Genomic DNA, 53,910 nt, shown 5'->3' with positions numbered 1-53,910 from the left:
ACCGTCCCCGACGCCCTGGTGCGCGGCTCCGCCGAGGCGCCGGTGGGGGCGTCGGTCTGCCGTTCCGGGTCGACCACGCACTGGCACTGCGGCACCATCCTGGCGAAGAACGAGACCGTGAACTACAGCCAGGGCAGCGTGTACGGCCTGACGAAGACGAACGTGTGCGCGGAACCGGGCGACTCCGGCGGCTCGTTCATCAGCGGCGACCAGGCCCAGGGCGTCACCTCCGGAGGCTGGGGCAACTGCTCCTCCGGAGGCGAGACCTGGTTCCAGCCCGTCAACCCGATCCTGGCCCGTTACGGCCTGACCCTGCACACCGCCTGAGGCAGGTGCTCTTTCAGTGTCCCGTCGCGCCCTCGCGGGCGCGACGGGGCATCAGGAAGGCGGCCGCCAGGGCCGCGACGAACGCGGCCGCGGCCATGAGCGCCGTCCACTGGGTCGCGGGCACCGTGCCCCCGTCGGCCGCGTACGAGAAGAACGCCGTGCCGAGCACCGCGACACCGACCGAACCGCCCAGCTGCTGAACGGCGTTGAGGACACCCGAGGCCGAGCCGGTCTCGCGCTCCTCGACGTTGGCGAGGGCGATGTCGAAGAACGGCGCCATGACCAGGCCCATCGCGAAGCCGTTCAGCAGGAGGGCGGGCAGCAGCTGCCAGGTGGTGGCCCCCTGGCCCGCCAGGTGCACGGTGAGCGCCAGCGCGGCGACGGCCACCGCCGACAGCGCGAAGCCGGCCTGGATGGTGCGCCGGCCGTACTTCGGGCCGAGGACGGCACCGGAGAGGACCGCGCCGACGACCGTGCCGGCGGACCAGGGGATCATCGACGCCCCGGCGTGCAGGGCGCTGTAGCCGAGCCCGACCTGCAGGTGCAGGGTGAGCACGAGCATCAGCCCGCTGATCGCCGCGAAGAAGGCCACGCCCACCACGAGCGCGGCGGAGAAGCCGCGGTGGCGGAAGAGCCCCGGCTCGACGAGCGGGGAACCGCCCCGCGCCACCAGCCGCCGCTGGTACCAGGCGAAGAGGCCGAGCACCGGGACCGCGCCCGCCATCGACAGGTACGTCCACAGCGGCCAGCCCAGGTCGCGGCCCTGGACCAGGGGGTACACCAGCATGAGCACCCCGAGGCTGACCAGCGCCGACCCCGGCAGGTCCAGCCGCGGCGCGTGCGGCGAGCGGCCCTCGGGCAGGATGCGCAGCGCGACGGCGAAGGCGACGGCGCCGATCGGGACGTTGATCAGGAACACCGAGCGCCAGCCGGAGCCGAACAGGTCGGCGTCGGTGAGGAAACCGCCGAGCACCGGCCCGGCGACCGCGGCGAGGCCCATGACCGGCCCGAAAGCGCCGAAGGCCGCCCCCTGTTCCTTCGGCGGGAACATCTGGCGCAGGATGCCGAGCCCCTGCGGCACCATCATGGCGGCGAACAGCCCCTGCGCGGCCCGCCCGCCGATCAGCATCCCCGCGGAGCCCGCGGCCGCGCACAGCGCGGAGCACACCGTGAACCCGGCGAGCCCGACGAGGAACATCCGGCGGCGGCCCACGATGTCGCCGAGCCGCGCCCCCGTGATCATCAGCACGGAGAAGGCCAGCGTGTAGGCGGCGGTGATCCACTGGATCTGCGTGGAGCTGCCGCCGAAGTCGGCGCGGATCGAGGGCGAGGCGACGCCGACGATCGTGGCGTCGAGCAGATCCATGATCTCGACGGCGAGGATCACGGCCAGCCCGAGCTTGCGCAGGGGGTGGCCGGCGGCCGGGGGCGCCGGCGGGGAGGGGGCTTGGGTGGTCATGGGGGCCTCCGCGGGACGGGACGAACGGCGTTCGGTTTTGACGAACAGTGTTCTAGAAGACGAACAGTGTTCGTGTCAAGTACGCTGTTCGTGTTCCGCTCCCGGAGGTGCGCAGCACGTGACATCGGTCCCCGTCCCGCCCTGGCGCGCCGAGCGCAAGAAGGCCCCCCGCCGCAGCCTCAGCCGCGAGGCGATCGTCAGCGCGGCCCTGCACGTCGTCGACGCCGAAGGCCTCGACGCGCTGAGCATGCGCCGGGTCGCCCAGGAACTGGACACCGGCGCCGCCTCGCTCTACGCGCACGTCGCCAACAAGGAGGAGCTGCTGGAGCTGCTCCTCGACCGCATCCAGGCCGACGTGACCCGCCCCGAGCCCGACCCGCAGCGGTGGCAGGAGCAGATCAAGGAGATGGCCCGGCAGGGCCGCCGCGTCCTCGTCGCCCACCGCGACCTTTCGCGAGCCGCCATCGGCCAGGGCATCCCCTTCGGCCCCAACGCCCTCCTCAACGCCGAGGCCATGCTCGCGATCTTCAAGGCCGGCGGCCTGTCCGACCGGGTCTGCGCCTACGGCGTGGACGCCCTCGCGCTCTTCGTCACCGCCACCGCGGTCGAGGAGGGCCTGCGCAACAGCCAGGGCTTCGGCGGGACGGGCGTCCCCCTCGACGAGCACATCGCCCGCATCCGCGAGTACTTCGGCTCGCTGCCCCCCGCGCGCTTCCCGCACATCACGGGCATGGTCGACGCCCTCATGCGCGACGAGGGCGACGAACGCTTCGAGTTCGGCCTCGACCTGCTCGTCTCCGGCCTCGCCCGCCACGCCCCCGCCTGACGCCGGGCCTCTGCGGCTGCCGCGTGGGGGGCACGTACTCGGCCGGAGCTGAGTACGTGCGCTCTGGCCGGTGCCCGGGCGGGGCGGGACGCTCGGGTCATGCGCCCATCAACAGCGAATCCCGCTTCCCGGTTGGTGCCGATCCTCCTGCCGGCCGTCGTCGCGTCGGCCGACTGGGCTGCCTGGCTGGGCTGGGACAGCCACCGTGATGTGCAGCCCGACGGCACCGTGACCGGTCCCTACGAAGCCTGGCAGGTCGCAGGGCTGGTTGTGACGCTCGTGGCGGTCGTGTGCTGGGCCGCGTCCCGCGGCTTCGTCATGGCCGCCGTGCTCGGCACCACGCTCGGCCTGACCACCGCCGCCTTCGTCGACTGGTCGGACGACTCGAGCGGCCTCTTCGTGGTCGGCGTCGGGATGGTCCTGACCGGGAGCCTCGTCGTGACGGCCGTCATCGCCAAGGTGGTCGCCTCCGTGACAGGGGACGGACGAAGGACGAGGGCCTGACGGCCTGCACCCACGCCAGGGCGTGAGGGGTGGTGGTGTTCATGGGGCCAGAATTCACCGTAACGACGTTGTAATGAAAACATCCAGGGCCCTAGTCTCCGAGCAGGACGGCGACGGGGAGGTCGGCATGGGGACGGGTTCCGCAGCCGCGGACACACGGATGATGGGGATCGTGCACGGCGCGCTCCGCCGTGACCTGGAGCGCACGCGGACGGTGCTGTCCACCGAGCCGCATCCGCAGCCGGGGCAGGGGAGCGCGGTCGGCCGGCACGTCGTGTGGCTGATGGAGTTCCTCCACGCGCACCACATCGGCGAGGACGAGGGACTGTGGCCGCTGGTGCGCGAGCGCGACCCGGCCACCGGGCCGCTGCTGGACTCGCTGGACGCCGACCACCGCCGCATCACCCCGGCGGCCGTGACCGTGACGGACGCCGCCCGGCGGTACGCGGAGACGGCCTCCGACCAGGCGCGCGTCAGACTGCTGTCGGCGCTCGACGCGTTGACGGCCGTCCTCGTACCGCACCTGGAACGCGAGGTCGAGCAGGCCATGCCCGTCGTGTCGGCCACCCTCACGCAGGCCGAGTGGCGTGACTGGGACCAGCGGTACAACGTGAAGTCCAAGTCGTTCAGGCAACTCGGCATGGAGGGGCACTGGCTGCTCGACGGCATCGACCCCGAGGGGCACCGGATCGTGGTCGCTCTGGTGCCCCCCGTTCCGCGCTTCATCCTGCTGCACGGCTTCGCCCGCGCCTACCGGCGGCGCCTGGCGCAATGGTGGCGGCCGCAGGACTGCGAGCGGGGCGGGGCGGTCCGCTGATGGCGGCGCAGGAGGAGCCCCAGGCGCGGCGCGCGTACCGGTCACCGCGACGCGAGCAGCAGGCGGGGGAGACCCGGGCCGTCGTGCTTGCCGCGGCCGTCCGGCTGTTCGGCGAGCGGGGGTGGGCGGCGACCGGGATGCGTGACGTCGCCCGCGAGGCCGGGGTGTCGGTCGAGACGGTGTACGCGGGCTTCCGGTCCAAGGGCGAGCTGCTGATGGCCGCGCTCGACGTCGCCGTGGTCGGCGACGCGGAGCCCGAAGCGCTCGCCGAACGGCCGGAGTTCGCCGGACTCGCGTCGGGGACCCGGCAGGAGCGCATCGCCGCCGCCGCGCGGCTGGTCACCGCCATCCACCGGCGCACCGCCGGTGTGCACCTCGCGCTGCGCGAGGCGGCCGCCTCCAACGGCGACCTGGCGGGGAAGCTGCGGGACAACCAGCGGCGCCGGCGCGTCAGCGTCGAGCAGGGCATGACCGGCGTCACGGGGCGTGCGGTGACCCGGGAGGAGCTCGACGGGGCGTGGGCCGTCCTCGGCGTCGAGGTCTACCACCTGCTGACCGGGATCTCCGGCTGGACACCGCAGCAGTACGAACAGTGGGTGGCCGGTGTCATCGACCGGCTGCTCGACGCGTGAGACCCGAGCACACGACCTGGAGGGGGAGGAACAGTGAGGGGTAACGACAGGGAGCGGGGCGTAGCCCGGACGTGCCGCACCGAGGTGGTCGTCGACGCGCCGGCCGAGGCCGTGTGGCGCGTCGTCGCGGACGTGACCCGGACCAGCGAGTGGAGCCACGAGTGCCACCGGGTCACCTGGCTGCGCGGGGCGAGCACGGCGGCACCCGGCGCCCGCTTCCGCGGCCGCAACCGATCGGGCCGGCTGAGGTGGAGCCGGGTCTGCGAGATCGTGGCGTTCGAGGCCCCGCACCGGATCACGTGGCGCACCGTCGCCACCCCGCTCTTCCCCGACAGCACCGACTGGACCATCGCGGTGGAGCCGGCGGGCACGGGGACACGGGTGGTGCAGACCTACCGGATGCGGAACACGCCCGCCTGGTTCCGGTGGCTCGTGGGCCGGCTGGTCCCGGCCCACCTCGACCGCAGCGGTGACCTCACCGGCGACCTGCGCCGCATCGGGACGATCGCCGCCCGCGACGCGCGGACCGCCGCGGCACGGCCCTGAGGACGGCCCGGCGGCCGGGAAGCCTCAGCGGGGCGTGCGGATCGCGAACACCCCGATCGTGGCCAGGGTGAGGACGACCCAGGCGAACCACACCCATCCGTTGGGGCCGAGCGCCACCGTGTACGCGGTCACGGCGACCAGACACGCCACCGTGCACGTGATCATCGCCTTGGCAGGTGTGGGCATCCCTGGCCTCCTCCCCGGGGGCCGCGCGGCGGCGGCCCGGACTCCATGGTCCCGCCGCCGCCCGCCGTGCGCTACCAGTCGCCGTCGGTGACCTGACCCTCGTCCCCCAGCTGCTGCACCTGACCCGGGTGCGGTGCCACCCACGGCGACTCGTCCTCGCCGAGCCAGTCGCCGACCGGCTTCACCTGGGTGAGCGTGCCGGGCGCCGCCAGGTCGTCGGCGTCGGCGTCGTAGTAGTCGAACCAGGGCAGTCCGGCGGCGGTGTACGCGGCGCGGTCGACCGGGGAGGGGGGAGCCGGTTCGCCGGTGATGCGGCGCCATTCCGGCACCGTCGTCAGGTGGACGTAGACCCGGCCCGAGGGCTTGCCGCGCCAGTCGGAGGGCTTGCGGTCGTCACGGTAGACCTCCTGACGCATGCGGCCGCCGGCGCCCAGCCCCATGGAGACCGGGGACCGTGCCGCGCCCCCCGCCCGGCGCGCGGCGCCGCCCGGACGCGGGACGCTCCCCGGGGCCGGCGGAGGGGCGGCCGCCGGGGCGGCCATCGGCATCGCCCCCGGGGCGCCGCCGTAGCCGCCGAAGGCCGCGCGACGCGTGCTCTCCCGGCGCCGCTGCTCCGCCACCCACGCCGTCAACTGCTCCTCGCCGAGTTCGGTCACCTGCAACTGCACCCCGCCCCAGACCTCCTCGCCGGTGACCTGGCCCTCGACGGTCGCGCCCAGACCCAGGGGCACGGCCACGAACTGCCGGATCGTCCCGGAGCCCGAGTTGATGCCGTCCAGCCACGGCTGGCGCGGCAGCACCAGGTAGTTCTGCGGGTCCTGCGACAGCCGGTCGCTCCACGGCCGCCCCGACACCGCGCACACCTTGCCGACGCCCACTTGGAGCGCGGCCGGCGCGGAGGCCGAGAAGCTGAGCCACATGGCCTCGCGCTGGTAGACGGGCAGCATGACCCCGCCCCGTGCGAGCCATTCCCGGGGGGCGGTGTCGGGGTGGTCCGAGACCCGGCGCAGCGGGAAGGTGCCGATCCCGGGTGGGAGCGGATGCGTCCCCGTCTCCGGTAGCCGCAGGGTGCGCATGAAGCGCACCGTGACACCGCCCGGCAACTGCAGCGCGTCGCCCGATATCCGTACCTGGTCGCCCATCGCGGGCCTCCCTTCGCGGCGGGCGGCCCCGTCAGCCGCGACCCCGTGCCTCCAAGGATGCCAAGTACGCGTTGTAGGCTGCCAGTTCCGCGTCGCCGTCGCGGTCCGCGGCGCGGTCCTTGCGACGCGCCTGGCGCTGGTCGGAGGTGTACCACTGGATCAGCAGCGCCACGAGGACGATCACCGACGGGATCTCGCTGAACGCCCACGCGATGCCGCCGGCCGCGGTCTGGTCGTCCAGCGCGTCGATCCCCAGCGAGGCGGACGGGTGCTTGAAGGCGCCGATCATCGGCTCGCTCGCCATCATCAGGGCGATGCCGAAGAAGGCGTGGAACGGCATCCCGGCGAACAGTTCGAGGATGCGCATCACATGGCTCGGCCGGTTCGGCCCCGGGTCCACGCCCATGATCGGCCAGAAGAACACCAGGCCCACGGCGAGGAAGTGGACCATCATCGCGATGTGCCCGGTCCGGCTGCCCATCAGGGTGTCGAACAGCGGCGTGAAGTAGAGCCCGTACAGGCTGGCGATGAACAGCGGGATGGTGAACGCCGGATGCGTGATCACCCGCAGGTAGCGGCTGTGCAGCAGCGCCACCAGCAGCTCCCGCGGGCCCTTGCGGCCCCGTCCCGCCGTCGGCAGCGCCCGCAGCGTCAGGGTCACCGGGGCGCCCAGCAGCAGGAGGATGGGGGAGACCATGCTGACGACCATGTGCTGCACCATGTGGACGCTGAACATGACCATGCCGTAGTCGTTCAGCGCGGTGCACATCACCAGGGCGATGGACAGCACGCCGGCGACGAAGGCGACGATCCGTCCGGCCGGCCAGCGGTCGCCGCGCCGCAGCAGTCGTACGACGCCCCAGCCGTAGAGCGCGAGCGCGAGCAGACAGCCGGCCAGGAAGACCGGATCCCCGCTGAACTCGAGCCCCCGGCCGAGGGTGAACGGCGGGAGCTCCGCCGTCATCCCGTGTCCGCCGTGGTCCATCCGTCACTCTCCTGTCGTGCCTGCCGCACGCACCGCGCCGTCGGCAATGTGCCGGTTGGGGCGGGTGCGCCCGCACCAGACTAGAACCGCCCCCGGTCGCGCTCGCGACCGGGGGCGGTTCCAGGAGTGTGTCAGCGCGTCACAGCACGCACTCGGCCTCGACGTAACGCTCGGCGGGGACGGTCTTGAGGTGCTCGACGGCGGTGGCGAGGGGCACCAGCGTGATGTCGGTGCCGCGCAGCGCCGTCATCATGCCGAAGTCGCCGTTGTGCGCGGCCTCGACCGCGTGCCAGCCGAAACGGGTGGCCAGCACCCGGTCGTAGGCGGTGGGGGTGCCGCCGCGCTGCACGTGGCCGAGGATGACCGGGCGGGCCTCCTTGCCCAGCCGCTCCTCCAGCTCGATCGAGAGCCTGGTGGCGATGCCGGTGAAGCGCTCGTGGCCGTAGACGTCCTTGACGCCCGACTCGAACTCCATCGTGCCCTCGCGCGGCTTCGCGCCCTCGGAGACCACGACGATCGCGAACTTCTTGCCCGCGGAGAAGCGCTCGCCGACCCGCTGGGTCAGCTCCGCGACGTCGAAGGGGCGCTCCGGCACGACGATCGCGTGCGCGCCGGCCGCCATGCCGGAGTGCAGGGCGATCCAGCCGGTGTGGCGGCCCATGACCTCGACGATGAGCACGCGCTGGTGCGATTCGGCGGTGGTCTTCAGGCGGTCCAGCGCCTCGGTGGCCACCGTCACGGCGGTGTCGAAGCCGAAGGTGACGTCGGTGGAGGCGATGTCGTTGTCGATCGTCTTGGGCACGCCCACGATCGGCAGGCCGTTGTCGGACAGCAGCCGGGCGGCCTTGAGGGTGCCCTCTCCGCCGATCGGGATGATCGCGTCGAGACCCAGGTCGGCGACGTGGCCCTTGGCCCGCTCGACGCCGTCCCGCAGGTGCTCGGGGCGGACCCGGGAGGAGCCGAGGATGGTGCCGCCACGGGCCAGGATGCCGCCGACCGCGTCGAGGTCGAGCTTGCGGTAGTCGCACTCGAGGAGGCCCTTCCACCCGTCGTGGAAACCTATGACCTCGTCCCCGTGGTCGACGACCGCGCGGTGCACGACCGACCGGATGACGGCGTTGAGGCCGGGGCAGTCGCCGCCGCTCGTCAGCACACCAATACGCATTTGCTCGTTACTCCTGAAAGATCGATCCGGGCGCCGGACGCCGTCGTCCGGATGGACCCGCGGCGACGCGCACCGCTGCTCACTACGTTATCGAGCCGGGCGCGGGCGGCGGAAACGCCGCCCGCACTGCGGACACCACCCGGCCCTGGCCCCGTTTCCCCCGGTCGGACCCGCGACGTTGCGGACCTCAGGCGGGCTGGGACGCCGCCGCGATGCGCTCGGCGCGCAGCGCCTCGTACCACTGGTCGTCGACCGGCGGCAGCGCCCTGACGTCCATCGCCAGCTTGATCAGCATGTCCGCGATCTGCGGGTTCCGGGCCATGACGGGGCCGTGCATGTAGGTGCCGAAGACGGTCTCGTTGTACGCGCCCTCGGTGCCGTCGCCGGTGCCGTTGCCGTTGCCGAAGCGGGTCCGCGCCAGGGGGCGGGCGTTCTTGCCGACGTGCGTGACGCCCTGGTGGTTCTCGAAGCCGGTCAGCGGGGGCAGACCGAGGACGGGGTCGATGTCGGCCAGCACGTCGCCGACGCAGCGCTCGCCCTCGCCGCGGACGCTCACGACGTCCAGCAGGCCAAGGCCCGGTTCGGGACGGCCGAGGTCGTTGACGAACTCGTGGCCGATGATCTGGTAGCCGGCGCACACCGAGAAGACGATGGCGCCGTTGTCGACCGCGCGGTTCAGCCCGCCGTCGCGGCGCAGCCGCTCGGCGGCCAGCCGCTGCGGGCGGTCCTCGCCGCCGCCGATGAGGTAGATGTCACCGGAGGTCGGGATCGGCTGGTCGGACCGTACGTCGATCCGGGTGACCGGCACCCGCCGCTGGCGGGCCCGGCGCTCGGTGACCAGGACGTTGCCCTGGTCACCGTAGGTGCTCAGCAGGTCGGGGTAGACCCACACCAGACGCAGGCTGGAGTCGCTCACAGCGTGTTCTCCTGTCGAAACGGGTCTTCGGTCAGTTGCCGACGCGGCGGCGCAGGTCCTGGAAGGCGGTGTAGTTGGCGATGGCCTCGATCCGGCCGGCCGGCGAGGTGCGCACCGCCTCGTCGAAGTCCCGGCACACCTCGAACTGCAGCCCCGCCACCTCGAGCCGGACCGCGAGGTCCAGCTTGCGGTCGCCGATGACCCGGATCGGGTGACCGGCCAGGCGGGTGTAGTCCACGTCCCACAGCCAGGAGGTGTCCGTGCCGTCGGCCCCGCGGGCGTTCACCGAGAGGATCACGGGGGTGGGCGGGCCGTCGATCAGCGAGAAGGTCTCCAGCCAGCCGGCCGGGTTCTTCGCCAGCAGCAGCCGTACGTCGCGGTCCTGGAAGGACACCACGTCGTAGCGGCCGGCGACGGCCTGCACCTTGTACATCCGCTCCAGGGCGACCTTGGGGTCGACCCCGAACGCGGCCGCCGCGGCGGCCGACACGGCGGCGTTGGACTTGTTGGCTCGGCCGGGCAGCTGGAGCTGGATCGGCCACGCGGACCCGTACGGGTCGATCACGTGGTCGCCGGACAGCGCCCAGGTCGGCGTCGGGCGGCGGAAACCGCACTCGCCGCAGAACCAGTCCTCGGCCGGCCGCTGCAGGACACCGCCGCAGGAGGGGCAGGACCAGGCGTCGTCCTTCCACTCCTGGCCCGCCGCGACCCACACGACGGTCGGGCACGAGGAGGCGGCCCAGGTGATCAGCGGGTCGTCGGCGTTGGCGATGATGATGGCGTCCGAGCCGGCCAGGCCCTCGCGCCACTTCTCGGCGAGCATGCGGGTCTCGGCGGCGCGGTCCAGCTGGTCCCGGGAGAGGTTGAGCAGGGCGATGGCCTTGGGCTTGACGTCACGGGCGACGCCGGCCAGGTACTTCTCGTCGACCTCGATCACGCCGTAGCGGGCCTCGGAGCCTCCGGCGAGCGCCGAGGTGATGCCGGCGGGCATGTTGGCGCCCAGGGCGTTGGAGACGACCTCGCCGTTGGCGCGCAGCGCCTCGGCGAGCAGCCTCGTCGTCGTGGTCTTGCCGTTGGTGGCCGAAACGAGCACGACGTCGAGATGGGTCGCCAGCCGGGCCAGCAGATCAGGGTCGAGTTTCAGGGCGACCCGGCCGCCGATCACCGATCCGCTGCCGCGCCCCGCCGCCCGCGACACTGCCGCCGCGGCCTTGCCCGCCGTCACGGCCAGCTTCGCCCGCGGCGACAGTGGCTCCGCATTGCCTGCCATCGTCTCCACATCCTCCTCGCGTCCGGCCCCGCTCACCTCCCCGGCCGTCGGGCCGGAGTGCGTGCCCCGGGCCGTTGCACCGGCCGGAAGGCATCGGTCGCCGATCAGCCTATCCACTTCCCCCACCGGCGCTGAAACGAGCCGCCCCCGTACGCTGGCCCGCATGCCACACGCCCCCATCCCCGGCAGCTCCGGGACCGTCCGCCCGATGCGGCTGCTGGGTGACCCCGGGCTCCGGGAGCCCTGCCGCGACGTGACCGTCTTCGACGCCGAACTCGCCCGTCTCGTCGAGGACTTGTTCGCCACGATGTACGCGCACGACGGGGTGGGGCTGGCCGCGAACCAGATCGGCGTGCCGCTGCGGGTGTTCGTCTTCGACTGCCCGGACGACGAGGACGTCCGGCACCTCGGCTACGTGGTCAACCCCCGCGTCGTGCACAACGAAGGGGTCGTGGTGACCGGCGAGGAGGGCTGCCTGTCGCTGCCGGGCGTCCACGCGGGCACCGCCCGGCACGACGAGACCGTCGTCGAGGGCGTCGGCACCGACGGCGCCCCGCTGCGCGTGGAGGGCACCGGCTTCTTCGCCCGCTGCCTCCAGCACGAGTGCGACCACCTCGGCGGCGGCCTGTTCGTCGACCGGCTCACCGGCCTGCGCCGCCGCCGCGCCCTGCGCGCCGTCCGCCGGGCCCCCTGGGCGCCCGACAGTACCTAGAGACGCGGCGCGCCCGGGCGGTCGCCCACGGCGGCGAGGCGGCCCCAGAGCAGGTCCGCGAGGTGGCGGACGAGGACGTCACGGGCGACGGGGCGCTCGCCCAGCCACCAGTCCCCGGCCGCGTGCATCATGCCGACGATGCCGTGGCCCCAGACCCGGGCCGCCACCTGGCCCTCCGGGCCGAGGTCGAGGCGCTCGGCGATGACGTCGGCCAGTTCCTCGCCCATGCGGCGCAGCACGGGGGCGGAGTGGCGGCCGATGTCGAAACCGCGGTCGGGGTCCGCGGTGCTCTCGGCGGGGTGCATCAGGAAGCGGTAGACCTGCGGCCGGGCCTCGATGGCCGACAGATAGGCGTCGAGGGTGGCCTCCACGCGGTCGCGGCGCTCGTTGGGGGCGTCGAGGGCGGCGCGCAGGTTGGCGAGCAGGGCGTCGGTGTGCCGCTTGGCCAGGGCTCGGTAAAGCCCGCTCTTGTCGCCGAAGTGACGGTACAGAATGGGCTTGGTGATGCCCGCCTCGGCGGCGATGGCGTTCATGGACGCCTCGGGGCCGTCCCGCAGCACGACGCGGTCCGCGGCCTCGAGCAGCTCCCTGCGCCGCTCCTCCGCCGCGGACGGCGTCCGCCGCTCCTGCCGCTGGCTGGTGTCCACCCGAGCCTCCCCGCCCGTTCGAATTTCCTCGCGCCTGCGCAACGTAACACCCCTCGTCCGGTTGACATCCCTTACCAGCCGGTAACACACTGGCGTTACCGCAAGTAACAAGCACGTGGAGGGGACGATGGGCGACTTCTCGCTCGAGCTCAACGACGACCAGAAATCGGTGCGCGACTGGATCCACGGCTTCGCGGCCGACGTCATGCGCCCGGCTGCGGCGGAGTGGGACGAGCGCGAGGAGACCCCCTGGCCGGTGATCCAGGAGGCCGCGAAGATCGGACTCTACTCGCTCGACTTCTACGCCCAGCAGTACTTCGACCCGACCGGCCTCGGCATCCCGATCGCCATGGAGGAGCTCTTCTGGGGTGACGCGGGCATCGGCCTGTCCATCGTCGGCACCGGCCTGGCCGCCGTCGGCGTCCTGGCCAACGGCACCGAGGAGCAGATCGGCACATGGATCCCCCAGATGTACGGCGACGTCAACGACGTGAAGGTCGCCGCCTTCTGCTCCTCCGAGCCCGACGCGGGCTCCGACGTCGGCTCGATGCGCACCACCGCCGTGTACGACGAGGCCAAGGACGAGTGGGTGCTGGCCGGCACCAAGACCTGGGCGACCAACGGCGGCATAGCCAACGTCCACGTCGTCGTCGCCGTCGTCGACCCGGAGCTCGGCTCCAAGGGCCACGCCTCCTTCATCGTGCCGCCGGGCACCCCCGGACTCTCCCAGGGGCAGAAGTTCAAGAAGCACGGCATCCGCGCCTCGCACACCGCCGAGGTCGTGCTGGACGACGTCCGCATCCCGGGGAGTTGCCTGCTCGGAGGCAAGGAGAAGCTCGACGAGCGCCTCGCCAGGGCCCGCGAGCGGGCCAAGGGCGGCGAGCGGGTGAAGAACGCCGCCATGGCGACGTTCGAGGCCTCCCGCCCGGCTGTCGGCGCGATGGCGGTGGGCACCGCCCGCGCCGCGTACGAGGTCGCCCTCGACTACGCCACGACCCGCACCCAGTTCGGCCGCCCCATCATCGACAACCAGGGCGTCGCCTTCCAGTTGGCCGACATGCGCACCCGGATCGACGCGGCCCGCCTGCTGGTCTGGCGCGCCTCCTGGATGGCGATCTCGGGCAAGCCCTTCACCTCGGCCGAGGGCTCGATGTCCAAGCTGTACGCGAGCGAGACGGCGAAGAAGGTCACCGCCCAGGCCATCCAGATCCTCGGCGGCAACGGTTTCACCCGCGAGTACCCGGTGGAGCGCATGCACCGCGACGCCGCCATCTACACGATCTTCGAGGGCACGAGCGAGATCCAGCGCCTTGTCATCGCCCGCACCCTGTCGGGCATGCCGATCCGCTGACGCCCGGCGCGCTCACGCCGCCGTCCCGGTCGGCCCGGCCGCCTGCCCGGCGGTCGCGAGGACGGCGGCGTCGGCCCTCACCACGGGCGGGGAGGGCCTCACGGACGCGTCGACGACGCGGAGCCGGTCGACACCGTGCCGCCGCAGGAACCGCCGCGACTCGTCGGCCCCGTGGACGGCCCGCCGGCGGGTCGGCGGAGCCGCGGCGCCGACCGCACGGGCGATGCGCAGCCCGGTCGGCATCCGGTCCACGTATCGCTCGCCCGCCGGCAGCGCCGGGGCGATCGCCGGCGGCACCGAGGGTCGGGCGACTCCAGCCGCACCGAGCCGCGGCTGTACGGGGTGAGCAGGCCGAACCCGATGGCGCGGCCCCGGGCGGGCCCCACCCGAAACCCGCCCGGGAGGCGTCAGCGGCGGCGGGAGGGGCGAGGGCGGGGGCGGGGACGGGGACGGAGGGCGGTTTCGAGGTCGTCGAGGGTTTCCATGAGCAGTTCGGCGCTGCGGCGGACGATGCGGTCGGCGTCCGAGGGGGGCCATGCGTCGAGCGTGGCGCGGACGGGGGTGAAGTCAGGGGGGCGCCGTTCGCGGACCGCGGTGGCGGCATCCGCGGTGGCCGTGCGCAGGTGCAGGGCGAAGGGGGCGGCGTCCGGGACCGGGTCGGCGTCGGGGGCCGGGAGGTGGGCCTCCATGAGCATGGGGACGCGGCCCATGGCCGACAGGGCCGCGTCGGCGCCGTCGGCGGCGCGGTGGGACAGGCCGCGGCCGCGGACGGGTTCGGCGTCGGCGCGGGCGACCGCCTGGTCCCAGGCGAGCGCGGCCGCGCGGGCGTCCAGCAGGGCCGCGCGCACGGCCTCGCGCCGTCCCCGGGCGGGGGCGGCATGGGCCTCCATCGCGGCGGCGGCGTACCGCCCGGTGGCCTTGATGCGGTCGGCCAGCCGGTTCCGCAGCCGAGGGGTCTCCCAGGCCGGGAAGAGCGCGTACGCGGCCATCGCCAGCATCCCGCCGAGCAGCGTGAGGAGCACGCGGTCGGGCACGGTCTGCGTCCAGCTGGAGCCGGCCATGCCGAGCAGGAAGACCACGTACGCCGACGCGGCCACCTGGGAGACCAGGTAGCCGGTGCGCAGGAGGCCGTACATCAGGGCGACCGACACCACCGCCAGCACGGCGCAGGGGTAGGGCCCCGGGGCGAGGGACTGCATCACGGCGGTCGCCACGGTGACGCCCGCCAGGGTGCCGATGAAGCGGGCCACGCTGCGGCCGTACGTCTGGGAGAAGTCGGGCCGCATCACCAGCACCGAGGTCAGGGGCGCCCAGTAGCCGTGCCCGAGCGGCAGGGCCACGCCCAGGGCGTAGCCCGCGGGGGTGACGGCGGCCAGCCGGACGGCGTGCCGGAAGACGGGCGAGTCGAAACGGGCCTCGCGCCGTACGGTGCGCGTGGCGAGCGGCAGGAGTTCGGCCACGCTGGGACGACGCAGGTGGGCGGTGTCGCTGCTCACCGAGCCGCCGCGGCCGGTGGCGGAGGAGACCGCCTCGCTGAGCAGCGCGACGAGCCGCAGCGCGGTGCGCCGGGCGGGCCCGGTCAGCCGCTCCTCCGGTACGGGCTCGACGAGCACCACGGAGTCCGCCTCCGGCGGTACGCGCACCGGCTGGGCCTCCCGTACCGCGCGCGCCACCGCGTCCAGCACGGAGGCCGCCGCGGCCAGCAGCTCGCGGGCCCGGTCGCGCTCCGGACCCTCGGCGGCGGCGCCGACCGCGGGATCGGCGAGCGAGGCCAGCACGGGACGGATGCGCTCGGCCAGCACCCGCTTGCCGCGCAGCGCGGCCGGGCGCCGCCGCGCCTGCCGGTCGGTGATGACGGCGGCGTTGCGCGCGGTCATCAGCGGCTGGGGGTCGAACGGCGCCACCGGGTCGTGCCGCAGCCGGCGTGCGTAGTCCGCCTCCGCGGCGAAGGCGTCGGCCAGCGCGTCGCGCTGCCGCCCCCAGCGGCGCACCGGGAACAGCACGATCAGCCCCGCCTGCACGACCCCGCCCGCCGCGATGACCAGCGCGTGGCCGAAGGCGCCCAGCACGGAGGTCGGCAGGGTGATCACGACCAGCATGACGGCGACGGTGAGGGACGAGACGATGCCCGCGGTGGGCCCCAGCGCCCAGGCCATGCCCGCCAGGAACGCCCAGACCGCCAGCAGCACCACGAACACCCACCAGTGCGCCCCCGCCAGGTAGCCCAGGAAGGTGCTGACGGCGAGGCCGGTACCGGCGACCAGCGCCAGCACCGGCCGGGGCCGCCAGCTGCGCTGGAAGGTGGCCATGCCGGAGGCGAAGGCGCCGAAGGCCGAGGACGCGGCTACCGAGGGGCCGGCCAGCCACAGCGAGAGGCCGATGACGATGGCGACGCCCGCGGCGGCGCGCAGCGCGACGAGCGGTTCCAGCCCGGCGCGCTCGATCCGCAGCCCTTCGCGGGCACTGCGGCGCAGGGCGCGCAACCAGGTCATGAGGCTGAGGATAGGACGGGTAGGACGAGGAGGGCCGGGTAAGCGCAGCGCAAGATCCGTTCCGGCGAGTCCCAGGAGGCAGACCGCCATGACCGCCCCAGCACGACGGGCCACCGTGCCGCCCGTGCCGCCCGCCCCGAGCCCGGTGCCGCCCTTCCCGCCCGACCCCGTACCGCCCGCCCCGCATCCGGTCCCCGGACCGACCCCCGACCCCGTGCCCGCGCCGCCCCCGCAGCCGGAGCCCGAGCCCGAACCCCAGCCGGCGCCGCAACCTCTGTAATGCCTGGTCAGAGCCGTGACGTGAGCCATCGCTGTCCCGGTGGGCGTCGCGTCTGGTTCAATGGGTGCCATGGCCAGCCTCACTGACACCGCGACAGGTCGCAGCGACCTCGAGCCGTTCTGGCCGTCCAGGCAGGAGTACCAGTTCGACCGGGAGTGTTGTCGCGCGGTCCCCGCGCGGACCCCGGCCCACAGCTGACGCCGTCCCCCGGTCGCCGCCCGCTGCCGGCCTCCCGGCGGTCCCGCGCAATACGTCGTCCCACGACCCTTCGCGCGAGAGCCGAGACCTCCATGTCCTCCAGCACCCAGTCCTTGCCCCTGCCCGCCGTGAACCGTCAGCACCTGCGCGCCGTCCGCTCCGGCGACGTCCCGCCGGTGCCGGACTTCCTCCCGCCCGGCGCCACCTGGCTGCCCGCCCCCGGCCACCTGATGCCCACGGGCGTCGGCGGGCCGCCGATGGTCGGCTACCTCGTCCTCGTCCCCGTCGAGGGGCAGCCGGTGCCCCCGTCCCCGGCATCCGCCGACCTGCCGGTCACCGTCGACGGCGAGCGCCGCGTCGCCCAGGTGCGCGGCCGCGCACTCGACCTGACCTACCTGGAGTTCGAGCTGCTCGCCCACCTGGTGGCGCACCCGCACCGCGTGCACACCCGCGACCAGCTCGTCACCACGGTCTGGGGGTACGGCCACGTCGGGGACGGACGCACCGTCGACGTCCACATCGCCCGGCTGCGCCGCAAGCTCGGCCCCGAACACCGCGGCAGCATCGTCACCGTGCGCCGGGTCGGCTACAAGTACGCGCCGCCGGCGGCCCGCTGAGCCGTCCGGCGGACGTCGGAGGGGGCCGGGCGGCCGCCGGGGGCGTTCCCGGAACCGGCGGAAACCCGGCTCTCCCACAGGTCCCCTCTGTAGCATGTCCTCCTACCGGACTATGGGTACGCTGTCACCGTTCCGGTGCGGCTCGACGCAACGGGGAGCAGGTCCGGAGGGCGTGATGGCTGAGTCTCGGGAGTGGGCGCCCCCTGCGCCCGCGACGGTCGCCTGGCCGGCTCCCGCCGCCGCCCACATGTCGCTCAACGACGTCGGCGGCTTCGACTGGGACCTCGACTGCGACCGCATGCACCTCGACGAACACGCCCTGCGGACCGTCGACCTGCGCCCGCAGGACTTCGACGGCGACCCGAAGGCGCTGTTCTCCCGGCTGGCGCCCGACGAGGCCGGCGACGTCACCCGGACGATCACCCAGGCCCTCGGCGAGGGCCACTCCTCCTTCCGCGCCTTCAGCCGGCTCACCCGGCGCGACGGCCGCCGTGGCTGGATACGTTTCCAGGGCCGCATCGTCCGCGACGGCACCGGCCGGGCGAACCGGGTGATCGGCATCGTCAGCGACGCCACCGACGAACTCGCCCAGGCGGCGGAGTGCCTGCGCGCGGACGAGGACCACCCGACCGAGAGCAACCTGGTCATGGAGGTCACCGCGTCGCTGGCCCGGGCCGTGACCGTGCGCGACGTGACCGCGGCCCTCACCGGGAACCCCAGGATGGACCGGCTCGGCATAGCCAGCCTCTTCCTCGGCCAGGTCGAGTCCGGCCGGGTCCACGTGGTGAGCGACGCCAAGGCCAGCAGTTGGGTGCCGTCGCTGCAGTACACGCGGATCGAGGACGACTTCCCGATGAGCGAGGTGGTACGGACCCTCGTCCCGCGCTTCATCACCTCCGGCGAGGAGTTCGCCCGGCGCTACCCCAAGTTGTGGCCGCACATCGAGCCGCTTGGCGCCTCCGCCGCCGCGTACCTCCCGCTGATCGCCCAGGGCCAGCCCATCGGCGCCCTGGGCCTGTTGTACCGGCACAAGCAGGGTTTCTCCCCGCAGGAGCGCCACCTGCTGATCGCGCTCAGCGGCAGCATCGCGCAGAGCCTGCAGCGGGCCATCCTCTTCGACCAGGAGCACGACATCGCGCAGGGTCTGCAGACCGCGATGCTGCCCCGCACCATCCCGCGCATCCCCGGCACCGAGATAGCGGTGCGCTACCGCTCCGCGCGGCTGGCCCGGGACATCGGCGGCGACTGGTACGACGTCGTGGCGATGCCCGGCGGCCGGGTCGCCGTCATCATCGGCGACGTCCAGGGCCACGACACCCACGCCACGGCCGTCATGGGCCAGTTGCGGATCGCCTTGCGGGCCTACGCCGGCGAGGGCCACCCGCCCGCCAGCGTCATGGCGCGGGCCTCGGCCTTCCTGTACGAGCTCGACACCGACCGTTTCGCCACCTGCCTGTACGCGCAGGTCGACCCGGCCACCGGGTCCGCCCTGCTGGTGCGGGCAGGCCACATCGACCCGCTGGTCCGGCAGGCCGACGGCACCGTGCGCGTGCTGCCCACCGCGGGCGGGCTGCCGCTGGGCCTGTCCGCCCAGTTCGGCAGGCCCGACTACCCGGTCACCCCCGCCGAACTCGGTCCCGGCGACACCCTCCTGATGTTCAGTGACGGACTCGTCGAGCGGCCCGGCGCCGACCTCGACGACGGCGTGCGGCGACTGTCCGGGGCGCTGGGCGAAGGCCCGCGCGAGGTCGGGGACCTCGCCGACCACCTCACCGCCGTCATGGGCGAGCAGGCCACCGACGACGACATGGCCCTGCTGCTGCTCCGGCGCGACAGCGACGCCTCCCCGCACCCGCCGCACCGGCTGCACCGGCACATCGCCCCCGGCGACCCCAAGGCGCTGTCCGAGGCCCGGGCCATGGTCCGTGACGCCATGGCGGGCTGGGGCCTGAGCGACCGGGTGGACGAGGCGGAACTCGCCGCCGGCGAGCTGATCACCAACGCGCTGGTGCACACCGACGGCGGCGCCGTGCTCACCCTGCGCATGCTCCCCGACGCGTCCCTGGCCCACGCCACGCCGGACGCCACCCGGCGGCTGCGCATCGAGGTGCACGACCTCGCGGCGAACTGGCCGCGCCGTCGCCGGCCCGGCGACGGCGAGGTGTCCGGGCGCGGTCTGCTGCTGGTCGACCGGCTCGCCGACGCGTGGGGTGTGGAGCCGCACGGTTCCGGCAAGGCAGTGTGGTGCGAATTCCGCGACCGCAGGAGCGGTTCGGAGCCCCTCGGGCACTGACGGTGATGGTCCGCCGCCATACCGTTCGCGCCGGTCACGCACCCTGGATTCACCCGGACGGCTCACCCGCCACGACACACCGCCCGATTGGACGCAGGCTGTCGGTGAGGAGCCAAGAAGCCACTCTGCTCACATGCTGGCCGCGCCGGCACCGGGGAGGTCTGCGATGCCGACGGTGTCTACGAGCGTGATCGTCACCCGTACCGTGGAAGAGGTCTTCACCTTCCTTGCCGACGCCCGCAACCTCGCGTCGTGGAACTCCGGCATCGCCGCCGTGGCGGCGGACGCCGTACCCCCCGGCGAGCGGGCCGTCTACCGCTACCACTATCCGGGCCGCCACCGGGAGCACCGGCTGGAGTGCTCGGTCTACCAGCCCTGCCGGCGGATCGCCTACCGCGGCCGGCGGATGTGGAGCCCGCTGGGCACCCAGACGCCCGAGTTCGCGTTCCGGATGCTGCCGCACTCGCGGGGCGCGTTCGTCCAGCTCCAGGTCACCTGCCAGCTCGGCGGCGGCATGCTGCTGCTGAGCCCGTTCCTGGGCTGGGCGTGGCGCCGCGACCTCCCGGAGGACGCGCGCCGGCTGCGCGAGGCCCTCGGCGACCACACGGTGGCGCCGCCCCTGCTACCGCCGCCTCCGCCACCACCTGCGCCGGTGGGACCGCTCAGGGCGGTCCAGGCCCGGGCACCGGCGGGCGAGGTCGTCGGAGCCGTTCCCGCGCCGCCGGCCAGGGGGCTGCGCCGTGCCATGGCCCGTGTAGCAGGTCAGGGCCGGATCGGCACGGGCAGCTGACGGATCCGCTGGAATCCCGGCCGCCCGGCCGGTTCGCTGACAGGCTGGACGCCGTACGTGCCCCCCGCACCACAGCACAGAGAGGAACCGCAGATGGCGGAGCAGGCCCGCATCGGCGTCACCGGACTCGCGGTCATGGGCCGCAACCTGGCCCGGAACCTCGCGCGGCACGGCCACCCGGTGGCCTTGTACAACCGCACCCCGGCCAGGACACGCTCCCTGGTGGAGGAGTTCGGCGGCGAGGGCGAGTTCCATCCGGCGGAGTCCCTCAAGGAGTTCGTCGACTCACTCGAACGGCCCCGGCGCATCATCATCATGGTCAAGGCCGGTGCCCCCACCGACGCCGTGATCGACGAGCTGGTGCCGCTGCTGGAGCCCGGCGACATGGTCGTCGACGGCGGCAACGCCGACTACCGCGACACCCGGCGCCGGGAGAAGGCGCTGCGCGAACAGGGTCTGCACTTCGTCGGCACCGGGATCTCCGGCGGCGAGGAGGGCGCCCTCAACGGCCCCTCGATCATGCCGGGCGGCTCCGTGGAGTCGTACGAGTCGCTCGGCCCGATCCTCGAGGACATCGCCGCCAAGGTCGACGGGGTGCCGTGCTGCACCCACGTGGGCCCGGACGGTGCCGGGCACTTCGTCAAGATGGTCCACAACGGCATCGAGTACTCCGACATGCAGCTCATCGCCGAGGCCTACGACCTGCTGCGGCACGCCGCGGGCAAGCGGCCGGGCGAGATCGCGGAGATCTTCCGCACCTGGAACTCCGGCCGCCTGGAGTCGTACCTCGTCGAGATCACCGCGGAGGTGCTGGCCCACACGGACGCCGACACCGGCAAACCGTTCGTCGACGTGGTGCTGGACCAGGCCGGCCAGAAGGGCACCGGCAGCTGGACGGTGCAGAACGCCCTGGAGTTCGGCGTCCCCGTCTCCGGCATCGCCGAGGCGGTCTTCGCACGGTCGCTGTCCGGCAGCGCGGAGCTGCGGGCCGCCTCGCGCGGGCTGCCCGGACCGGCGGAGACCTGGCTGGACAGCGCGGCGGGCGACCGCTTCGCGGACGACGTCGAGCAGGCGCTGTACGCCTCCAAGATCGTCGCCTACGCCCAGGGGTTCAACCTGATCCAGGCGGGCAGCAACGAGTTCGGCTGGGACATCGACGCGGGCTCGATGGCGACGATCTGGCGCGGCGGCTGCATCATCCGGGCGCGCTTCCTCAACCGCATCAAGGAGGCGTTCGACTCCGAGCCGGGCCGCCCCACCCTGCTGACGGACGCGCACTTCGCCGAGGCCCTCGGCAACGCGCAGGCGGCATGGCGGCGGGTCGTCTCCACGGCGGCACAACTCGGCGTGCCCGCACCGGGCTTCTCCGCGGCGCTGGCGTACTACGACGCCCTGCGGGCGGAGAGGCTGCCCGCCGCGCTCATCCAGGGGCAGCGCGACTTCTTCGGCGCCCACACCTACAAGCGGGTGGACAAGCCCGGCTCCTACCACACGCTCTGGGGCGGCGACCGCTCGGAGAACCCGGCCGACTGACGCCGGCCGACGCCCGATGTCGCGTGGGCCCGGCCTCGGCCGGGCCTACGCGGCGACCGGCGGGGTGATCACCTGCTCCGCCCAGACCGTCTTGCCCGTCTCCGTGTAGCGGGTGCCCTGGGCGTCGGTGAGCTGCGCGACGATGGACAGCCCCCGGCCGTCCTGGTCGCTGGGCGCCGCGTGCCGCGGGTGCGGGGCGGCGCTGCAGGAGTCCGACACCTCGCAGACCAGGACCCGGTCGCGGATGATCCGCAGCCGGATCGGCCCCGTGGAGTACCGGATGGCGTTGGTGACGAGTTCGCTGACGACCAGCGTGGTGGTGAAGGACAGTTCCGGGAGCTTCCAGTCCGTCAGCAGGCGGTCCGTCCAGGCCCGTGCCTCCGCCACCGCCGCGGGATCGTTGGACACCTCGCGGGTGGCGACGTCGCCGGCGTCCAGGGCGCGGGTGCGGGCGGCGAGGAGCACCGGCTCCGAGCCGGGTGCCGCGGTGCGCAGGACGCCGTCCAGCACCGTCGCCGGCTCGGCCGCCTCCCCGCCGCCGGCGGGCAGCACGCGCAGCCCGGTGACCTGGCCGGCGCCCTCCGAGCCGATGGGGAGCCCGTCCGTGCCGCAGCTCAGCAGCAGCACGCTGCCGGGCGGCACGTCGCACTCGGTGACCTCCGGCTCGCCGGGCACGGGAGCGTCCTCCTCCACTTCCTCCGCCGCCTCCAGGGGCGTGGCGGGCAGAACCTGGGCGGGGTAGCCGCCGCACGCCACGGTGCAGCGGCAGGCCACCGGGTCGTAGACGACGATCAGGCACCGGTCGGCCTCGTCGGCGACGGGGGTCGCGGTGGGCCGGTGGAGCCGGGAGATGACCTCGCCCGGGCTCATGTCGAGCAGTATCAGCGCCCGGACCGCGGCCTTGAGCTGGCTCATCGCCGTCGCCGCGGGGACGCCCTGCCCGCGTACCGAACCGGTCACCAGGGCAACCCGGGCGCTGGGCAGCGGGATGACGTCCACCCAGGCCCCCGGGGCCGCGGCCGGCGGCAGGTGCCCCCGGGGGTCCTCGATCGCGGTGACCCGCGGGCCCTGCGGCGCCAGCAGGGCCTGCTGCAGGATCCGTCCGGCGGCGTTCTGGACCAGGCGCCGGCGGGCACCGTCCAGCAGCCGGGCGGCCCTGCGGGCCAGACGGCCCGCCGCCATCAGGTCGGCCCGGGAGAAGGCCGGGGAGCCCGTCGTCCGGTAGAAGGCCGCGACCCCCAGGACGACACCGCCGACGTCCAGCGGCATGACGAGCAGGGAGTGCGTGCCCGTGATCCGCAGCAGGGGGGCGCGCACCGGGTCGCGGGCGAGCCACCCCGTCTGCGGGCGGAGGTTCATCACCAGGTGCGGCCGCAGGTCGGTCAGCGACGCGTGGTACGGAGTCCTGGGCGGCAGGCTGCTGACGTCGCCGACCTCGTAGGCGCGCGGTACCGCGGTGCCCCGGGCCGCCCGGAAGGCCCCCCGGCGGAAGGTGAGTCCGGTGGCGGGCAGCCCGGAGATGGCGGCCTGCTCCGAGACGGTGGCGTCCGAGACCTCGACGGCGGCGAAGTCGGCCACGGTCGGCACGGCTGAATCCACGAGCTGCTGGGCTGCGTCGTAGGACCACGGCCGGTCCACAGGGCCGGCCTGGGGCGGGAGGGTGGCACAGAGCATGACGGTCGCCTCGGGTGAGGTCGGGGTCGGCGGACTGTTTGGTAGGCATTTCAAACACTTGTCTTCCGCTTTCGAGGTTGCCCCTCCGGCCGGGCGAACGCATCCCCGTCGATCCGCAGAGGTCATCCTGGATTCCCCGCAGATGTGACTGCGGGTTTCCCGCAACACCGGCGGCGCGGGCTGCCCGCCGCGCGCGCCCGATCTAACGTGTGTGCTATGGACGTCCTCAGCCGCCCCGACGGCAGGCAGCCGCACCCGGTCATCTCGGTCGTACTCGCCGACGACCACCTGGTGGTGCGCGCGGGCATGCGGCTGCTGATGGCCGCCGACCCGGCCTTCGAGATCGTCGCCGAGACGTCCACCGTTCCGGAGACCCTGGAAGCCGTCCGGCGCCACCACCCGAGGGTGCTCGTCCTGGACCTGACCATGTCGGGCAGGTCCAGCCTGCCGACGATCCCGGCACTGCTGACCGAGTCGCCCAGGACGCGCATCCTGGTGCTGACCATGCAGGAGGACCCGGCGTTCGCCCGCGAGGCGCTGCGCACGGGGGCGGCCGGCTACCTGCTGAAGGAGGCCGCCGCCGAGGAACTGCTCGCCGCCGCCCACCAGGTCGCCGGTGGCGCCACCTATGTGCAGCCCTCGCTGGGGGCGCGGCTGGCGGTCGAGGACCTGGACCTGGCGGAACGGCACCACGAGGAGCCGCTCACCGACCGGGAGGCCCAGGTGCTGACCCTGCTGGCGCTGGGGCACACCAACCAGGAGATCGCCCGGCGCCTGTTCGTCTCCGTACGGACGGTGGAGACCCACCGGTCACGGCTGCGGGACAAGCTCGGCAAGGACAGCCGGGCGGAGTTGATCGCCGCGGCCAGAGAGCGCGGGCTGGTGGCATGACGCCGTCCGGCCCTGGAAGGACCGGGACGCGCCTGGCCCTGGAGGGGCTGGGCACCTGTCTCCTCGCGGCGGCGACCGTCATGGAGGTCACCGACCGCTCGCAGGGCTGGGAGCTCGTCCTCGCCCTCGCGGCGGCCGTCTGTTATGTGCTGCTCACCCCCCTGGTGGCGCCGCGGCAGCGGCTGTGGCTGGTGGTGGCCATCGCCTTCGCGCTGATGCTGACGGTGGCCGGGACGGTCCGCGTCGCCCAGCAGCCCTCGCTGAACGTCCTGCACGTGCTGCCGCTGCTGCTGGTCGCCTACGCGCTCTTCGCCGTCCGTTCCTCGGCGCGCCGGGATGCGAGGCTGCGCCGCGAGCGCGTCAGGGCCCGGCACGACGGCGAGGAGCGCGAGCGCCGCCGCTGGGCGCGTGAGCTGCACGACGACACCCTGCAGGAACTGGGGGCGGTCCAGGTGGTGCTGTCCACCGCCGCCGCGGACGGGCGGCCGGAGGCCATGCGGGAGGCCATCGACCAGGCACGCGGCCTCGTCGGCAACCAGATCGCCTCGCTGCGGCACCTGATCGTCGACCTGCGTCCGGTGGTGCTGGACGAGCTGGGGCTGCGCCCGGCCCTGCAGGCGCTGTGCCGGCGCTCCTTCGAGACGTACGGCATCCGCACCGAGTTGCGGCTCGGCGCGCACGCGGACACCGTCGGCGGCCAGCTCACCGCCGAGACGCAGGCGCAGATGTACCGGATCGTCCAGGAGGCGATCACCAACGCCGTGAAGCACGCCGAGCCGACCCGCGTCGTGGTCAGCCTGGAGAGCGACCAGCGCTCCGTGCACGTGGCGATCACCGACAACGGGCACGGCATGGCCGCGGCGACCGCCGCGGGCCGCGGCACCTTCCGCGCCGCGGAGCCGCCGTCGCCGCAGACTCGGGGCATGGGGTTGTCCGCGATGCGCGAGCGCGCCGAGCTCATCGACGCCCGGCTCGTCGTCCGCAGCGCCCCGGGCGAGGGCACGACCGTCGACCTGCGGGTGCCGTGCGAGCCGCGCGAGGTGCCCGGCGAGGGGTGAGCACGGGCCGCCTGCGCGGGCGGGGACCTCGACCGGCAGTATGGGGGGCGTGCGACTGACGCCTGTGACCTGGGAACGGCTGACCGAGGCCGTCGTGGACCGCGTGCTGGAGCTGAAGCCCGACGACGGCGGCGAGCGTCCCAGGGTCGCGATCGACGGGGCCCCGGCCACGCGCCCGGACGCGCTGGGGGAGGCGCTGGCGCAGGCGCTGCGGCTCAGTGGCCGGCCGGTCGTGCGGGTACGGGCGCAGACCTTCTGGCGGCCCGCCTCGCAGCGCTACGAAACGGGGCGCCACGACTCCGACGCCTACTACGAGCGCTGGCTGGACACCGGGGCCCTGTGGCGGGAGGTCTTCCATCCGCTCGCGCCCGGAGGCACCGGGCGGGTGCTGCCCTCGTTGCGGGACCCGGTGACCGACCGTGCGACGCGGGCCGGGTACGAGGAACTCCCGCCCGGGGGCGTGCTGTTGCTGGAGGGCGCGCTTCTGCAGGGTTACGGCTTCCCCTTCGACCTCTGCGTCCACCTGCGGATGTCGGCGGCGGCCCTGGCCCGCCGCACACCGCAGGACGAGCGCTGGACGCTCCCGGCGTACGCCCGCTACGAGCAGGAGACGGCGCCCGGGGAGACCGCGGACGTCCTGGTGCACACCGACGACCCGCGGCACCCGGCCTGGACCGGGTGACCCGGCGGCCCTTGCCGCCGTACCGCCGTGACCGTTACCGTCGCGGACCACCATGACTGTCGCCATCGCTCCGCTGACCACCGAGCACGTCCCCGAGGCAGCGGCCCTCCTCGACCGCTGGCACGCCAGGGCCCGCAAGGCGCTGCCCCACCAGTCCGGCCGGACCACCGCGCCGCCGCCGGGTGAGGAACTGCTGGGCAAGATCCTGGCCGAGCCGCGCGTGGAGGCCGTCCTCGCCCGGGGCGGTGACGGGGCGCTCACCGGCTACCTCGCCGCGACCCCGCTCGACCTCGCGGAGGACGACCGCGCGGGCTTGCGCGCCCACCCGCGCTCCGCGCTGGTCTCGTACGGGGGGCACGCGCTGCGCGGCGGCCGGGACGGGGTGCGGGAGGACGTGCTGCGCGGGCTGTACGCGGCGGTGGCCGCGCGCCTGGTCGCGGAGCGCCGGCCGGTGCACTACGTGGACCTGCCCGCCGACGAGGCGGTCGCCTCGGCCTGGTTCCGCACCGGCTTCGGTCTGGAGCGGGTGCGGGGCCTGATGGCGGTGCGGCCGCGCGGGCGGCAGCCGCGCGGTGTGGACGCGCTGTCGGTGCGCCGCGCGGGGCCCGGCGACCTGGACCGGATCGGGCGGATGGCGGTGGAGGCGGCACGCGCGGACCGCGGGACTGCGGTGTTCCGGCCGCAGCCCGAGGGGGCGTTGGCGAGGCTGCGGACGCACTACGCGTCCGCACTGGCCGATGCGCGCTGCGGGGCGTGGGTCGCCGCCCGCAGGGGCGAGGAGATCGGCATGGTGGTGCTGACACCGGCGGCGCCGGGCCCCGTCGTGCCCGACGGGTGCGTGGAACTGGCCGAGGCGTACGTGACCCAGGCCGCGCGGGGCGAGGGCATCAGCCGGGTGCTGCTCGCGACGGCGCTGGCGTGGGCGTACGACAGCGGCTACCGGCACATCACGGCCAGTTGGCCGGCGCTTTCGCCGGTGTCGGCGGCGCACTGGCCGGAGGTGGGCTTCCGGCCGGTGGCGTACCGGCTGCAGCGGGTGCTGGACCCACGCATGTGCGGGACACCACAACGTTGACAAGTTTGAGTGGCACGAAGCACTCCTCTTTCACTGTTAAACTAGTTTCAGATCGCCCGGCGGACCCAGGAGCGTCCGCGGCGAACCCCCAGCTGCCCCGGCCAGATCCCCCCGTCCTGGCCGGGGCTTCCCTTTGTTTTTGGTCTAGACATGACCAACTCATGGGAGTACCTTCGCTGTTGGTCTAGACCTAGTGCCTGCGGGCTGCGCACTGCTCTCAGAACTCCCCCACGTTCTCCGAGGAGCGAAGCATGCACAGGAAATTCGGCGCCGCCGTCGTCGGGCTGGGCCTCGTCGGGCTGTCCGTGCTCGGCACCGGCAGCGCCTGGAGCCACGGCTACACCGACGCCCCGATCAGCCGTCAGAAGCTCTGCGCCAACGGCGCCGTGACCAACTGCGGCGACATTCAGTGGGAGCCGCAGAGCGTCGAGGGCCCCAAGGGCTTCCCGTCCTCCGGCCCGTCCGACGGCACCCTCTGCGCCGGCGGCAACAGCCGGTTCGCCCAGCTCGACGACCCGCGCGGCGGCACCGGCTGGCCCACCACAAAGGTGACGTCCGGTCAGAACTACAGCTTCCGCTGGCAGTTCACCGCCTCGCACGCCACCAGCGACTTCAAGTACTACATCACCAAGCAGGGCTTCGACCCCAGCCGGCCGCTCACCCGCTCCGCGCTGACCCTGACACCGTTCCTGACCGTCAACTACAACGGCGCCCGGCCGCCCGCCACGGTCACCCACCAGGGCACCATGCCCAGCAGGACCGGACGGCACATCATCCTGGCCGTCTGGTCCGTGGCGGACACCGGCAACGCCTTCTACGCCTGCTCCGACGTGCAGTTCTGACCCTTCGGAGCGGGCCGGCGGCCGAGCAGCCGCTCCCGTACGGCGTCGGCGGCACCGCCGCCGGCGCCCGACCGCTCCGTGCCGCCCGCGCCGCCCGTGCCGCCCGCGCCGCCGGTGCGGGCGGCACGGACCCGCGTCCCGCCGTCCACCACCAGCTCGGCGCCGGTGATCCAGGCCGCCTCGTCGGAGGCGAGCCAGCGCACGGCCCGGGCGACGTCGCCGGGTTCGCCGATCCGTCCCATCGGCAGCCCGGCGGCGATCGCGCGCTCGGCGTCCTGCCACACGAAGCGCGCCATCTCGGTGCGCACCAGGCCGGGGGAGACCGCGTTGACCCGCACCGCCGGGCCGAGTTCGCCCGCGAGCTGCGCCGTCAGGTGAAGCAGTGCCGCCTTGCTGGTGCCGTAGGCGCCGACGTTCGGCCCGACGTGCCCGGCGCCCTCGGTGCAGACGTTGACCACCGCGCCGCCGTGCTCGCGCATCCAGGCCCGCCACGCCAGCTGGGTCAGCCGCAGGGGCGCCTCGACGTTGACCGCGAACGCGGCCCGCCACTGGTCCGGGTCGGCCTCCACGAGCGGCCCGTACGGGAGGTTGGTGGCGGCGTTGTTGACCAGGACGTCCAGGCCGCCGAGCGCGCGCACCGCGAGCGCCGCGCTCTGCGCGAGGTGGCCGGGGTCGGCGACCGTCCCGGCCAGGGTGGCCACGGTGTGCCCGGCGGCGCGCAGCCGCCCGGCCGCCGCCTCCAGCCGGACCGGGTCGCGGGCGGTCAGCAGGATGCGCGCGCCCGCGGCGGCCAGTTCCGCGGCGACGGCCAGCCCGATCCCGCCGGACGCGCCGGTGACCAGCGCCGCGCGTCCGGCGAGGGGGATGGGTTCCGTCATGAGGTGACCCTGTCATGACGGACCGTCAGTTTCCAGTGCGGCGACCCGAGCTCAGGGGCGCGGCGGTCGGCGCGTCGGCTGAGCGGGTGGTCAGGGGGTCAGCGTCCACTTCTGGTTGGCGCCGCCGGTGCAGGTCCACAACTGGAGCCGGGTGCCGTTGGCGGAGTTGTTGCCGGTGACGTCGAGGCACTTGTTCGCCTGCGGGTTGACGATGTCGCGCGCACCGGAGAGGACCCACTTCTGGTTGGTGCCGCCGCCGCAGTCCCACAGCTGCAGCTGGGATCCGTCGGCCGTGCCGAAGTCCTTGACGTCCAGGCACTTGCCCAGGGCGCGCAGGGTGCCGTCGGAGGCCGCGGTCCACTGCTGGGCGGCGGTGCCGTTGCAGTCGTAGAGCTGGACGGGGGTGCCGTTGGCGGGGTTGGCCCCGGCGACGTCGACGCACTTGCCGGCCAGGCCCGTGATGCGGCCCGTCGTGCCGCCCCCGCCCCCGCCCCCGCCCCCGCCGTCGGAGGTGGTAACGCGGACGTAGTCGACGACCAGCTGCTGCGGGAAGGCGGTGCTGCCGTCGGGGTCGCCCGGCCAGTAGCCGCCCACCGCGAGGTTGAGGATGACGAAGAACGGCTTGTTGAACACCCACGGGCGGCCGCCGAGGTCGGCCGGGGTGCGCCGCTGGTAGACGGTGCCGTCAACGGACCAGCTGATGGCGTCCGGGCTCCAGTCGACGGCGAAGGTGTGGAACGCGTCGGCGAAGGCCTGGCCGCCCGGCAGGGTGTAGCCCGCCCCGATGCCACCGGAGCCGAAGTAGTCAGGGCCGTGGATGGTGCCGTGGACGGTGCCGGGCTCGAAGCCGACGTTCTCCATGATGTCGATCTCGCCGCTGGCCGGCCAGCCGACGTTGCCGATGTCGTTGCCCAGCATCCAGAACGCGGGCCACATGCCCTGGCCGCGCGGGATCTTCATCCGGGTCTCGACGTGGCCGTAGGTGGTGGTGAAGCGGCCCGAGGTGTTGAGCCGGGCGGAGGTGTACTGGCAACTGCCGTACCAGCACTGGTAACCGGCGGGGTTCTCCCTGCGGGCGGTGATGACGAGGTGGCCCTGGCCGTCGAGGGCCGCGTTGCGGTTCCCGGCGGTGTAGTACTGCCGTTCGTGGTTGTTGACGTTGTCGCCGGTCTCGATCTGCCACTTGCCGCCGTCGACGGCGCTGCCGGCCGCGCCGTCGAACTCGTCGGCGAAGGTGGTGACCGCGGCGGTGGCGGCGGGGGCCGCGGGGAGGGCATGGTCGGTGGGGCCGGTGGTGGTGAGGGCGGCGAGGGCGAGGAGTCCGGCGGTGGCGGCGGTGAGCAGGCCGCGGGCGCGCACGCGTCGGCGCGGGCGGGGGCGTGGGGGGAGTGCCTTCACAGGGGCGCTGCCTTTCGGGGCGGTCGTGGGGGGTGACGGACGGAGGGCCGGGTGCGTTAGCGCTAGTCATGCACCTGACATTTCTTGAACCCTCGTGCGTGGGGGCACGGGATTCCCGTCCGGGTGAGTTCAAGACTTAGTTCACGCCGTGATTGAACTGCCGCCCCCAGGCGCCGTCAAGAGGTCTGGACCAAGAAGGCCGGGCGGGACCGGGCGGAGCCCCGCCCGGTCCCGCCCGCCCCTGCCGGCGCCGCGGCGCGTCACGTGCCGGGCTTGCGCCCGTACACGTACACGTCGTCACCGTTCTTCAGCAGGCTCCAGTACTTCTTGGCGTCCCCGCTGCGCATGTTCACGCAGCCGTGCGACCCCGGCGGCGACCACACGCTGCCCGCGATCGAGTGGAACGCCTGCCCGCCGTCGAAGAACTGGCTGTAGGGCATGGCCACGTTGTAGAGCGTCGACCAGTGGTCCTTGTGGCGCCAGTAGATCTTCTTGGCACCGGTGCGCGTCTCGTAGCCGTTGCGGCCCGTCCGCACCGGGACCGGCCCGAACTTCAGCTTCTTGCCGTCCTGTATCCAGCTCAGCTGCCGCGTGAGGTCCACGCACGCGATCCGCCCCTTGTTCGTGGGGCACTTGCCGGCCTTGTTGGGATTGCTGCCCGCGGCCTTCTGGGCGTTCATGATCTTCATGACGCCCCAGGTCACCGGGCCCGCGTAGCCGATGTTCGGGGATATCCCGTTCTTCGTCTGGAAGGCGCGTATCGCCTTGCAGTCGGCCGCCGACTGCTTCCCGTCCACCGGCCGCCCCAGGAACTTCTCCACTTGCTTCTGGTACGGCCCCTTGCTCGTCGTGCACGACGACGCGGCCTGCGCCGTGCCGCCCCCCGCCACGACCGGTGTCACGGCCATCACCGCCACCGCGAGGGCGGCCCCCGCCCGGCGTCCCGCTGACGCTCCCGCTCTCATCGCTTCCCCTTCCCCGTTGAGGCCGTCGCGCGACGACCTCACCCCCTAGGACACGCGGGAGGCACCGGAGGTTGCGGAACGACCGCTACGGGAAAGGGAGATGGCGGGCCGTCAGCCGCGCGCGGCGCCGTCCAGGGCCTCGTGGACGATGCGTACGGCCTCCTCCGTGTCGGCGCGCGACACGTCCAGGTGGAAGACGAAGCGCAGCCGTCCGGGATAGCCGGCGCAGTGCAGCCCGCGCCGCGCGAGGCGCTCCTGCACCTCCTCGGCGGACAGCCCCGGCGCCGGCTCGGCGAAGACCATGTTGGTCTGGGAGTCGCCCACGACCAGACCTGGCACGTCCTTGATCCCCTCCGCGAACAGCGCCGCGTTCGCGTGGTCCTCGGCGAGCCGCGCCACCTGGTGCTCCAGCGCGTACAGGGCACCCGCCGCGATGATGCCCGCCTGCCGCATCCCGCCGCCGAGCGCCTTGCGCCAGCGCAGCGCTCGCGCCACGAACTCCCGGTTGCCCAGGAGCGCGGAGCCGACCGGTGCGCCCAGGCCCTTGCTGAAGCAGACCGAGACGCTGTCGAAGTGGCCGGCGATCAGCCGCGCCTGCTCGTACGGGTCGCCGCCCGCGGCGACCGCCGCGTTGAACAGCCGGGCCCCGTCCAGGTGCGTGGCCAGCCCGTGCTCACGCGCCAGCCCGGTCGCGGTCCGCAGGTAGTCCGTGGGGACGACCCGGCCGCCGATGGTGTTCTCCAGGCACAGCAGCCGGGTGCGCGGGAAGTGCGGGTCGTCGGGCTTCACCGCGGCCACGATGTCGGCCGGGTCCAGCGTCCCGTCCTCCCGGTGGGGCAGCGGCTGCGGCTGGATCCCGCCGAGCACGGCACCGCCGCCGCCCTCCCAGCGGTACACGTGCGCCGACTGCCCGGCGATGTACTCGTCACCGCGGCCGCAGTGCGTCAGCAGCGCGCACAGGTTGCTCTGCGTCCCGGACGAGACGAACAGCGCGGCCTCGAAGCCGAGCCGCTCCGCGATCCGGTCCTGGAGGGCGCCCACGGTGGGGTCGTCGGCGAAGACGTCGTCGCCCACCTCGGCCTCCGCCATGGCGCGGCGCATGTCCGCGCCGGGCCGCGTGACGGTGTCGCTGCGCAGGTCGATGACCCGTCCGGGCTGCTCATCGGTGACATCAGTGATCGGCATGCGTTCACCCTGCCATGCCCGCCCTTCGGTAGGATCGTCGGGTGAATTCCCACTGGCACGTCGTCCTTCCGCCGCTGTGCGCCTGACCGGGCGCACTCACTGACGACTCGGACCCCCACCCCCGGCAGGCCGCCCGGCCGCCAGGGGCAGGTGCGGTGCGCCCGTTCCGGATCCGTTTCCACCGATTCGTGACGAGAGGCCACCTCCGTGCCGGACAGCACCCCCTCCCTCCCCCCCGCACGCCCGCTCGCGCCCGGCGCCGTCGGCCCCCGGCCGCGGTTCGTCCAGGGCGCGCTGCCGATCCTCGCCGCCGCGCTGCTGTGGGGCACCACCGGCACCGCCGCGTCCTTCGCGCCCGCCGGCGCCCCGCCCGCCGCGGTCGGAAGTGCCGGACTCACCCTCGGCGGGCTCCTGCTGCTGGCCGGCGCCAAGGGAGCGCGGACCCTGCTGCGCACCGCGGGGCGCGGTGGAGGAGCCCTGCTCGCCGTCGGTGCCCTCGCCGTCGCCGGTTACCCGCTCTCCTTCTACCCGGCGGTCTCCCGTACCGGGGTCGCCGTGGCCACCGTCATCGCCCTGGGCAGCGCGCCCGTCTTCACCGGGCTGCTGGCCTGGGCGGTCGGCCTGCACCGCCCGAGCCGCCGGTGGGCCGCCGCGACGGCCGTGGCCGTCCTCGGCTGCGGGCTGCTGGTGCTCGGCGGCGCGGACGCCGGTCCCGCCGCGCGCACGGACGCCGCGGGGGTGGCACTGGCGGCGCTCGCCGGGCTCTCGTACGCGGTGTACTCCCTGGTCGGCGGGCACTTCATCGGACGCGGGCAGGCGCCGGGCGCCGTGATGGGAGTGCTCTTCGGCTCCGCCGGTCTGCTGACCCTCCCGGTGGTGCTCGCCGCGGGCGTGGTGTGGCTCGGCACGCCGCGCGGCGCCGGGGTGGTCCTGCACCTGGCGGTGCTGACGACCTTCCTGGCCTACCGGCTGTTCGGGCGCGGACTGCGGCACACACCGGCCTCGGCCGCGACCACGCTCACCCTCGCCGAGCCCGCCGTGGCCGCCCTGCTCGGGGTGGCCGTCCTCGGGGAGCGGCCCACGCCGCTGTCCTGGGCGGGGCTGGCCGTCCTCGTCCTGGCCCTGGCGGTGCTGTCCCGCAGGGATCGCTGACGGACGTACGGACGTACGAACGCCCGGACGGCACGTGCCCGCCCCGGCTCACCGGGGCGGGATGTCGTCCATGCGCTCGCCCTCCGCCTGGGAGGGGGTCGTCCGGGGCACGTCCGGGTGGATCTCCATCGTGCTTCGCTCGGCGTCGTCGTAGATCCGTTCGCCCTCCGCCTGGGAGGGGGTCTCGGCGTAGAGGTACGGATCGGCGTCCGAGGACGTGGACTTCATGGCGGACCTCCTGGGGTCGCTGCCTCCATCCTGCTCCCTCAGGCCCGGCGGGGCGAGACCAGGAGGAACGCCCGCCGCCGCCGGTCGTGGTGGAGGGTGCACTGCCAGCCGTACGCCTCCAGGACGCCCTGGCACCGGGCCAGCTCGGACTCGGCCGTGCCGGGGGCGTCGCCGGCGGGGGAGTGCCAGGACACCTCGGCGACCCCGCTCTGGGCGGCGGGCGCGACGGCGTAGCCGGCGGCCGGGGGACGCCCGGCGGTGCCGCGCGCGGACGGTGGCCTCCCGGCCGCCTCCAGGGCCAGGGCCACCGCGTGGACGTGGCGCTCGCGTTCCCAGGGCGCGGGCCGCGTGGTGTCGCCGTCCTGCAGGACGCGGCGGATCTCCAGCAGCCCCGACCAGGCCGATGCGACCTCGGCGGCGCGACCGGGGGCGGGGGCTCCCGTGCCGAGCCCGTCGTCGGCCGCGAAGCCGCGCTCGGCGGGCTCCTGGCGAGGTTCCGGCTCCGTCCCGGGCGCCGCCCCGGTGTGCGGGTGGGGGAGCTCCACGCGCGCCAGTCCCGCGCGCACCCGGCGGCCCTCCTGGGTGAGGTACCAGCCGCCGGTGCGGCCGTACCGCACGGCGAGGCCCTGCCTGGCCAGCGCCGCGCAGGTCGGTTCGCGCGCGCCCAACTGCCCGGTGTTGGCGTCGGACTCCAGCAGGGCTCGGCGCTGCACGGCGGTCAGGGTCATGCGACGAACCCTATGAGCCGGACGCGGGGCCCTGGAATGCCCTACACTCGAATTCGAGCAGTTGTTCGAACGAGGTGGAGGCGGGCAGACCATGGTCGAGGCCGAGCCGCACCAGGACCCCGGGCCCTGCGTGCTCTACATCCGCTGCGGCGGGACCGACCCGGCGACGCTCGCGGCGCTGGCCGGGCTCGTCGGCCAGTTCACCCCCGTCGTCCGCGCCGAGCCGCCGGACGCGGTCGTGGCCGACGTGCGCTCCGCGGTGAGCTTCTACGGGCTGCTGCCCGAGCAGCTCGCCCTCATGATCAGCACCCGGGCCTCCGCCCTGTACGACGTGGGCCTCACGATCGGCGTCGCCGGGAGCCGCACGGTCGCCGCCATGGCCGCGTACGACGTCCTGGTCGGCCGGATCCGGGCCGTCGACTCCGACTCGCGGGCCGTCGCCGACTTCCTGCGCGCCAAGCCGGTCGCGGCGCTGCCCGGGATCACGGCGGAGGCCGTCCGTGCGCTGGTCGCGGCCGGGCTGGACACCGTCGGCAGGGTCGCCGCCGCGCCGCTGCCCGACGTCCAGGCGATCCTCGGCGCCGCTCCCGGACGCGGCGTGTGGGAACGCGCGCACGGTCTCGACCCCGCCCCGATCACCCCCGAGCACCCGCCCGGCTCGCTCGCCGCCGACCGCCTGTTCACCGCCGACGCCACCGACCGGGGCGCGCTGAGCCGCGCCGTCCTCGAACTCGGGCTCGGTCTCGGCGACCGGCTGCGCAGCACCGGACGCACCGCCACCGGCCTCACCCTGACCGTGCGGCTCGCCGGCGGCTCGTCCGTCAGCCGCAGCCGCACCCTGCCGGAGCCCACCTCCGACCCCGGTGAACTCGCCGAGGCCGCCTACGCCATGCACGAGGCCCTCGGCCCGCACGGCGACCCCGTGCGCGCAGTGGCCCTGCGGGCCGAGGGGCTGTCCGCCGCCGACCCGCGGCGGTCCCGTCCCGTGCCGGTGGGGGCGGTCCGGGGCCGGGCCGTACTGCCGTCGACCTTCGCCGATCCGCCCGCGCCGGGCCCCGCTCAGGAGGAGCGCCGGCTGTCCTCGTGAAGCGCCTCCAGCACGGCGGCCATCACCTCTGCGCCGTCCAGCGGACGCGGCAGCGGGCCGCGCCGGGCCCGCGCCATGTCCGCGAAGCACGCGTCGCACACGGCGAGCGGGAGGTGGCGGATACCGCAGTCGCGGACGGTGTCGTCCTCCCGCCCGCAGACATCGCACCCCGAGGATGTCGCCATGTGTTCGATGGTGCCCCGTCCCGGCGTTTCGCGACAGGGCGCGACCGAATGGCGACGTGGCGTCAGCAGCCCCTCGGCCGTGGGTACTTGAGCTGGTCCGGGGCTGCGTCGTGATCACGGGCAGGGCGCCGGTTGCGAGGTGGGAGGTACGGGATGAGGGTGGGAAGGGGGAACATCCGATCGAGATCCGAACGGAGCTTCTCATGCAAGCGAGGAAGACCGAACTGTACGCGCGTGACCTGACGGAAGCGCGCTGGGTCAAGAGCAGCAAGAGCCCCTACCGGACGGACTGCGTGGAGGTCGCGGAGCTCGCCGACGGAGCCGTCGCGATCCGCGACTCGAACAACAGGGCCCTGCCACCGCTGCGGTTCACCCCGCAGGAGTGGACGGCGTTCCGGGAGGGCGTGCGCGACGGCGAGTTCGGCTAGGGCTCATCGCGTCCCACCCGCTTGACGGGCCGGCCCGCCGAGGCCGATCGACCGCCCCGGTGAGCGGGCCCGTCAAGCCCGGGATCGCCGACGGCTCCGTTGCCCCCCGGGGGGGCAACGGCCGCACCCCCATGGTTGCGCGGAGGCGGCGGTCGGAGTGAGGGTGGGGAGGGAACATCCGCACGAACCTCGATCGGAGGTTCTCATGCGAACGAGAAAGGCCGATCTCTACGCGCGGGACCTGAGGGAAGCGCGCTGGGCCAAGAGCAGCAAGAGCGGCTACCTGCCGGAGTGCGTCGAGGTGGCGGACCTCGGCGGTGGAGCCGTCGCCATCCGTGATTCCGAGAACAGGGACCTGCCGCCCCTGCGCTTCACCGCGCGGGAGTGGACGGCGTTCCGGGAGGGTGTGCGCGAGGGCGAGTTCGGTTAGCACCCGGCACGTTCCTCGGTGCTCGGCGGGCCGGCGGACCGGCCCGCCGAACCGTGTCAGCCGTCGCCCAGCACCCGGAGCGTCTGGGCCCGCAGCGCGCACGCGACCGTGCCCTCACTGGTGCGCCGCAGCTGTGGTTCCGTCGCCGGGTGCCGCCCGGAGATCAGGTCGACGATGCGGTACGCCGTCTCCTCGTCCTCCGCGGCGATGCACACCAGGACCGTGCCACGGTCCGCCTCCTGCTCCGCCATGGGCGCCTCCTCCGTCGTAGAGCCATCCCCGTGGACGCCTCGGAAGACCGTGCGGCCCCCGCCCCGGTTCTGCACCGGGGGCCGGTTCACCCGCACGAAGCACCTCGGGGTGCGCGGGGCTTACGATGAGGGGCCGGCAGCCCGTACCCGGAGAGGAAGCCTTGGCCAAGCAACGGATTCCGGTCGTCGTCATCGCGGGATTCCTGGGCTCGGGAAAGACCACGCTCCTCAACCACCTCCTGCGCAACCGCGGCGGCACCCGCATCGGCGCGATCGTCAACGACTTCGGCAGCATCAACATCGACGCGCTCTCCGTCGCCGGCCAGGTCGACTCCATGGTCGCCCTCGACAACGGCTGCCTGTGCTGTGCCGTGGACGCCACGGAGATGGACGACATGCTCGCCAGGCTCTCCCGTCCGCAGGCCCGCATCGACGTCATCGTCATCGAGGCGAGCGGTCTCGCCGAGCCCCAGGGCATGATCCGGCTGCTGCTGGCCAGTACCGACACCGCCATCACCTACGGCGGGCTGGTCGAGGTCGTCGACGCCGCCGAGTACGAGGCGGTACGCGCCCGGCACCCCGAACTCGACCGCCATGTGCGGGCCGCCGACCTCGTCGTCCTGAACAAGACCGACCGCGTCGGCGCCGCCGGCCGTGAACGGGTCCGCGAGGCACTGGCCGCCGTGGCCCCCGGAACGCCGCTGGTCGAGGCCGCCCACGGCCGTGTGGACCCCGCCCTGCTCTTCGAGCCCCGGCCGCGCGCGGCCGACGGCACGGCCGCCCGCCAGCTGTCGTTCGACGAGCTGTACGCGGACGACGGGCACGAGCACCACGCGGACGGCGACGACACCGGCCACCTCCACGCGGCGTACGACAGCGTGGAGTTCACCTCCGAGGCGCCGCTGCACCCGCGCCGGCTGATGGAGTTCCTCGACGGCAGGCCCGCGGGCCTGTACCGGATGAAGGGCTTCCTGCGCTTCGCCGCACCGGCCCACGAGCAGAAGTACACCCTGCACTCCGTCGGCGGCTTCCTGCGCTTCCTGCCGTCCGTCTGGTCCCGGGACGAGTCCCGCGCCACCCGGCTGGTGATGATCGGTGCGGGGCTCGACGCGGCCGCCCTGCGCAAGGGCCTCGACGCCTGCGTCGCCGACCCTGGCGAGGAACTCCCCGCCGACGCCATGTTCGGCGTCCTGCGCTACGTCCGTCCCTGACACCCCCTGCCCGAGGCCGCCCGCCGGGCGGCGGCGCAGCCGCACAGCACGGCGAGGGTGAGCGGCACCATCGTCGCCAGGACCGCCGCCGCCCGCGCCCCGGGACGGCGGTCCGCGGCCATGTGGGTCCCCCACGCCGTCCGCACCACGCCCACCACCTGCCCCGGGCTGCCCGCGTGGCGCACCTTCACCGGCTCCGGTGACGGATCCCGGCCCGTGACGGCCTCCAGCGGCACGCCCGTGCACTGCATGGGGGCGCGGCCGCGTTCGGGGCGCTGCTCGCACCCGGTCAGCACCATGCGTACCTCGCGGCCGATCACCCCGGTCTCGTACGCGCCGTGGGCCGCGGTGAAGGCGGTCACCGCCAGCAGGAACACGGTCAGCAGCGACCACGCCACGGCCGCAGCCGCGGCGGCGCCCCGGGTGCGCCGCTTGGTGATCACACCCTCAGAGTAGGACGGTCCCGGCTCAGTCGAAGGCGACCACCAGCCGGACGCCGTCCGGGCCGAAGCGGCCCGCGAGTGCCTCCATCACGGCGAAGACATGGGGCCAGTGCGTGCCCTCGCCCAGGACCAGGCCCGCGGTCAGCGGCTCGTAACGGCATTCCCCCGCCGGACCGCTCCAGGTGAACCCGTCCGTGGCGCCGTCCAGTTCGGGCGGCCGCGGCCCCACGGCCGCGACCACGTCCGGCGGCCACACGGCCGGTACGAAGCACCGGCAGGGCGGTCCCGCTGCGACGGCCGCCGCCACGTCACCCGGCCCACGAAGTGCTCGGGGACGGCTGCCCGGTCGGCGGCGGCGAGCTCGGCCCAGGTGACCCAGCCGGCCCCGTCCATGGCCCCGGACGCCACCCACGGCGCGAGCCCCTCGCGGAAGCGGCCGGACAGGTCCTCCGGCAGGCCCCAGCCCGCCGCGAGGGGGCGGAACCCGAGGGTGTTGCGTACCCCGAAGAGGTAGCCGAAGGATGGGTAGTCGACCTCGTCGTACAGCGGCCACAGGTCCATCGCGTCGACCCAGGGTTCGCCCTCGTAGAACTCCGTGCCTGCCAGCGGATGGCGGAACTCGATGCCGCCGTGGATGTCCGTTCCCACGGCTCCGCACCGTACAGGCGTCCGGGGGAAGGCGCGCGCCAATTGCCTGCCGGGACGACGGGGCCCGCCGGGAGCACAGGGCTCATCGGCCGCGCAGGGCGCCGGCCGTCGTGCCGGTGCGGTCGCGGAGCAGGACGCGCAGGGTGTTGGCGTGCTCGTAGCCCACGCGGCGGGCGACGACCTCGACGGGGAGGTCGGTGGTGCGCAGCAGGTGCGTGGCCTGCTCGACGCGCAGGTCCTGCACGAAACGGACCGGGGACACGCCCAGGACCCGCCGCACGGCCCGCTGCAGGGTCCGCTCGCCGACCCCCAGGGCGCGGGCCGCCTCGGCGATGCTGATGGGCTCCTCCAGACGCAGCCGCACCCAGCGCTCGAAGCCGGCCACCGTCGGATCGGCCTGGGCCAGGGCGCTGGGGATGGTGTACGCCGACTGCGACGGGCGCTCGTCCACGACCAGGTAGCGGGCGACCAGATCGGCCAGTGCCGGGCTGGACATGCGCACCACCGCCAGCGCCAGGTCGACGTGGCCGAAGGCCGCGCCCGCCGTCGTGACCCCGTCGCAACTGGTCACCATGCGGGTCTCGTCGACCGTGACGGCCGGGTAGCGCTGCCGGAAGACCGGGGCCAGCCACCAACTGGTCGTGGCGCGCCGCCCGTCCAGCACCCCGGACTCGGCGAGCAGGAAGGTGCCCGTGCAGGCCGAGGCGACGGGCCTGCCGCGCTCGCGCGTGGCCGCCACCAGACGGCGCACGGCGGCCGTGCCTGGCCCCGAGACGCGCTCCACGAGGGCGTCCGGCCGGCGCTCCGCGAGTGCCGGGACGAGCAGCAGATCCGCCCCCGCGGCCTCGCCGGCCGGTGCCGCCGCCACCGTGTGCCCGGCGCCGGTGCGGACCCGGCGGCGCGGGCCGACCGTCGTCACGTTCCAGGCGGGCGGCGGCTGCGGGAGCTCGCCGCGCATCGCGTTGGCCGCCTCGAGGACGTCGAGGACCGCCGAGAGACCGGAGTCGAACACACCGTCGTACGCCACCACTGCCACGTCCATGACGGAAACGGTATCGAACACGTCGTTTCCGACGCTGGGGGGAGGGGTGCCGCGCGGCATAGGTTTCCGGTGTCCGGCCGGACGACGTCCACCACCGCACGACCACCGAGAAGGGGCACACGATGACGAAGATCGGCCTGCTGGCCCGCATCGAGGCCAGGCCCGAGCACGCGGAGGAGGTCGCGGCCATGCTGCACGACGCACTGGCGGCGGCCCGGGAGGAGGAGCACACCGTCACCTGGTTCGCGTTCCGCGAGGACGCCACCACCTTCGGGGTCTTCGACACCTTCGAGGACGAGGCGGGCCGCGCCGGCCACCTGTCGGGCCGCATCGCCGCCGCCCTGGCGGAGGCGGCGAAGACGAAGCTCGCCTCGCCGCCGGACATCCGCCCGGTGGACGTCCTGGCGGCCAAGCTGCCCTGACGCCCATCGGCGCCCCGGACCGTGGGAAGGAACTGGTCATGAGCGAGACCGAGCCCCGCACCACCGTGGTGAACCTCAAGGGCCACCGCGACGACCCCGCGTACGCGGACGTCGTCTACGTGGGCCGCCCGACGCACCGCGGCGGCTGGCACCTGGCCGGCTCCCCGCTGGCCAGCCCCTACCGCCCGGGGCGGGACGGTACCCGCCAGGAGGTCCTCGACAAGTACCGCGAACACCTGCTGGGCCGCCCCGACCTGCTCGCGATGCTGCCCGCGCTGCGCGGCCGCAGGCTGGGCTGCTGGTGCCTGCCCGAGCCGTGCCACGCGCAGGTCATCGCGGAACTCGCCGACGCGTCCTGACCGCCGCCCCGCCCCGCCCCGCCCGGTACGGCCGGCCGGACGCGTGTCCCGATCCGAGGGTCGCGCGTCCGTCCGGCATCCGGCGGGGACCGCCGCCGCGCCCGACGATGGATCCAACGGCACCGGGCGGCCCGCCCAGACGCCGCCGGAACCGGAAACCTGTCAGGAGATTCGACGTGGCTGAAATCATCGCGGACATCGAGGTGCCCGGCACCCTGCTCGTGACGGAGGCGACCGAACTGGTGCGCAAGGCCGCCGACCCGGTGGTCTTCCACCACTCCCGCCGGGTGTACTTCTGGGCGTCGATGCGCGGCCGCAACCGCGGGTGGGACTTCGACCCCGAGCTGCTGTACGTCGGCGCCCTCTTCCACGACCTCGGACTGACCGACACCTACGCCCGTACCGACCAGCGCTTCGAGATCGACGGCGCCGACGAGGCCCGCCGCTTCCTGCTGGAGCACGACGTCCCCGAGGACCGCGCGCGGGTGGTGTGGGAGGCGATCGCCCTGCACACCACGCCGGAGATCCCGTGGCACATGGCGCCCGAGATCGCCCTGGTCACCTCGGGGGTCGAGGTCGACGTCCTCGGCATCGGGTACGACGAGATCACGCCGCAGGAGCGCGAGGCGGTCGTCGCCGTCCACCCGCGGCCCGACTTCAAGAACAACATCCTCAAGGAGTTCACCCACGGCATCGCGCCGCGCCCCGGCACGACGTTCGGCAACGTCAAGGCCGACGTCCTGGAGCGCTTCGTACCGGGCTTCGTCCGCGGGAACTTCGTGGACACCATCCTGCAGTCGCCCTGGGCGGAGTGACCCGGCCGGAGGCAGCCACAGCGGCCGGGCGGCCGGGGCGGGCCGCCCGCTCACCCCTCCCGGCTGCCGTGCGGCCGGGTGGTGCGGAAGCGGTCACGGTACGCCCCCGGGCTGACGCCCAGACGGCGCCGGAACGCCCGGCGCATCGTCTCCTCCGACCCGAAACCGCTGCGCCGGGCCACCACGTCGAGGGCGTCGTCGCCCGCCTCCAGCAGCGCCTGGGCGGCCTCGACGCGGACGCGTTCCACGTACTCCGAGGCCGTGCCGTCCGTCTCGGTACGGAACAGCCGGGTCAGATGACGTGAACTCACCCCCGCCCGCGCCGCCAGCGCGGGCAGGCCGTGGTCCCCCGAGGGATCGGCGGCCACCTGGTCGAGCACCCCGCGCAGCACCGAGTGCGCGGGGTGCCGCGGGCTCTGCCGCACGCTGAACTGCGACTGGCCGCCCGGCCGCGCCATGAAGACCACCAGGAACTTGGCGGCCTTGCGGGCGATGTCCGGCCCGAGGTCGGACTCGACCAGGGACAGGGTCAGGTCGATCCCGGCGCTGATGCCCGCCGAGGTGATGAACCGGCCGTCCCGTACGAAGATCGCGTCGTCGTCCACCTCCACCTTCGGGTAGCGGGCGGCGAGGTCGCCCGCCAGCCGCCAGTGCGTCGCCGCCCGGCGTCCGTCCAGCAACCCGGTCGCGGCCAGGGGGAAAGCGCCGGCGCAGACCGAGGCGACGGTGCGGGAGCGGTCCGCGAGCCGGGTGATGCCCGCCACGAGCGCGGTGTCGGAGACCGCCGCCCACCAGTCGGGACGCCCGGGGATGACGAGGGTGTCGACCGGGAAGTCCACCTCGTCCAGCGACAGGTCCGGCATGAGCCGCAGCCCCGCGGTGGTGGTCACGGGCCCGCCGTCCGGCGAGACGGTGCTCATCGCGTAGTGGGCGCCGTACTCGTTCGCCGCCGCGTACACGTCCAGCGGGCCGGTCACGTCCATCAGCTGCAGTCCGTCGAACAGCAGCACCAGGACGCGGTGCGGCGGGACGGCGGGGGAGGTCCCGGAGGGCTTGTGCGGGTTCACGCGGGGCGTCACTCTCGTTCCTCGGGGGGCGGGCCGGCGTCCGGCGGGACCGGCGCGGACACCCATGTGGCCTGCATCCCGGGGACGTTGGGCCGGCCCGGTCCTGTCCGGTCCTTCATTGTCGCCCCTGCGCGTGCGCCTACGACGCCGGGCTGGTGACCCCCGCGACGGGCCGCTGGAGCGGGGCGAGGTGCCGCGTGGTCACCACGCGGCGGCCGCGCTCGTCGTCGTGGATGCACGTGGACCCGGCCAGCCGGCGCACGATCTCCAGACCGCGGCCGTGCTCGTCCGGCGGGGTGCTGTCCGGGGAGGACCCGTCGTGGTGCCGGGCCGCGCCGCTGTCGGTGACGGTGATGACCAGGCCGTCGTCGTGCATGCACAGCCGGACCGACATCTGCGCCCTGCCGTGGCGCGCGGCGTTCGCCGCGAGCTCGTCGACGATCAGCTCGGCGGCGATGCGGTCCTCCGCGGTCAGTCCCCACAGGCCCAGCAACTCGGACGTGAAGTGCCGCGCGGCGCCCACGTAGGCGGGCTCCGCCGGCTGCACGAGTTCCGCCGAGCGGGTGGGGGTCGTGTCACCGCACATGACGTGTGGGCCCTTCATGGCTGAGGCCGCGGTCCCGGCGGCCGCGGGGTCGCCCCACTGGCCACGCCGCCTTGCGGCACACCACGACGTCGGCCTCCCTTTCGGCCGCCGTGCCGGGCGCCGCTCCCGTCCCCCCGCGCGGATAGCGTGGACGTGTGCGTCTTCTTGTGATGTCCGATACACACCTGCCCAAACGTGCCAAGGAGCTTCCGGCCGAACTACTCGACCGGATTTCCGAGGCCGACGCCGTCCTCCACGCCGGCGACTGGGTCGACGCGGCGACCCTCGACCTGCTGCAGGCGCGGTCCCGGCGGGTGATCGGCGTGTACGGCAACAACGACGGCGCCGACCTGCGCGCGCGGCTGCCCGAGGTCGCCCGGGCGGAGCTGGGCGGGCTGCGCTTCGGCGTGGTGCACGACAGCGGCCCGGCCCAGGGGCGCGAACGCCGCTGCGAGGAGCGCTTCCCCGACCTGGACGTCCTGGTCTTCGGGCACAGCCACATCCCCTGGGACAGCACGGCGCCGGGCGGGCTGCGGCTGCTCAACCCCGGATCGCCGACCGACCGCAGGCGTCAGCCGTACGGCACCTACCTCACCGCCGAGGCGGCCGGAGGCGCGCTGACCCAGGTGCGGCTGCACGAACTGCCGCGACGCTGACCCGCGCGGCGACGGTCCGGCTCAGTGCTCGAGCGCCGGGCCGCCGGCCGGCCGGACCGCGCCCGAGGGCTCGGAGACCCGGACCGCCCCGGGAGCCTGCGCGGCCTCCGCCTCCCGCTCCCGCGCCTGCGTCCCGGTGGCGGCGTCCGCGGGCGGCAGCAGCGCCATGACCGCCTGGCGGTGCCCGTCGCTGGCGTCCTCGTCGAAGGGGTCCGGGGTCGCCGGCACCTGCACCCGGAGCACCGGCCCCGAGCCCAGCCGCACGTAGCCGCGGCCCGGCGGCACCTCCGCGGCGGACGTGGAGCACTGCGGCGCGCCGAGCACCGCCTGGGTCTGCTCCGCGGTGACCGCGCCCAGCAGCACCCGGGCCCTGGTGTGGGCGATGACGACCGGGGAGAGCGCCTCGGCGCCGTCGAGGTGGTCGGCGACGACGACGGTCACCCCGGCCGCGCGGCCGTGCCGCAGCGGGATGTCCAGCAGCTCCTGCGGGTCGGGGCGGCTCTCGGCGTGCGCGAGCTGGCTGAGCACGGTCGGCCGGTCGACGAGGATCCACAAGGGGCGCCGTACGTCGTCGGGGGCGGTACGCCCCGCCTGCCGGGCCCGGTTGACGGCGATCAGACGGCGCTCGGTCTCGTGCGCCGCCCACTCCAGGGTGGCCAGCGTGCCCGCCAGGCCGCTCTCGATGGCCATCACCCCGGGCCGTCCGGTCAGGCACGCGTGCTCGCCGGTCCCGCTGCCGTCCACGACCACGAGGTCGCCCTCCGGCAGCACCTGGAGCGCGATGGAGCGCAGCAGCGTGGTGGTGCCCGTGCCGGGCTGGCCGAGGGCGAGCAGGTGCGGCTCGGTGGAGCGCGGGCCGGTGCGCCACACGACCGGGGGCGCGTCCCTGACCTCCTCGCCGTCCTCGACCGGGACGGTGCGCTGCACCGCCTCGGGGTCGGTGAAGCCGAGCACCGTCTCGCCCGGGGAGGTGACGAAACGCTGTGCGGCGATGCCCGTGGGCAGCGGGGGGAGCGCGGTGAGGGTGAGGTGGTTCTCCTCCTCGTTCCACTCGAAGCGGTACTCGCGGCCGCGCCCCACCTTGGCGTGCAGCACGTGCTCGACGCGGGCCCTGGCCGTGGCCTCGCCGTCGGTGAAGTAGGCGGGGTACTTGAGGTGCAGGCGGACCAGCCGCCCGTCCTCGAAGGCGTAGTCGCCGAAGGCGTTCTCCCAGCTGCCGTCGTGGGCGTAGATCGGGCTGGGGTCGTCGGCGACGGACAGGTACGGCACCAGGGCCTCGTACAGCGCGGTCAGCCGGTCGCTCTCCGCGCCGCTCGGTCCGGTCGGGGCGGGTGTGCGGTCCCGGCCCATCCAGCCGGCGGAACCCATCCAGGCGGCGAACATCAGGTAGGCCCCGTAGGGCAGCAGGACCAGGACGAGGAACCCGGCTCCCACGGAGGCCATCAGCGCCGGTCCGCGCCGGTCCTTGGGCGTGCTGCCCCACCAATCGCGCGCCCAGCCGGCCTGGCGGCGCAGCCCGCGCGCGATGACGAAGAGCGGGTGGAGGACGTCCGTGGTGCTGTCGACGGCGGCCCGCGCGAGCTCACGGCCGCGGGTGAGCGAGGGGCGGCTGCTCAGGAGGGCGGAGAGGGGACGCCGGACCACGGGGAGCTCCAGAGGATCGTTGCGGGGACGGTACGACGGAACGGAACGGGAAGGGCCCGGAGCGGAGCGGCGCCGGGCCCGGTGGATCGGCCGTGCGGGACGGCCTAGAACTTGATCCCGCCCAGGAGGCTCGCCAGGCTCGCCCCGCCGGCCTTGATGCTCGGGGCGATGGCGGTGCCCGCGAGGTAGAAGCCGAAGAGGGCGCAGACGAGCGCGTGGGACGCCTTGAGCCCGTCCTTGCGGAAGAACAGGAAGACGATGATGCCGAGCAGGACGACGCCTGAGATGGACAGGATCATGGGGGCTACTCCTGTGTGATGGGGACTGTCACCATGAGTTGTTCCAGAATTACAGATAGTAATATGTTCTGAAAAGAGGCAAATGGGTGATTTATAGGGAAGTTCACCTGTTCAGCTTCGCTGACCTGTTTCTTCCGGGGTGATCCTCGCCGGTCGTCCGGCGTGTCATGTGGCAGGCCCCGCCGACGGAGCAGTGAAGTCGCCCGTTCGAGTGATCAAAATCGTTAAGCTTCGGCCATGGCTTCTCGTGCGGTCCGCGCCCCCCGAGCCGGCGTGCACCGGCGGCACGCCCGGCAGGGCCAGGGCGGTGGGGGCCGCTTAGGGTGGATCACAAGCGGTCCCGCCCGCGCACGGCGAGCAGCCACGCCTAGTGAGGAACGATGAGCGAGCCGACCCCGCAGAACGACCCGGCCCAGGACCCCGAAGTCCTGCGACTCGCCGCCGAACTCTTCGACCTCGCCCGCCGGGGAGGCACGGAGACCCTGACGGCGTACGTGGACGCCGGGGTGCCGGCCAACCTCACCAACGACAAGGGCGACACCCTCCTCATGCTGGCCGCGTACCACGGCCACGCCGCCACCGTGGCCGCGCTCCTGCGGCACGGTGCCGACCCCGACCGCGCCAACGACCGCGGCCAGACGCCGCTGGCCGGTGCCGTCTTCAAGGGCGAGGACGAGGTGGTCCGCGTCCTCGTCGACGGCGGCGCCGACCCCGCCGCCGGCACCCCCTCGGCCATCGACACCGCCCGCATGTTCGGCCAGGACGCGCTCCTGGAACTCTTCGGCGCCGCATGACCCCCGGGCGCGCCACGACCACCGCCGTACCCACGATGAAGAGAAGTGGACCCATGACGGAAACCGACAGCTGGAACAATCCGCTGCGCGATCCATCCGACCGGCGGCTGCCGCGCATCGCGGGACCGTCCGGGCTGGTGATCTTCGGTGTGACGGGCGACCTGTCCCGCAAGAAGCTGATGCCTGCCGTGTACGACCTCGCCAACCGCGGGCTGCTGCCGCCGGGCTTCTCGCTCGTCGGCTTCGCCCGCCGCGACTGGGCGGACGAGGACTTCGCGCAGGTCGTCCACGACGCGGTCAAGGAGCACGCGCGCACCCCCTTCCGCGAGGAGGTCTGGACGGAGCTGGCCGCCGGAATGCGCTTCGTGCCCGGCGACTTCGGCGACGACGACGCCTTCGACGCCCTCCGCGCGACCGTGGAGGAACTGGACAAGGCCCGCGGTACCAGCGGCAACTTCGCCTTCTACCTCTCGGTGCCGCCCAAGTTCTTCCCGACCGTGGTCCAGCAGCTGAAGAAGCACGGGCTGTCCGACCCGCCCGAGGGATCCTGGCGACGCGCCGTCATCGAGAAGCCCTTCGGCCACGACCTGGCCAGCGCCCAGGAGCTCAACCAGGTCGTCCACCAGGTCTTCCCGCCCGCCGAGGTCTTCCGGATCGACCACTACCTGGGCAAGGAGACGGTCCAGAACATCCTGGCGCTGCGGTTCGCCAACACGATGTTCGAGCCGCTGTGGAACCGTTCCTACGTCGACCACGTGCAGATCACGATGGCCGAGGACATCGGCATCGGCGGCCGCGCGGGCTACTACGACGGGATCGGCGCCGCGCGCGACGTCATCCAGAACCACCTGCTCCAACTCCTCGCGCTGACCGCCATGGAGGAGCCCGCCTCCTTCGAGGCCAAGTCGCTGGTGCAGGAGAAGCTCAAGGTGCTCCAAGCCGTCCGGCACCCCGACGACCTGGGCGCGCACACCGTGCGCGGGCAGTACGCGCACGGCTGGCAGGGCGGGGAGGAGGTGCTCGGGTACCTGGAGGAGGACGGCATCGACGCCAAGTCCAAGACCGACACCTACGCCGCCATCAAGCTGGCCATCGACAACCGCCGCTGGGCCGGCGTCCCCTTCTACCTGCGTACCGGCAAGCGCCTGGGCCGCCGTGTCACCGAGATCGCGGTCGTCTTCCAGCGCGCCCCGCACTCCCCGTTCGACAACACCGCGACCGAGGAGCTCGGGCAGAACGCCCTGGTCATCCGGGTCCAGCCGGACGAGGGCGTGACGATCAGGTTCGGTTCGAAGGTGCCGGGCACCTCGATGGAGATCCGGGACGTGACGATGGACTTCGCCTACGGCGAGTCCTTCACCGAGTCCAGCCCGGAGGCCTACGAACGGCTGATCCTGGACGTCCTGCTCGGTGACGCCAACCTCTTCCCCCGGCACCAGGAGGTCGAGGAGTCCTGGCGGATCCTCGACCCGATCGAGGAGTACTGGGACCGGCACGGCAAGCCCGAGCAGTACACCGCCGGTACCTGGGGTCCGAAGGCGGCGGACGAGATGCTCGCACGAGACGGCAGGAGCTGGCGCCGGCCATGAACATCGATCTGACCGAGACCACTTCAAGCAAGATCAATTCGGCGCTGATCAAGGCGCGCAGGGCCATCGGCAGTCCGGCCGTCGGCATGGTGCTGACCCTCGTCATCGTCACCGACGAGGGCAACCACTACGACGCCCTCAAGGCCGCCTCCGACGCCTCGCGCGAGCACCCCTCGCGCATCCTGGTCGTCATCAAGCGCCCCGGCCGCTCCCCCCGCGACCGGCGCAGCGCCCGCCTCGACGCCGAGGTGCGCGTCGGCGGAGAGTCCGGCACCGGCGAGACCGTCCTGCTCCGCCTCCACGGCGAACTCGCCGACCACGCCCACAGCGTGGTCCTGCCGCTGCTGCTGCCCGACGCCCCCGTCGTCGTCTGGTGGCCGGTCGACGCACCCGCCAACCCCGCCGCCGACCCCCTCGGCGCGCTGGCGCAGCGCCGGATCACCGACGCGTACGCCGTCGAGCATCCGTTGGAGGAGCTGAAGACCCGTGCCGCCGGCTACACCCCCGGCGACACCGACCTGTCCTGGACCCGGCTCACGCCCTGGCGGTCCATGCTCGCCGCCGCTCTCGACCAGGCCCGGGCCAGGGTCATCTCGGCCGCCGTCGAGAGCGAGGCCGACAACCCCAGCGCCGAACTCCTGGCCCGCTGGCTCGGCAACCGGCTGCGCGTGCCCGTCGAGCGCGTCGTCACCGACGGCCCGGTCGTCACCGCGGTCCGGCTGAGCACCGCGGACGGCGACATCCACATCGACCGCCCCGAGGGCCCGCTGGCCAACCTCACCATCCCCGGGCAGCCCAGCCGGCACCTCGCGCTGAAGGTGCGGTCGACCGCCGAGCTCATCGCCGAGGAGCTGCGCCGGCTCGACCCCGACGAGATGTACGCCGCGTCGCTGCGCCACACCGACGCGGCGGAGGGGCCCCGCCCGGCGAAGACCACCGCGCGGAGCAGCAAGAAGCGGCCCACCCCGGCCAGCGCGGAGGCCGCCAAGTAGACCGACTGCCGCAGCAGTACGCCGGGGGCGGCGCACACCGCCTGCAGGAGCAGCATCGCGGCCGTGGTGAACAGGTAGCAGACCACGACCGTCAGCGCCGACTCCAGGTGCGCCCGCCACCCGGCGCGGCCCCCGCCGAAGGTGAAGCGCGCGTGCAACTCGGTGGCCAGCACCGTCGAGGCCACGGTCACCACCGCGTTCGCCAGGGCGAACGGCACCGGTCCCGACAGCGCCATCAGCACTCCGGAGGACGCCAGCCCCACACCGCCGCCGCACACGGCGAAGCGCACGAACGCGGCCGGCGCGGAAGGCGCGGGGCCCGCGGTGCGGAGGCGACGGGCGGCGGCGGGAGGGGCGGATCGCTCCGCGGTGACGGTGTCCATGCCCGCACACTGCCCGCCCCCGCTGACAGGGCGCTGACCGCACGCTGACACGCCACCCGCACGGGCCCGACGCCCCCGCCCGACGAGGTCGCGGCCCGGGTCAGGACAGGGCGAACGGGCCTTCCGTGGCCTTGCGGTGCTGCATGGCCGTCAGCTTGCGGACGAACAGGATGGCGAGGACCGCGGCGAGGATGTCCACGCCGTCCACGGCGATGGCGAAGCCGGCGGCGTCGCGGAGGTCGTCCGCGTAGCCCGAGCTCTCGTCGAACATGCCCCCCGAGAGCCGGCCCAGCACGGAGGAGGCTATCCACGCCGCCCACCAGTAGGAGACCGGGCCCGAGTCGGCGGGCCGAAGGCGGCCGTCCTGCGTCGTCTGGGAGCTCGCGACCCAGGTCTCGCGGGCGACCCTGAAGGGGATCCACAGGTTGCCGATCGGGATGAACCAGCCGCCGATCGCCCACCCGCGGCCCTTCTCGAACCCGTTGGGGGCGAACACCTCGCCGTTGGAGCGGACCCGGTGGAACCAGACGATGAAGACGACGGTCGTCGCCACCAGGGCGATGACCTGCAGGACCGCGGCGGAGCCCGTCCACAGGTCCGAGCGGTTCAGCGCGGACGGGTCGACGGTGGCGAGTTCGTCGGCGACCGCCGTGCCCATGAGGGCGTAGCGGGCGGCCTCCGCGGCGATGGCGAGCACATCGACCGCGATCACCAGTGACAGCAGCACCGTCACCGCGGCCGCCAGACTCAGCGGGGAACGGAGCACGGCGGAGGTCGCCGGAGGCCCGGCGGGTACGGGGTACGGGGCACCGGGCGGCGGCCCGACAGGGTTGAGCGACATGGAATCCCCCCAGGGACACAACATGGAGACGTGCCCGTCGAGCGGCGGGCAGGAGGACATTACGGCAGGAGATCTTGACCAGTCCACATGATTGAGCCGCGCCCGCGCGCCTTCGGCCCGGTCACGCCGGCGGTGTGGGGGAACGGCGCGCCACCTGCGGGTTTCCGCAAGGGAAACGGGGTCGCAGGGGAGCCTGTCCAGAGCCTGTCCAGAGCCTGTCCAGAGCCTGTCCAGCTTTAGTAATGCGGGGGTCGAGAAACCTCGTCCCCGGGTCCCGCGGCTCCCGGAGCCGGCCCTGGGGTTCACCTGCGAGCCCGGCGACGCACGTTCGACGCCACCAGTGTCGACACTCCTGCCACTGTGCGCGGGATCGGCCGGCGGACCGGACGGGACCGCTCTGACCAGGCAGTATGCGGTAACGGTGAAGTCGATGAAGGGGAGGGGCGAGCACACTGTAATGACACCTTGTGGGTAGACATTGAGTGTATAGACGGCGTGTATATTCACTGCATGTTCTTCGACCCGCTCCGACTCCCGTTCGCGCCGCCCCCGCCCCAGGCCGCGTCCGGCAACCGCCGAGCCGTCACGCGCGACGGCATTCCGTGCCCAGGGGGCCAGGCGTGAACCGTGACGGTGCCGGGGCCGCGCCGGGGCGGTTCCGTTCGGCGCTGGGAGATCTGTGGCTCGGCGCGCGACTGGCGGGCTCCGGGGGCCGCGAGGGGTGGATCCGTACGGCGCTGACCGCGGTGGGCGTCGGGCTCGGGGTGGCTCTGCTGTTCCTCGCCGCCGCGGTGCCGAACGTCCTGGGCGCCCGCGCGGAGCGCGGGCACGCGCGTGAGACGCCGAACTTCGAGAGCGGGGTGTCGGTGCGGCGCGCGGACACGACGTTCCTCTGGTACGACGCGAGCACCGAGTACCGTGGCGAGGCCGTCGGCGGGCAGTTGCTGCGCCCGGACGGCCCCGGTGCTCCGCCGCCGCCGGGTGTGGCACGGATCCCCGGGCCGGGGGAGATGGCGGTCTCGCCCGCTCTGCGCGAGCTGCTGGGCTCGTCGTCCGGCGCGCTGCTCAAGGAGCGGCTCGGTTACCGGATCACCGGGACCATCGCGGACCGGGGTCTGCTCGAACCGGGGGAGCTGCGCTTCTACGCGGGGAGTGCCACGCTCACCAGGAGCGGGGGTGCGATCAGGTCCGCAGGGTACGGCCATGACCCCGGCTCCGGGCGGTTCGATCCGCAGTTGGTGGTCCTGGTCGCTTTGATCTGCGTCGTCCTGCTGGTTCCTGTGGGCGTGTTCATCGGTACGGCCGTCCGGTTCGGTGGGGACCGCAGGGACCGCAGGCTGGCCGCGTTGCGGCTGGTCGGTGCGAATGTCGGGATGACCCGGCGGATCGCGGCGGGTGAGGCGCTGTTCGGCGCCGTGCTGGGTCTGCTGGTCGGTACCGGGGTGTTCCTGGGGGCGCGCCGGCTGGCGGGGTCGGTGCGGCTGTGGGGCGTGAGTGCTTTTCCTGCCGATGTCGCCCCTGACCTGCTGCTGGCGGGACTGATCGTGGTGGCGATCCTGGTGGGGGCGGTTGTGGTCACCCTGTCGGCGCTGCGTTCGGTGGCGATCGAGCCGTTGGGGGTCGTGCGGCATGCCACGTTGCGGCCGCGTCGGTTGTGGTGGCGGCTGGTGAGTCCTGTGGTCGGTGTCGGTGTGCTGATGCTGACGGGGTCGGCGGACGGGGAGTTGGGGTCGGGTGGTGTGTATCCGGTCGCGCTGGGTGCGGTGCTGGTCCTGGTGGGGTTGACCGGGCTGTTGCCGTGGCTGGTGGAGGCCGTGGTGAGGCGGCTGCGCGGGGGGCCGGTCGCGTGGCAGCTCGCGGTGCGCCGGTTGCAGTTGAGCAGTGGGACGGCGTCGCGGGCGGTGAGCGGCATCACCGTGGCGGTGGCCGGTGCGATCGCGCTGCAGATGGTGTTCGGTGGCATGCAGGAGGACTTCGCCTCGCCGTCCGCTCCGAAGGCGGGGCGTGGGTCTTCCGCTCCTGCCGATGTCGTGCGTGCGGATTTCCGGGTTGCGGCGGCTTCGGAGAGCGTGGGCGATCCGGTCCTGGCGGAGCGGATGGCCGAGGAGTTCCGGCAGGTCAAGGGTGTGCGGCGGGTGGTCGCCACGGTCGAGGCGTATGTGAGTCGTCCGGATGCGGGTGGTGGGCCGGGGTCCGTCACCACGTTGACGGTGGGCAGTTGTGCGACGTTGCGGTCGTTGGTCTCGTTGTCTTCGTGCCGTGACGGTGATGCCTTCGTGGCGCACCGGCCGGGTGCGTCGCGGCGGGCCCGGGAGGCGAACCTCCTCACCGATGAGGCTGCCCGGCCGGGTGGGCGGATCGATCTTGACGCCGTTTCGGAGGGCGTTTCGGAGGGCGAGTCGTGGACGTTGCCGGTGACGGCTCGGGCGGTGGTGGCGGTCCGGGATCCGGTGGGCGAGGTCCATGACGGCATCCTGGCCACTCCGGGGGCGCTGGCCGGGCACCGGTTGCCGCAGGCGTCGACGTTCGCGTCCGTCGCGATCGACCGCCGGGTTCCCGATGCGGCGGAGTACCTGCGCAATGCCGCGGCGCGGGTGGATCCGATGCTGCGGGTGGGCGGGTTGGTGAACGTGCAGCGTGACCGGCAGTACTCCAGTGTGCAGACGGGTCTGCGGGTCGGGGGGACCTTGACGGTCGCGCTGATCGCGGCGGGGATGCTGGTGGCGCAGGTGGAGCAGTTGAGGGAGCGTCGGCGTCTGCTGTCGGTGCTGGTGGCGTTCGGTACGCGGCGCAGGACGTTGGCGTGGTCGGTGCTGTGGCAGACGGCGGTGCCGGTGCTGGCGGGTACGGTGGTCGCGATCATTGGTGGGCTGGTCCTGGGGCGGGCGATGCTGGGCGTCGTGGTGAAGCCGGTGCGGGACTGGTGGGTGTTCCTGCCGTATGCCGGGATCGGTGCGGTGGCGGTTCTGGTGGTGACGGTGCTGAGCCTTCCGCCGTTGTGGCGGATGATGCGGGCGGGCGGGCTGCGTACGGAGTGAGGGTGTGTGCCGCCGGTCCGCTGTGCGGGCCGGCGGTGGTCAAGTGCGTCCGGCTAAAGGGCTGTTGACGTGCGGGGACGGCCTGGCGGGGTGGTGCCGGGGAGGAACCGCGTGAGGGCCCTTGACGTGTCCTGATGGCCGGTGCCAACATCGCGTCCATCAAATGTTTGCGTAAACGTGCGTCGGCTGCGGTCGCTGATGTTTGCGCAACCATCCCGGACCCGCCCGATGTGGCGGGACCCCGCACGACGATGTG

General features: G+C 73.7%; 57 protein-coding genes (1 of these 57 only partly in view). 30 read left to right on the top strand and 27 right to left on the bottom strand.

From position 1 onward, the window contains the following. Positions 1–327, top strand: the 3' end of a protein-coding gene (locus ACFYYN_RS14805) for a S1 family peptidase (protein WP_500546097.1). Its footprint begins 864 nt before the window's first position; only the last 327 of its 1,191 coding nucleotides appear in the window; its start codon lies off the left edge, out of view; the stop codon is at positions 325–327. Positions 328–340: 13 nt separating this feature from the next. On the opposite strand, the gene ACFYYN_RS14800 is transcribed toward ACFYYN_RS14805, so the two are convergent. Beyond that, positions 341–1,786: an MFS transporter gene (locus ACFYYN_RS14800; RefSeq protein ID WP_500546096.1), complete on the bottom strand. Its 1,446-nt coding sequence runs from the start codon at positions 1,784–1,786 to the stop codon at positions 341–343. A 118-nt stretch (positions 1,787–1,904) separates the two neighbouring features. Between ACFYYN_RS14800 and ACFYYN_RS14795 the strand changes: the two genes are divergently transcribed. The 5 genes from ACFYYN_RS14795 to ACFYYN_RS14775 all read left to right on the top strand — a co-directional run bounded on the left by ACFYYN_RS14795 (position 1,905) and on the right by ACFYYN_RS14775 (position 5,111). Next, on the top strand, positions 1,905–2,612 hold the full coding sequence (locus ACFYYN_RS14795) for a TetR/AcrR family transcriptional regulator (RefSeq protein WP_500546095.1): 708 nt from the start codon (positions 1,905–1,907) through the stop codon (positions 2,610–2,612). A 99-nt stretch (positions 2,613–2,711) separates the two neighbouring features. Then, a complete protein-coding gene (locus ACFYYN_RS14790) occupies positions 2,712–3,116 on the top strand; it encodes a hypothetical protein (protein WP_500546094.1) in 405 nt (134 codons plus the stop codon). Positions 3,117–3,243: 127 nt separating this feature from the next. Continuing rightward, positions 3,244–3,933 (top strand): hemerythrin domain-containing protein, encoded by a 690-nt coding sequence (locus tag ACFYYN_RS14785; protein WP_500546093.1) that lies wholly within the window; start codon positions 3,244–3,246, stop codon positions 3,931–3,933. Further along, on the top strand, positions 3,933–4,565 hold the full coding sequence (locus tag ACFYYN_RS14780; RefSeq protein ID WP_500546092.1) for a TetR/AcrR family transcriptional regulator: 633 nt from the start codon (positions 3,933–3,935) through the stop codon (positions 4,563–4,565). The genes ACFYYN_RS14785 and ACFYYN_RS14780 overlap by 1 nt, the downstream gene beginning before the upstream one ends. Positions 4,566–4,598: 33 nt before the next feature. Then, positions 4,599–5,111, top strand: coding sequence for an SRPBCC family protein (locus tag ACFYYN_RS14775; protein WP_500546091.1), 513 nt, complete (start codon positions 4,599–4,601; stop codon positions 5,109–5,111). A gap of 24 nt (positions 5,112–5,135) precedes the next feature. On the opposite strand, the gene ACFYYN_RS14770 is transcribed toward ACFYYN_RS14775, so the two are convergent. From ACFYYN_RS14770 to ACFYYN_RS14745, 6 genes are all read right to left on the bottom strand, one after another. Next, complete coding sequence (locus ACFYYN_RS14770) at positions 5,136–5,297, bottom strand: hypothetical protein (RefSeq protein ID WP_499510335.1); 162 nt, start codon at positions 5,295–5,297, stop codon at positions 5,136–5,138. A 71-nt stretch (positions 5,298–5,368) separates the two neighbouring features. After that, positions 5,369–6,439 carry a hypothetical protein gene (locus ACFYYN_RS14765; protein ID WP_500546090.1) on the bottom strand — a complete coding sequence of 357 codons (1,071 nt, stop codon included), beginning with the start codon at positions 6,437–6,439 and terminating at the stop codon, positions 5,369–5,371. Positions 6,440–6,470: 31 nt separating this feature from the next. After that, positions 6,471–7,424: a cytochrome c oxidase assembly protein gene (locus tag ACFYYN_RS14760; protein WP_500326885.1), complete on the bottom strand. Its 954-nt coding sequence runs from the start codon at positions 7,422–7,424 to the stop codon at positions 6,471–6,473. 139 nt (positions 7,425–7,563) lie between these two features. Beyond that, complete coding sequence (locus ACFYYN_RS14755) at positions 7,564–8,589, bottom strand: 6-phosphofructokinase (protein WP_499510332.1); 1,026 nt, start codon at positions 8,587–8,589, stop codon at positions 7,564–7,566. A gap of 187 nt (positions 8,590–8,776) precedes the next feature. Beyond that, a complete protein-coding gene (locus ACFYYN_RS14750) occupies positions 8,777–9,505 on the bottom strand; it encodes a type 1 glutamine amidotransferase (protein ID WP_500326886.1) in 729 nt (242 codons plus the stop codon). 31 nt (positions 9,506–9,536) lie between these two features. Next, entirely contained in the window at positions 9,537–10,775 is a 1,239-nt protein-coding gene (locus tag ACFYYN_RS14745; protein WP_500326888.1) for a MurT ligase domain-containing protein, read from the bottom strand. A gap of 163 nt (positions 10,776–10,938) precedes the next feature. Here ACFYYN_RS14745 and def point away from each other — a divergent pair, with 163 nt between their 5' ends. Further along, positions 10,939–11,487, top strand: a complete 549-nt coding sequence (gene def, locus ACFYYN_RS14740) for a peptide deformylase (RefSeq protein ID WP_500546089.1) — start codon at positions 10,939–10,941, stop codon at positions 11,485–11,487. Here def and ACFYYN_RS14735 read toward each other — a convergent pair. Beyond that, entirely contained in the window at positions 11,484–12,134 is a 651-nt protein-coding gene (locus ACFYYN_RS14735; RefSeq protein ID WP_499510329.1) for a TetR/AcrR family transcriptional regulator, read from the bottom strand. The genes def and ACFYYN_RS14735 overlap by 4 nt on opposite strands. 127 nt (positions 12,135–12,261) lie before the next feature. On the opposite strand from ACFYYN_RS14735, the gene ACFYYN_RS14730 reads away from it, so the two are divergent. Further along, complete coding sequence (locus ACFYYN_RS14730) at positions 12,262–13,485, top strand: acyl-CoA dehydrogenase family protein (protein ID WP_500546088.1); 1,224 nt, start codon at positions 12,262–12,264, stop codon at positions 13,483–13,485. A 12-nt stretch (positions 13,486–13,497) separates the two neighbouring features. Here the strand turns inward: ACFYYN_RS14730 and ACFYYN_RS14725 are convergent, their stop codons facing one another. Together ACFYYN_RS14725 and ACFYYN_RS14720 are read right to left on the bottom strand one after the other, a co-directional pair. Next, complete coding sequence (locus ACFYYN_RS14725; protein WP_500546087.1) at positions 13,498–13,782, bottom strand: hypothetical protein; 285 nt, start codon at positions 13,780–13,782, stop codon at positions 13,498–13,500. Between the two features lie 110 nt (positions 13,783–13,892). Further along, entirely contained in the window at positions 13,893–15,977 is a 2,085-nt protein-coding gene (locus ACFYYN_RS14720) for an FUSC family protein (RefSeq protein ID WP_500546086.1), read from the bottom strand. A 570-nt stretch (positions 15,978–16,547) separates the two neighbouring features. Between ACFYYN_RS14720 and ACFYYN_RS14715 the strand changes: the two genes are divergently transcribed. The 4 genes from ACFYYN_RS14715 to gnd all read left to right on the top strand — a co-directional run bounded on the left by ACFYYN_RS14715 (position 16,548) and on the right by gnd (position 21,688). Continuing rightward, positions 16,548–17,072, top strand: coding sequence for a winged helix-turn-helix domain-containing protein (locus ACFYYN_RS14715; RefSeq protein ID WP_500546085.1), 525 nt, complete (start codon positions 16,548–16,550; stop codon positions 17,070–17,072). 175 nt (positions 17,073–17,247) lie between these two features. After that, complete coding sequence (locus ACFYYN_RS14710) at positions 17,248–19,365, top strand: SpoIIE family protein phosphatase (RefSeq protein ID WP_500546084.1); 2,118 nt, start codon at positions 17,248–17,250, stop codon at positions 19,363–19,365. 166 nt (positions 19,366–19,531) lie between these two features. Then, positions 19,532–20,155: an SRPBCC family protein gene (locus ACFYYN_RS14705; RefSeq protein ID WP_500546083.1), complete on the top strand. Its 624-nt coding sequence runs from the start codon at positions 19,532–19,534 to the stop codon at positions 20,153–20,155. Between the two features lie 93 nt (positions 20,156–20,248). Next, on the top strand, positions 20,249–21,688 hold the full coding sequence (gnd, locus tag ACFYYN_RS14700; RefSeq protein WP_500546082.1) for an NADP-dependent phosphogluconate dehydrogenase: 1,440 nt from the start codon (positions 20,249–20,251) through the stop codon (positions 21,686–21,688). A 45-nt stretch (positions 21,689–21,733) separates the two neighbouring features. Here the strand turns inward: gnd and ACFYYN_RS14695 are convergent, their stop codons facing one another. Beyond that, complete coding sequence (locus ACFYYN_RS14695) at positions 21,734–23,362, bottom strand: ATP-binding SpoIIE family protein phosphatase (protein ID WP_500546081.1); 1,629 nt, start codon at positions 23,360–23,362, stop codon at positions 21,734–21,736. 216 nt (positions 23,363–23,578) lie between these two features. Here ACFYYN_RS14695 and ACFYYN_RS14690 point away from each other — a divergent pair, with 216 nt between their 5' ends. The 5 genes from ACFYYN_RS14690 to ACFYYN_RS14670 all read left to right on the top strand — a co-directional run bounded on the left by ACFYYN_RS14690 (position 23,579) and on the right by ACFYYN_RS14670 (position 27,910). Next, the gene (locus ACFYYN_RS14690) at positions 23,579–24,253 is read left to right on the top strand and encodes a response regulator (RefSeq protein WP_500360151.1); all 675 of its coding nucleotides are present in this window, start codon (positions 23,579–23,581) and stop codon (positions 24,251–24,253) included. Continuing rightward, positions 24,250–25,311 carry a sensor histidine kinase gene (locus ACFYYN_RS14685; protein WP_500546080.1) on the top strand — a complete coding sequence of 354 codons (1,062 nt, stop codon included), beginning with the start codon at positions 24,250–24,252 and terminating at the stop codon, positions 25,309–25,311. Before ACFYYN_RS14690 ends, ACFYYN_RS14685 begins: the two co-directional genes overlap by 4 nt. A gap of 40 nt (positions 25,312–25,351) precedes the next feature. Beyond that, on the top strand, positions 25,352–25,993 hold the full coding sequence (locus ACFYYN_RS14680) for a nucleoside/nucleotide kinase family protein (protein WP_500546079.1): 642 nt from the start codon (positions 25,352–25,354) through the stop codon (positions 25,991–25,993). A 52-nt stretch (positions 25,994–26,045) separates the two neighbouring features. Next, on the top strand, positions 26,046–27,068 hold the full coding sequence (locus ACFYYN_RS14675; RefSeq protein WP_500546078.1) for a GNAT family N-acetyltransferase: 1,023 nt from the start codon (positions 26,046–26,048) through the stop codon (positions 27,066–27,068). Positions 27,069–27,319: 251 nt separating this feature from the next. After that, positions 27,320–27,910 (top strand): lytic polysaccharide monooxygenase auxiliary activity family 9 protein, encoded by a 591-nt coding sequence (locus ACFYYN_RS14670; RefSeq protein ID WP_500546077.1) that lies wholly within the window; start codon positions 27,320–27,322, stop codon positions 27,908–27,910. Here ACFYYN_RS14670 and ACFYYN_RS14665 read toward each other — a convergent pair. The 4 genes from ACFYYN_RS14665 to ltaE form a co-directional block, all read right to left on the bottom strand. After that, positions 27,883–28,788 (bottom strand): SDR family oxidoreductase, encoded by a 906-nt coding sequence (locus ACFYYN_RS14665; RefSeq protein WP_500546076.1) that lies wholly within the window; start codon positions 28,786–28,788, stop codon positions 27,883–27,885. The genes ACFYYN_RS14670 and ACFYYN_RS14665 overlap by 28 nt on opposite strands. 90 nt (positions 28,789–28,878) lie before the next feature. Beyond that, positions 28,879–30,132, bottom strand: coding sequence for an RICIN domain-containing protein (locus ACFYYN_RS14660; protein WP_500546182.1), 1,254 nt, complete (start codon positions 30,130–30,132; stop codon positions 28,879–28,881). A gap of 314 nt (positions 30,133–30,446) precedes the next feature. Next, a complete protein-coding gene (locus ACFYYN_RS14655; protein ID WP_500359915.1) occupies positions 30,447–31,094 on the bottom strand; it encodes a L,D-transpeptidase family protein in 648 nt (215 codons plus the stop codon). 168 nt (positions 31,095–31,262) lie between these two features. Continuing rightward, positions 31,263–32,336 carry a low-specificity L-threonine aldolase gene (gene ltaE / locus ACFYYN_RS14650; protein WP_500546075.1) on the bottom strand — a complete coding sequence of 358 codons (1,074 nt, stop codon included), beginning with the start codon at positions 32,334–32,336 and terminating at the stop codon, positions 31,263–31,265. A gap of 207 nt (positions 32,337–32,543) precedes the next feature. On the opposite strand from ltaE, the gene ACFYYN_RS14645 reads away from it, so the two are divergent. Further along, entirely contained in the window at positions 32,544–33,488 is a 945-nt protein-coding gene (locus tag ACFYYN_RS14645) for a DMT family transporter (RefSeq protein WP_500546073.1), read from the top strand. A 48-nt stretch (positions 33,489–33,536) separates the two neighbouring features. Here ACFYYN_RS14645 and ACFYYN_RS14640 read toward each other — a convergent pair whose 3' ends face one another. Together ACFYYN_RS14640 and ACFYYN_RS14635 are read right to left on the bottom strand one after the other, a co-directional pair. Beyond that, positions 33,537–33,716 carry a hypothetical protein gene (locus ACFYYN_RS14640; RefSeq protein WP_500546072.1) on the bottom strand — a complete coding sequence of 60 codons (180 nt, stop codon included), beginning with the start codon at positions 33,714–33,716 and terminating at the stop codon, positions 33,537–33,539. Between the two features lie 38 nt (positions 33,717–33,754). Next, entirely contained in the window at positions 33,755–34,444 is a 690-nt protein-coding gene (locus ACFYYN_RS14635) for a hypothetical protein (protein WP_500546071.1), read from the bottom strand. A gap of 91 nt (positions 34,445–34,535) precedes the next feature. Here ACFYYN_RS14635 and ACFYYN_RS14630 point away from each other — a divergent pair, with 91 nt between their 5' ends. After that, positions 34,536–35,531: a DNA polymerase Y family protein gene (locus ACFYYN_RS14630; protein ID WP_500326928.1), complete on the top strand. Its 996-nt coding sequence runs from the start codon at positions 34,536–34,538 to the stop codon at positions 35,529–35,531. Here ACFYYN_RS14630 and ACFYYN_RS14625 read toward each other — a convergent pair. After that, positions 35,504–35,716 carry a hypothetical protein gene (locus tag ACFYYN_RS14625; RefSeq protein WP_500326930.1) on the bottom strand — a complete coding sequence of 71 codons (213 nt, stop codon included), beginning with the start codon at positions 35,714–35,716 and terminating at the stop codon, positions 35,504–35,506. The two genes, ACFYYN_RS14630 and ACFYYN_RS14625, sit on opposite strands and share 28 nt — an antisense overlap. Positions 35,717–35,919: 203 nt before the next feature. On the opposite strand from ACFYYN_RS14625, the gene ACFYYN_RS14620 reads away from it, so the two are divergent. Together ACFYYN_RS14620 and ACFYYN_RS14615 are read left to right on the top strand one after the other, a co-directional pair. Further along, a complete protein-coding gene (locus tag ACFYYN_RS14620) occupies positions 35,920–36,144 on the top strand; it encodes a DUF397 domain-containing protein (protein ID WP_500546070.1) in 225 nt (74 codons plus the stop codon). A gap of 205 nt (positions 36,145–36,349) precedes the next feature. Next, positions 36,350–36,574, top strand: coding sequence for a DUF397 domain-containing protein (locus ACFYYN_RS14615; RefSeq protein ID WP_500546069.1), 225 nt, complete (start codon positions 36,350–36,352; stop codon positions 36,572–36,574). A 56-nt stretch (positions 36,575–36,630) separates the two neighbouring features. Here the strand turns inward: ACFYYN_RS14615 and ACFYYN_RS14610 are convergent, their stop codons facing one another. Further along, positions 36,631–36,825, bottom strand: coding sequence for a hypothetical protein (locus ACFYYN_RS14610; protein ID WP_500546068.1), 195 nt, complete (start codon positions 36,823–36,825; stop codon positions 36,631–36,633). A gap of 161 nt (positions 36,826–36,986) precedes the next feature. Between ACFYYN_RS14610 and ACFYYN_RS14605 the strand changes: the two genes are divergently transcribed. Further along, positions 36,987–38,036: a CobW family GTP-binding protein gene (locus ACFYYN_RS14605; protein ID WP_500546066.1), complete on the top strand. Its 1,050-nt coding sequence runs from the start codon at positions 36,987–36,989 to the stop codon at positions 38,034–38,036. Here the strand turns inward: ACFYYN_RS14605 and ACFYYN_RS14600 are convergent. The 3 genes from ACFYYN_RS14600 to ACFYYN_RS14590 all read right to left on the bottom strand — a co-directional run bounded on the left by ACFYYN_RS14600 (position 38,021) and on the right by ACFYYN_RS14590 (position 40,169). Continuing rightward, positions 38,021–38,479 (bottom strand): hypothetical protein, encoded by a 459-nt coding sequence (locus ACFYYN_RS14600; protein WP_500546065.1) that lies wholly within the window; start codon positions 38,477–38,479, stop codon positions 38,021–38,023. The two genes, ACFYYN_RS14605 and ACFYYN_RS14600, sit on opposite strands and share 16 nt — an antisense overlap. Positions 38,480–38,620: 141 nt before the next feature. Then, entirely contained in the window at positions 38,621–39,127 is a 507-nt protein-coding gene (locus tag ACFYYN_RS14595) for a hypothetical protein (protein WP_500546064.1), read from the bottom strand. 82 nt (positions 39,128–39,209) lie between these two features. Continuing rightward, the gene (locus ACFYYN_RS14590) at positions 39,210–40,169 is read right to left on the bottom strand and encodes a GlxA family transcriptional regulator (protein WP_500546063.1); all 960 of its coding nucleotides are present in this window, start codon (positions 40,167–40,169) and stop codon (positions 39,210–39,212) included. Between the two features lie 122 nt (positions 40,170–40,291). Between ACFYYN_RS14590 and ACFYYN_RS14585 the strand changes: the two genes are divergently transcribed. From ACFYYN_RS14585 to ACFYYN_RS14575, 3 genes are all read left to right on the top strand, one after another. Next, a complete protein-coding gene (locus ACFYYN_RS14585; RefSeq protein WP_500546062.1) occupies positions 40,292–40,591 on the top strand; it encodes a putative quinol monooxygenase in 300 nt (99 codons plus the stop codon). A 38-nt stretch (positions 40,592–40,629) separates the two neighbouring features. Next, positions 40,630–40,950 carry a DUF4326 domain-containing protein gene (locus ACFYYN_RS14580; protein ID WP_499510298.1) on the top strand — a complete coding sequence of 107 codons (321 nt, stop codon included), beginning with the start codon at positions 40,630–40,632 and terminating at the stop codon, positions 40,948–40,950. A gap of 176 nt (positions 40,951–41,126) precedes the next feature. Further along, positions 41,127–41,765: an HD domain-containing protein gene (locus ACFYYN_RS14575; RefSeq protein ID WP_500326947.1), complete on the top strand. Its 639-nt coding sequence runs from the start codon at positions 41,127–41,129 to the stop codon at positions 41,763–41,765. Between the two features lie 50 nt (positions 41,766–41,815). Here the strand turns inward: ACFYYN_RS14575 and ACFYYN_RS14570 are convergent, their stop codons facing one another. After that, a complete protein-coding gene (locus ACFYYN_RS14570) occupies positions 41,816–42,844 on the bottom strand; it encodes a GlxA family transcriptional regulator (protein ID WP_500546061.1) in 1,029 nt (342 codons plus the stop codon). A gap of 127 nt (positions 42,845–42,971) precedes the next feature. Next, positions 42,972–43,418 (bottom strand): ATP-binding protein, encoded by a 447-nt coding sequence (locus ACFYYN_RS14565; protein WP_500546060.1) that lies wholly within the window; start codon positions 43,416–43,418, stop codon positions 42,972–42,974. A gap of 155 nt (positions 43,419–43,573) precedes the next feature. On the opposite strand from ACFYYN_RS14565, the gene ACFYYN_RS14560 reads away from it, so the two are divergent. After that, a complete protein-coding gene (locus tag ACFYYN_RS14560) occupies positions 43,574–44,074 on the top strand; it encodes a metallophosphoesterase family protein (protein ID WP_499510294.1) in 501 nt (166 codons plus the stop codon). A gap of 21 nt (positions 44,075–44,095) precedes the next feature. Here ACFYYN_RS14560 and ACFYYN_RS14555 read toward each other — a convergent pair whose 3' ends face one another. Then, complete coding sequence (locus tag ACFYYN_RS14555; RefSeq protein ID WP_500546059.1) at positions 44,096–45,718, bottom strand: hypothetical protein; 1,623 nt, start codon at positions 45,716–45,718, stop codon at positions 44,096–44,098. A 104-nt stretch (positions 45,719–45,822) separates the two neighbouring features. Beyond that, a complete protein-coding gene (locus ACFYYN_RS14550; protein ID WP_018534760.1) occupies positions 45,823–46,017 on the bottom strand; it encodes a hypothetical protein in 195 nt (64 codons plus the stop codon). A gap of 380 nt (positions 46,018–46,397) precedes the next feature. Here ACFYYN_RS14550 and ACFYYN_RS14545 point away from each other — a divergent pair, with 380 nt between their 5' ends. From ACFYYN_RS14545 to opcA, 3 genes are read left to right on the top strand one after another with little or no spacing between them, the layout of a single operon-like run. Beyond that, complete coding sequence (locus ACFYYN_RS14545) at positions 46,398–46,811, top strand: ankyrin repeat domain-containing protein (protein WP_500546058.1); 414 nt, start codon at positions 46,398–46,400, stop codon at positions 46,809–46,811. Between the two features lie 53 nt (positions 46,812–46,864). After that, entirely contained in the window at positions 46,865–48,400 is a 1,536-nt protein-coding gene (gene zwf / locus ACFYYN_RS14540; protein ID WP_500546057.1) for a glucose-6-phosphate dehydrogenase, read from the top strand. Further along, positions 48,397–49,392, top strand: a complete 996-nt coding sequence (gene opcA, locus ACFYYN_RS14535) for a glucose-6-phosphate dehydrogenase assembly protein OpcA (RefSeq protein ID WP_500546056.1) — start codon at positions 48,397–48,399, stop codon at positions 49,390–49,392. The genes zwf and opcA overlap by 4 nt, the downstream gene beginning before the upstream one ends. A 483-nt stretch (positions 49,393–49,875) precedes the next feature. Here the strand turns inward: opcA and ACFYYN_RS14530 are convergent, their stop codons facing one another. Further along, on the bottom strand, positions 49,876–50,616 hold the full coding sequence (locus ACFYYN_RS14530; RefSeq protein ID WP_500546055.1) for a DUF4328 domain-containing protein: 741 nt from the start codon (positions 50,614–50,616) through the stop codon (positions 49,876–49,878). 620 nt (positions 50,617–51,236) lie between these two features. Between ACFYYN_RS14530 and ACFYYN_RS14525 the strand changes: the two genes are divergently transcribed. Further along, positions 51,237–53,654: an ABC transporter permease gene (locus ACFYYN_RS14525; protein ID WP_500546054.1), complete on the top strand. Its 2,418-nt coding sequence runs from the start codon at positions 51,237–51,239 to the stop codon at positions 53,652–53,654. The last annotated feature ends 256 nt before the right edge of the window (positions 53,655–53,910 follow it).

Origin of the sequence: Streptomyces sp. NPDC001902 (assembly GCF_042891295.1) — a bacterium.
Classification (GTDB): domain Bacteria; phylum Actinomycetota; class Actinomycetes; order Streptomycetales; family Streptomycetaceae; genus Actinacidiphila.
The sequence above is the reverse complement of the archived record's forward strand: the minus strand, read 5'-3'. Positions and strand labels throughout refer to the sequence as shown.

Excerpts from the sequence above, each read along its gene's own strand:
- ACFYYN_RS14800 (WP_500546096.1), bottom strand. The coding sequence starts at position 1,786 with ATGACCACCCAAGCCCCCTCCCCGCCGGCGCCCCCGGCCGCCGGCCAC.
- ACFYYN_RS14790 (WP_500546094.1), top strand. The coding sequence starts at position 2,712 with ATGCGCCCATCAACAGCGAATCCCGCTTCCCGGTTGGTGCCGATCCTC.
- ACFYYN_RS14785 (WP_500546093.1), top strand. The coding sequence starts at position 3,244 with ATGGGGACGGGTTCCGCAGCCGCGGACACACGGATGATGGGGATCGTG.
- ACFYYN_RS14780 (WP_500546092.1), top strand. The coding sequence starts at position 3,933 with ATGGCGGCGCAGGAGGAGCCCCAGGCGCGGCGCGCGTACCGGTCACCG.
- ACFYYN_RS14770 (WP_499510335.1), bottom strand. The coding sequence starts at position 5,297 with ATGCCCACACCTGCCAAGGCGATGATCACGTGCACGGTGGCGTGTCTG.
- ACFYYN_RS14765 (WP_500546090.1), bottom strand. The coding sequence starts at position 6,439 with ATGGGCGACCAGGTACGGATATCGGGCGACGCGCTGCAGTTGCCGGGC.
- ACFYYN_RS14760 (WP_500326885.1), bottom strand. The coding sequence starts at position 7,424 with ATGGACCACGGCGGACACGGGATGACGGCGGAGCTCCCGCCGTTCACC.
- ACFYYN_RS14755 (WP_499510332.1), bottom strand. The coding sequence starts at position 8,589 with ATGCGTATTGGTGTGCTGACGAGCGGCGGCGACTGCCCCGGCCTCAAC.
- ACFYYN_RS14745 (WP_500326888.1), bottom strand. The coding sequence starts at position 10,775 with ATGGCAGGCAATGCGGAGCCACTGTCGCCGCGGGCGAAGCTGGCCGTG.
- def (WP_500546089.1), top strand. The coding sequence starts at position 10,939 with ATGCCACACGCCCCCATCCCCGGCAGCTCCGGGACCGTCCGCCCGATG.
- ACFYYN_RS14730 (WP_500546088.1), top strand. The coding sequence starts at position 12,262 with ATGGGCGACTTCTCGCTCGAGCTCAACGACGACCAGAAATCGGTGCGC.
- ACFYYN_RS14720 (WP_500546086.1), bottom strand. The coding sequence starts at position 15,977 with ATGACCTGGTTGCGCGCCCTGCGCCGCAGTGCCCGCGAAGGGCTGCGG.
- ACFYYN_RS14715 (WP_500546085.1), top strand. The coding sequence starts at position 16,548 with ATGTCCTCCAGCACCCAGTCCTTGCCCCTGCCCGCCGTGAACCGTCAG.
- ACFYYN_RS14710 (WP_500546084.1), top strand. The coding sequence starts at position 17,248 with ATGGCTGAGTCTCGGGAGTGGGCGCCCCCTGCGCCCGCGACGGTCGCC.
- ACFYYN_RS14705 (WP_500546083.1), top strand. The coding sequence starts at position 19,532 with ATGCCGACGGTGTCTACGAGCGTGATCGTCACCCGTACCGTGGAAGAG.
- gnd (WP_500546082.1), top strand. The coding sequence starts at position 20,249 with ATGGCGGAGCAGGCCCGCATCGGCGTCACCGGACTCGCGGTCATGGGC.
- ACFYYN_RS14695 (WP_500546081.1), bottom strand. The coding sequence starts at position 23,362 with ATGCTCTGTGCCACCCTCCCGCCCCAGGCCGGCCCTGTGGACCGGCCG.
- ACFYYN_RS14690 (WP_500360151.1), top strand. The coding sequence starts at position 23,579 with ATGGACGTCCTCAGCCGCCCCGACGGCAGGCAGCCGCACCCGGTCATC.
- ACFYYN_RS14685 (WP_500546080.1), top strand. The coding sequence starts at position 24,250 with ATGACGCCGTCCGGCCCTGGAAGGACCGGGACGCGCCTGGCCCTGGAG.
- ACFYYN_RS14680 (WP_500546079.1), top strand. The coding sequence starts at position 25,352 with ATGGGGGGCGTGCGACTGACGCCTGTGACCTGGGAACGGCTGACCGAG.
- ACFYYN_RS14675 (WP_500546078.1), top strand. The coding sequence starts at position 26,046 with ATGACTGTCGCCATCGCTCCGCTGACCACCGAGCACGTCCCCGAGGCA.
- ACFYYN_RS14670 (WP_500546077.1), top strand. The coding sequence starts at position 27,320 with ATGCACAGGAAATTCGGCGCCGCCGTCGTCGGGCTGGGCCTCGTCGGG.
- ACFYYN_RS14665 (WP_500546076.1), bottom strand. The coding sequence starts at position 28,788 with ATGACGGAACCCATCCCCCTCGCCGGACGCGCGGCGCTGGTCACCGGC.
- ACFYYN_RS14655 (WP_500359915.1), bottom strand. The coding sequence starts at position 31,094 with ATGGCCGTGACACCGGTCGTGGCGGGGGGCGGCACGGCGCAGGCCGCG.
- ltaE (WP_500546075.1), bottom strand. The coding sequence starts at position 32,336 with ATGCCGATCACTGATGTCACCGATGAGCAGCCCGGACGGGTCATCGAC.
- ACFYYN_RS14640 (WP_500546072.1), bottom strand. The coding sequence starts at position 33,716 with ATGAAGTCCACGTCCTCGGACGCCGATCCGTACCTCTACGCCGAGACC.
- ACFYYN_RS14635 (WP_500546071.1), bottom strand. The coding sequence starts at position 34,444 with ATGACCCTGACCGCCGTGCAGCGCCGAGCCCTGCTGGAGTCCGACGCC.
- ACFYYN_RS14630 (WP_500326928.1), top strand. The coding sequence starts at position 34,536 with ATGGTCGAGGCCGAGCCGCACCAGGACCCCGGGCCCTGCGTGCTCTAC.
- ACFYYN_RS14625 (WP_500326930.1), bottom strand. The coding sequence starts at position 35,716 with ATGGCGACATCCTCGGGGTGCGATGTCTGCGGGCGGGAGGACGACACC.
- ACFYYN_RS14620 (WP_500546070.1), top strand. The coding sequence starts at position 35,920 with ATGCAAGCGAGGAAGACCGAACTGTACGCGCGTGACCTGACGGAAGCG.
- ACFYYN_RS14615 (WP_500546069.1), top strand. The coding sequence starts at position 36,350 with ATGCGAACGAGAAAGGCCGATCTCTACGCGCGGGACCTGAGGGAAGCG.
- ACFYYN_RS14610 (WP_500546068.1), bottom strand. The coding sequence starts at position 36,825 with ATGGCGGAGCAGGAGGCGGACCGTGGCACGGTCCTGGTGTGCATCGCC.
- ACFYYN_RS14590 (WP_500546063.1), bottom strand. The coding sequence starts at position 40,169 with ATGGACGTGGCAGTGGTGGCGTACGACGGTGTGTTCGACTCCGGTCTC.
- ACFYYN_RS14585 (WP_500546062.1), top strand. The coding sequence starts at position 40,292 with ATGACGAAGATCGGCCTGCTGGCCCGCATCGAGGCCAGGCCCGAGCAC.
- ACFYYN_RS14580 (WP_499510298.1), top strand. The coding sequence starts at position 40,630 with ATGAGCGAGACCGAGCCCCGCACCACCGTGGTGAACCTCAAGGGCCAC.
- ACFYYN_RS14565 (WP_500546060.1), bottom strand. The coding sequence starts at position 43,418 with ATGTGCGGTGACACGACCCCCACCCGCTCGGCGGAACTCGTGCAGCCG.
- ACFYYN_RS14550 (WP_018534760.1), bottom strand. The coding sequence starts at position 46,017 with ATGATCCTGTCCATCTCAGGCGTCGTCCTGCTCGGCATCATCGTCTTC.
- ACFYYN_RS14545 (WP_500546058.1), top strand. The coding sequence starts at position 46,398 with ATGAGCGAGCCGACCCCGCAGAACGACCCGGCCCAGGACCCCGAAGTC.
- zwf (WP_500546057.1), top strand. The coding sequence starts at position 46,865 with ATGACGGAAACCGACAGCTGGAACAATCCGCTGCGCGATCCATCCGAC.
- opcA (WP_500546056.1), top strand. The coding sequence starts at position 48,397 with ATGAACATCGATCTGACCGAGACCACTTCAAGCAAGATCAATTCGGCG.
- ACFYYN_RS14530 (WP_500546055.1), bottom strand. The coding sequence starts at position 50,616 with ATGTCGCTCAACCCTGTCGGGCCGCCGCCCGGTGCCCCGTACCCCGTA.